This window comes from Erwinia sp. V90_4 (assembly GCF_029967685.1).
In the GTDB taxonomy this organism is placed as follows: Bacteria; Pseudomonadota; Gammaproteobacteria; order Enterobacterales; family Enterobacteriaceae; genus Erwinia; species Erwinia aphidicola.
Window position 1 is genome coordinate 56296 of the sequence record NZ_JASCAQ010000034.1, and the last position, 57091, is coordinate 113386.

At 58.0% G+C, this 57091-nt stretch carries 54 protein-coding genes and 1 pseudogene (1 of these 55 cut by a window edge); 28 read left to right on the plus strand and 27 right to left on the minus strand.

Going from position 1 to position 57091, the window contains the following annotated elements:
- Positions 1 to 282: 282 nt before the first annotated feature.
- A complete protein-coding gene (gene ghoS / locus QLG07_RS03940) occupies positions 283 to 576 on the plus strand; it encodes a type V toxin-antitoxin system endoribonuclease antitoxin GhoS (protein ID WP_048916212.1) in 294 nt (97 codons plus the stop codon).
- Positions 577 to 675: 99 nt separating this feature from the next.
- A complete protein-coding gene (locus QLG07_RS03945) occupies positions 676 to 1569 on the plus strand; it encodes a fructosamine kinase family protein (RefSeq protein ID WP_187497843.1) in 894 nt (297 codons plus the stop codon).
- Between the two features lie 39 nt (positions 1570 to 1608).
- Here the strand turns inward: QLG07_RS03945 and QLG07_RS03950 are convergent, their stop codons facing one another.
- Complete coding sequence (locus QLG07_RS03950; RefSeq protein WP_048916214.1) at positions 1609 to 2148, minus strand: YniB family protein; 540 nt, start codon at positions 2146 to 2148, stop codon at positions 1609 to 1611.
- Between the two features lie 171 nt (positions 2149 to 2319).
- Here QLG07_RS03950 and hxpB point away from each other — a divergent pair, with 171 nt between their 5' ends.
- The 6 genes and pseudogenes from hxpB to QLG07_RS03980 all read left to right on the plus strand — a co-directional run bounded on the left by hxpB (position 2320) and on the right by QLG07_RS03980 (position 8992).
- Positions 2320 to 2991: a hexitol phosphatase HxpB gene (hxpB, locus tag QLG07_RS03955; protein ID WP_048916215.1), complete on the plus strand. Its 672-nt coding sequence runs from the start codon at positions 2320 to 2322 to the stop codon at positions 2989 to 2991.
- A 122-nt stretch (positions 2992 to 3113) separates the two neighbouring features.
- Positions 3114 to 3875 carry a 2-dehydro-3-deoxy-D-gluconate 5-dehydrogenase KduD gene (kduD, locus tag QLG07_RS03960; RefSeq protein ID WP_230048336.1) on the plus strand — a complete coding sequence of 254 codons (762 nt, stop codon included), beginning with the start codon at positions 3114 to 3116 and terminating at the stop codon, positions 3873 to 3875.
- 145 nt (positions 3876 to 4020) lie between these two features.
- On the plus strand, positions 4021 to 4611 hold the full coding sequence (locus QLG07_RS03965; RefSeq protein ID WP_048916218.1) for a metal-dependent hydrolase: 591 nt from the start codon (positions 4021 to 4023) through the stop codon (positions 4609 to 4611).
- A 162-nt stretch (positions 4612 to 4773) separates the two neighbouring features.
- The gene (locus QLG07_RS03970; protein WP_099754372.1) at positions 4774 to 6171 is read left to right on the plus strand and encodes an L-cystine transporter; all 1398 of its coding nucleotides are present in this window, start codon (positions 4774 to 4776) and stop codon (positions 6169 to 6171) included.
- Positions 6172 to 6332: 161 nt separating this feature from the next.
- A pseudogene (katE, locus tag QLG07_RS03975) lies at positions 6333 to 8432 on the plus strand (catalase HPII); the annotation flags it as partial.
- Positions 8433 to 8584: 152 nt separating this feature from the next.
- The gene (locus tag QLG07_RS03980; RefSeq protein ID WP_282468531.1) at positions 8585 to 8992 is read left to right on the plus strand and encodes a DUF6515 family protein; all 408 of its coding nucleotides are present in this window, start codon (positions 8585 to 8587) and stop codon (positions 8990 to 8992) included.
- A 63-nt stretch (positions 8993 to 9055) separates the two neighbouring features.
- On the opposite strand, the gene osmE is transcribed toward QLG07_RS03980, so the two are convergent.
- Positions 9056 to 9394 carry an osmotically-inducible lipoprotein OsmE gene (osmE, locus tag QLG07_RS03985; RefSeq protein ID WP_048916222.1) on the minus strand — a complete coding sequence of 113 codons (339 nt, stop codon included), beginning with the start codon at positions 9392 to 9394 and terminating at the stop codon, positions 9056 to 9058.
- A gap of 198 nt (positions 9395 to 9592) precedes the next feature.
- Between osmE and QLG07_RS03990 the strand changes: the two genes are divergently transcribed.
- The 4 genes from QLG07_RS03990 to cho all read left to right on the plus strand — a co-directional run bounded on the left by QLG07_RS03990 (position 9593) and on the right by cho (position 13268).
- The gene (locus QLG07_RS03990) at positions 9593 to 10177 is read left to right on the plus strand and encodes a helix-turn-helix domain-containing protein (RefSeq protein WP_282468532.1); all 585 of its coding nucleotides are present in this window, start codon (positions 9593 to 9595) and stop codon (positions 10175 to 10177) included.
- Positions 10174 to 11364 (plus strand): multidrug effflux MFS transporter, encoded by a 1191-nt coding sequence (locus QLG07_RS03995; protein WP_048916224.1) that lies wholly within the window; start codon positions 10174 to 10176, stop codon positions 11362 to 11364. The genes QLG07_RS03990 and QLG07_RS03995 overlap by 4 nt, the downstream gene beginning before the upstream one ends.
- Before the next feature lie 124 nt (positions 11365 to 11488).
- On the plus strand, positions 11489 to 12316 hold the full coding sequence (gene nadE, locus QLG07_RS04000; RefSeq protein ID WP_048916225.1) for an ammonia-dependent NAD(+) synthetase: 828 nt from the start codon (positions 11489 to 11491) through the stop codon (positions 12314 to 12316).
- A gap of 82 nt (positions 12317 to 12398) precedes the next feature.
- A complete protein-coding gene (gene cho, locus QLG07_RS04005) occupies positions 12399 to 13268 on the plus strand; it encodes an excinuclease Cho (protein WP_048916226.1) in 870 nt (289 codons plus the stop codon).
- A gap of 129 nt (positions 13269 to 13397) precedes the next feature.
- Here the strand turns inward: cho and spy are convergent, their stop codons facing one another.
- From spy to QLG07_RS04105, 20 genes are all read right to left on the minus strand, one after another.
- On the minus strand, positions 13398 to 13886 hold the full coding sequence (gene spy / locus QLG07_RS04010; protein ID WP_048916227.1) for an ATP-independent periplasmic protein-refolding chaperone Spy: 489 nt from the start codon (positions 13884 to 13886) through the stop codon (positions 13398 to 13400).
- Positions 13887 to 14198: 312 nt separating this feature from the next.
- Positions 14199 to 15200, minus strand: coding sequence for a succinylglutamate desuccinylase (gene astE, locus QLG07_RS04015; RefSeq protein WP_099754368.1), 1002 nt, complete (start codon positions 15198 to 15200; stop codon positions 14199 to 14201).
- Between the two features lie 73 nt (positions 15201 to 15273).
- Positions 15274 to 16602, minus strand: a complete 1329-nt coding sequence (astB, locus tag QLG07_RS04020) for an N-succinylarginine dihydrolase (protein WP_282468533.1) — start codon at positions 16600 to 16602, stop codon at positions 15274 to 15276.
- Positions 16599 to 18068: a succinylglutamate-semialdehyde dehydrogenase gene (gene astD, locus QLG07_RS04025; protein ID WP_282468534.1), complete on the minus strand. Its 1470-nt coding sequence runs from the start codon at positions 18066 to 18068 to the stop codon at positions 16599 to 16601. Before astD ends, astB begins: the two co-directional genes overlap by 4 nt.
- Positions 18065 to 19099, minus strand: coding sequence for an arginine N-succinyltransferase (gene astA / locus QLG07_RS04030; RefSeq protein ID WP_282468535.1), 1035 nt, complete (start codon positions 19097 to 19099; stop codon positions 18065 to 18067). The genes astD and astA overlap by 4 nt, the downstream gene beginning before the upstream one ends.
- Entirely contained in the window at positions 19096 to 20316 is a 1221-nt protein-coding gene (locus QLG07_RS04035) for an aspartate aminotransferase family protein (RefSeq protein ID WP_282468596.1), read from the minus strand. Before QLG07_RS04035 ends, astA begins: the two co-directional genes overlap by 4 nt.
- Positions 20317 to 20741: 425 nt before the next feature.
- Positions 20742 to 21221, minus strand: a complete 480-nt coding sequence (gene tssD / locus QLG07_RS04040) for a type VI secretion system tube protein TssD (protein WP_282468536.1) — start codon at positions 21219 to 21221, stop codon at positions 20742 to 20744.
- A gap of 81 nt (positions 21222 to 21302) precedes the next feature.
- Positions 21303 to 21485, minus strand: coding sequence for a hypothetical protein (locus QLG07_RS04045; protein WP_282468537.1), 183 nt, complete (start codon positions 21483 to 21485; stop codon positions 21303 to 21305).
- Between the two features lie 220 nt (positions 21486 to 21705).
- Positions 21706 to 22425, minus strand: a complete 720-nt coding sequence (locus QLG07_RS04050) for a hypothetical protein (RefSeq protein WP_282468538.1) — start codon at positions 22423 to 22425, stop codon at positions 21706 to 21708.
- 167 nt (positions 22426 to 22592) lie between these two features.
- Complete coding sequence (locus QLG07_RS04055) at positions 22593 to 23501, minus strand: bestrophin family ion channel (protein WP_133623474.1); 909 nt, start codon at positions 23499 to 23501, stop codon at positions 22593 to 22595.
- A 145-nt stretch (positions 23502 to 23646) separates the two neighbouring features.
- Positions 23647 to 25086, minus strand: a complete 1440-nt coding sequence (locus QLG07_RS04060; protein WP_282468539.1) for a YchO/YchP family invasin — start codon at positions 25084 to 25086, stop codon at positions 23647 to 23649.
- 152 nt (positions 25087 to 25238) lie between these two features.
- Positions 25239 to 26036, minus strand: coding sequence for an SDR family oxidoreductase (locus QLG07_RS04065; protein WP_048916234.1), 798 nt, complete (start codon positions 26034 to 26036; stop codon positions 25239 to 25241).
- 170 nt (positions 26037 to 26206) lie between these two features.
- On the minus strand, positions 26207 to 27721 hold the full coding sequence (locus QLG07_RS04070; RefSeq protein ID WP_099754364.1) for an FGGY-family carbohydrate kinase: 1515 nt from the start codon (positions 27719 to 27721) through the stop codon (positions 26207 to 26209).
- Positions 27714 to 28781, minus strand: a complete 1068-nt coding sequence (locus QLG07_RS04075) for an ABC transporter permease (RefSeq protein ID WP_062820952.1) — start codon at positions 28779 to 28781, stop codon at positions 27714 to 27716. Before QLG07_RS04075 ends, QLG07_RS04070 begins: the two co-directional genes overlap by 8 nt.
- A 20-nt stretch (positions 28782 to 28801) precedes the next feature.
- On the minus strand, positions 28802 to 30352 hold the full coding sequence (locus tag QLG07_RS04080) for a sugar ABC transporter ATP-binding protein (RefSeq protein ID WP_099755210.1): 1551 nt from the start codon (positions 30350 to 30352) through the stop codon (positions 28802 to 28804).
- Positions 30353 to 30363: 11 nt separating this feature from the next.
- On the minus strand, positions 30364 to 30975 hold the full coding sequence (locus QLG07_RS04085; protein WP_048918588.1) for a DUF2291 domain-containing protein: 612 nt from the start codon (positions 30973 to 30975) through the stop codon (positions 30364 to 30366).
- A 56-nt stretch (positions 30976 to 31031) separates the two neighbouring features.
- A complete protein-coding gene (locus QLG07_RS04090; protein ID WP_048918589.1) occupies positions 31032 to 31967 on the minus strand; it encodes a D-ribose ABC transporter substrate-binding protein in 936 nt (311 codons plus the stop codon).
- An 82-nt stretch (positions 31968 to 32049) separates the two neighbouring features.
- Positions 32050 to 32847, minus strand: coding sequence for a GolD/DthD family dehydrogenase (locus tag QLG07_RS04095; RefSeq protein WP_133623469.1), 798 nt, complete (start codon positions 32845 to 32847; stop codon positions 32050 to 32052).
- Between the two features lie 15 nt (positions 32848 to 32862).
- Positions 32863 to 33780, minus strand: a complete 918-nt coding sequence (locus QLG07_RS04100) for a transketolase C-terminal domain-containing protein (RefSeq protein WP_133623468.1) — start codon at positions 33778 to 33780, stop codon at positions 32863 to 32865.
- A gap of 2 nt (positions 33781 to 33782) precedes the next feature.
- Complete coding sequence (locus tag QLG07_RS04105; RefSeq protein ID WP_282468597.1) at positions 33783 to 34586, minus strand: transketolase; 804 nt, start codon at positions 34584 to 34586, stop codon at positions 33783 to 33785.
- A 378-nt stretch (positions 34587 to 34964) separates the two neighbouring features.
- Here QLG07_RS04105 and QLG07_RS04110 point away from each other — a divergent pair, with 378 nt between their 5' ends.
- The 10 genes from QLG07_RS04110 (at position 34965) to QLG07_RS04155 (ending at position 45612) form a co-directional block, all read left to right on the plus strand.
- Entirely contained in the window at positions 34965 to 35759 is a 795-nt protein-coding gene (locus QLG07_RS04110) for a DeoR/GlpR family DNA-binding transcription regulator (protein WP_133623467.1), read from the plus strand.
- A 15-nt stretch (positions 35760 to 35774) separates the two neighbouring features.
- Positions 35775 to 36044 carry a hypothetical protein gene (locus QLG07_RS04115; RefSeq protein ID WP_282468540.1) on the plus strand — a complete coding sequence of 90 codons (270 nt, stop codon included), beginning with the start codon at positions 35775 to 35777 and terminating at the stop codon, positions 36042 to 36044.
- Between the two features lie 407 nt (positions 36045 to 36451).
- Positions 36452 to 37045: an SH3 domain-containing protein gene (locus QLG07_RS04120; protein WP_282468541.1), complete on the plus strand. Its 594-nt coding sequence runs from the start codon at positions 36452 to 36454 to the stop codon at positions 37043 to 37045.
- A gap of 113 nt (positions 37046 to 37158) precedes the next feature.
- Positions 37159 to 38382 carry a type IVB secretion system protein IcmH/DotU gene (icmH, locus tag QLG07_RS04125; RefSeq protein WP_048916240.1) on the plus strand — a complete coding sequence of 408 codons (1224 nt, stop codon included), beginning with the start codon at positions 37159 to 37161 and terminating at the stop codon, positions 38380 to 38382.
- Complete coding sequence (gene tssM / locus QLG07_RS04130; protein WP_282468542.1) at positions 38351 to 40492, plus strand: type VI secretion system membrane subunit TssM; 2142 nt, start codon at positions 38351 to 38353, stop codon at positions 40490 to 40492. Before icmH ends, tssM begins: the two co-directional genes overlap by 32 nt.
- A 10-nt stretch (positions 40493 to 40502) precedes the next feature.
- The gene (tagF, locus tag QLG07_RS04135) at positions 40503 to 41201 is read left to right on the plus strand and encodes a type VI secretion system-associated protein TagF (RefSeq protein ID WP_282468543.1); all 699 of its coding nucleotides are present in this window, start codon (positions 40503 to 40505) and stop codon (positions 41199 to 41201) included.
- 38 nt (positions 41202 to 41239) lie between these two features.
- Positions 41240 to 42415, plus strand: a complete 1176-nt coding sequence (gene tagH / locus QLG07_RS04140) for a type VI secretion system-associated FHA domain protein TagH (protein ID WP_048916243.1) — start codon at positions 41240 to 41242, stop codon at positions 42413 to 42415.
- On the plus strand, positions 42412 to 43188 hold the full coding sequence (locus QLG07_RS04145; protein ID WP_062818284.1) for a PP2C family serine/threonine-protein phosphatase: 777 nt from the start codon (positions 42412 to 42414) through the stop codon (positions 43186 to 43188). The genes tagH and QLG07_RS04145 overlap by 4 nt, the downstream gene beginning before the upstream one ends.
- A gap of 14 nt (positions 43189 to 43202) precedes the next feature.
- Entirely contained in the window at positions 43203 to 44153 is a 951-nt protein-coding gene (locus QLG07_RS04150; protein ID WP_282468544.1) for a hypothetical protein, read from the plus strand.
- A gap of 34 nt (positions 44154 to 44187) precedes the next feature.
- Positions 44188 to 45612 (plus strand): serine/threonine-protein kinase, encoded by a 1425-nt coding sequence (locus tag QLG07_RS04155; protein WP_282468545.1) that lies wholly within the window; start codon positions 44188 to 44190, stop codon positions 45610 to 45612.
- A 171-nt stretch (positions 45613 to 45783) separates the two neighbouring features.
- Here the strand turns inward: QLG07_RS04155 and QLG07_RS04160 are convergent, their stop codons facing one another.
- On the minus strand, positions 45784 to 46461 hold the full coding sequence (locus QLG07_RS04160; protein WP_048916248.1) for a gamma-glutamylcyclotransferase: 678 nt from the start codon (positions 46459 to 46461) through the stop codon (positions 45784 to 45786).
- Positions 46462 to 46752: 291 nt separating this feature from the next.
- Between QLG07_RS04160 and QLG07_RS04165 the strand changes: the two genes are divergently transcribed.
- The 6 genes from QLG07_RS04165 to chaA all read left to right on the plus strand — a co-directional run bounded on the left by QLG07_RS04165 (position 46753) and on the right by chaA (position 54660).
- A complete protein-coding gene (locus tag QLG07_RS04165; protein ID WP_282468546.1) occupies positions 46753 to 47688 on the plus strand; it encodes an aminoimidazole riboside kinase in 936 nt (311 codons plus the stop codon).
- A gap of 130 nt (positions 47689 to 47818) precedes the next feature.
- Positions 47819 to 49363, plus strand: a complete 1545-nt coding sequence (locus QLG07_RS04170) for a carbohydrate porin (protein ID WP_282468547.1) — start codon at positions 47819 to 47821, stop codon at positions 49361 to 49363.
- A 34-nt stretch (positions 49364 to 49397) separates the two neighbouring features.
- On the plus strand, positions 49398 to 50771 hold the full coding sequence (locus QLG07_RS04175) for a sucrose-specific PTS transporter subunit IIBC (protein ID WP_282468548.1): 1374 nt from the start codon (positions 49398 to 49400) through the stop codon (positions 50769 to 50771).
- Positions 50768 to 52177: a sucrose-6-phosphate hydrolase gene (locus QLG07_RS04180; RefSeq protein ID WP_282468549.1), complete on the plus strand. Its 1410-nt coding sequence runs from the start codon at positions 50768 to 50770 to the stop codon at positions 52175 to 52177. Before QLG07_RS04175 ends, QLG07_RS04180 begins: the two co-directional genes overlap by 4 nt.
- Before the next feature lie 28 nt (positions 52178 to 52205).
- Positions 52206 to 53222 carry a LacI family DNA-binding transcriptional regulator gene (locus tag QLG07_RS04185; protein ID WP_099754006.1) on the plus strand — a complete coding sequence of 339 codons (1017 nt, stop codon included), beginning with the start codon at positions 52206 to 52208 and terminating at the stop codon, positions 53220 to 53222.
- Positions 53223 to 53568: 346 nt separating this feature from the next.
- The gene (gene chaA, locus QLG07_RS04190; RefSeq protein ID WP_048916254.1) at positions 53569 to 54660 is read left to right on the plus strand and encodes a sodium-potassium/proton antiporter ChaA; all 1092 of its coding nucleotides are present in this window, start codon (positions 53569 to 53571) and stop codon (positions 54658 to 54660) included.
- Positions 54661 to 54845: 185 nt separating this feature from the next.
- Here chaA and QLG07_RS04195 read toward each other — a convergent pair whose 3' ends face one another.
- The 4 genes from QLG07_RS04195 to QLG07_RS04210 form a co-directional block, all read right to left on the minus strand.
- Positions 54846 to 55259, minus strand: coding sequence for an META domain-containing protein (locus QLG07_RS04195; RefSeq protein ID WP_282468550.1), 414 nt, complete (start codon positions 55257 to 55259; stop codon positions 54846 to 54848).
- A gap of 112 nt (positions 55260 to 55371) precedes the next feature.
- Positions 55372 to 56226 carry a 3-deoxy-8-phosphooctulonate synthase gene (gene kdsA, locus QLG07_RS04200; RefSeq protein WP_048916256.1) on the minus strand — a complete coding sequence of 285 codons (855 nt, stop codon included), beginning with the start codon at positions 56224 to 56226 and terminating at the stop codon, positions 55372 to 55374.
- A gap of 28 nt (positions 56227 to 56254) precedes the next feature.
- Positions 56255 to 57064: an invasion regulator SirB1 gene (gene sirB1 / locus QLG07_RS04205; protein WP_048916257.1), complete on the minus strand. Its 810-nt coding sequence runs from the start codon at positions 57062 to 57064 to the stop codon at positions 56255 to 56257.
- Positions 57061 to 57091, minus strand: the end of a protein-coding gene (locus tag QLG07_RS04210; RefSeq protein WP_282468551.1) for a SirB2 family protein. The gene runs 368 nt beyond the window's last position; only the last 31 of its 399 coding nucleotides appear in the window; its start codon lies beyond the right edge, outside the window — the gene reads right to left on this strand; the stop codon is at positions 57061 to 57063. Before QLG07_RS04210 ends, sirB1 begins: the two co-directional genes overlap by 4 nt.

Here is a 57091-nt window from a genome sequence, read left to right on the forward strand (position 1 = left end):
CGCGCATTATAATGGGTTAGTGATGAAAAAACACCTGGCTGTAAATAAGATTTCTCTTTAGCCAGGCGCGATTTTATCGCCCTGCAGCCGGTATATGTAAGTAAATATTAATTCCAGCCTACGCCCTTCCGCTGCGCCACCAGCGGCTTTACGTCTTCTTAACGCAAAACGCGCAGAAAAGAGATCCGCCCCCGGCTTTGCTACCGCCCGCGCATGAATTCAGCGCGCTGACAGCGGCAGTGAACTACGATTGAGGGGCCATTTATTACATTGAGGTAAACCATGAATAGCCAATCCGTTGAACAGTTTGTTGTCACCTTTCGCTACCAGGAAAAAGGGCTCTCTGACCTGCTGGAGTTGAACAGCGCCCTGCTCAGTGCCGGGTTCAGCACCACGCTCAACGACAGCCAGGGCCACCCACACGAGTTAGGCACCAATAGCTTCGGCATTACCAGCGCGATGGCGCCGGAGGAGATCGCGCAGCAGGCGCGCAGCGCGGGAGAACTGGTGCTCGGTGATACACCGGAGGTGGACGTTCAGCGCTGGGAGGAGTTTCAGCAGCAGCTTAAAAGCTAACTTTCTGTAAATATGATGCAATGCCGTGCGCCAATGGGTATTTTGGTTATTCTTTAAGCGTTATCATCGTCGAATCACAGCGAAAAAGAGGAGTGTCCTATGTGGTCAGCCATCGGTCGTCTGTTGAGTGAGCAACTGGGTCCGGCAGAAATTAGCGGACGCAGTGAGTTGCCGGGCGGTGAGGTTCATTCTGCCTGGCTGCTGCAATACGGTGAGCACCAGGTGTTTGTCAAATGTAACCAGCGCGAGATGCTCGATCTCTTCAGCTGGGAAGCGGATCAGCTCCAGCTGCTGGCGCGTACCCACACGGTGCGCGTGCCGGAAGTGTACGGCGTTGGCAGCGACCGCGATACCAGCTTTCTGCTGCTGGAATACATCAAGCCAACGCCGCTAAATGCCGATTCTGCTTTCCAGCTTGGCGTACAGCTGGCCCATCTTCACCAGTGGAGTGAACAGCCGCAGTTTGGGCTGGACTTCGACAATAATATTACCACCTCTCCTCAGCCCAACAGCTGGCTGAAACGCTGGTCGGTGTTCTTTGCTGAACAGCGCATCGGCTGGCAGCTGCAGCTCGCCGCTGAAAAAGGTATTCAGTATGGGGATATCGAGCTGATTGTGCACTGCGCGCAGACGGCCCTCGACGCCCATCACCCGCAGCCGTCGCTACTGCACGGCGATCTGTGGCCGGCGAACTGCGCGGGGAGTAACAGTGGTCCCTGGCTATTTGATCCAGCCTGCTACTGGGGCGATCGTGAGTGTGACCTGGCCATGCTACCGTGGTTCAGTCAGCTGCCGGGGCAGATCTTCGAGGGTTATCAGTCGGTGTGGCCGCTACCTTGCGGCTTCTCACAGCGTCAGCCGATTTATCAGCTCTACTATCTGCTGAACCGCGCCAATGTCTTCGGCGGCAGCTGGCTTGGAGAGGCACAGCGTGCGGTAGGCACCCTGTTAGATGTGGACGATTTGGCTAAACAGCACGCGCGTCCGGCCTGAGATAAGCCCGGGCGGGGCACCTTCCCCCGCCCGCGATCCTCAGTAGATAAACCCGGCCAGCTTCAGCACGAAGTAGCCCGCTACGGCGATGATAATCGGCAGGACGTACAGCGGGAATATTTGCAGGAAAATGGTGTGGCGCGGCACCACAATCCTCTCTTCCAGCTGCGCACGCGTGTGCCCTTCTGTACCGCGCGCGTTTTCCAGAATCAGCTGATCCTCAATCCCTTCACGCAGAAAGCGCGACTGGCGCCACATGCGCGCGCCGGAAGCCTGCAAAGCAAGGCCGACAAAAATCAGCACGTAGATAACCCAGAACAGCACGTTGCTGCCGTGATTAAAATCCGGTACCGGTGAGTTATTCCAGAAGCTGGAAAGAAAACCGGTGTTAAAACGGATCATCTCAATCATCACATGGGCGAAATCCTGCATCACCGCATTAATGCCCTCGCGCTTTTCCCGGCTTTTTTCCAGAAAACCCAGCAGGGAAATCAGCGTTGAGATCAGCGCGGGAATAAAGATAACCCAGCCCGCGACCCGCTTGATCACCGCCACTCTGCCAGCCTGTTGATAAGTCATGCCTTCTCCTGTCCATACGATGTCTGCGTGTCAGTCTACATTGAGTCGGCAAAAAGCGCCTGTAAAATGCGGTCAGCGCAGCAGGATCCCCGCTTACCGCCGCTGCGATGTTAATTTTTTCAGCAACGCCTTCATGCTAAGGTGACGCAAACTGTCAAATGGAGCCGCAGAATGTCTTATCAACGCCCCGTACACGCCGCCATCTTTGATATGGATGGCCTGCTGATTGATTCAGAACCGCTATGGCACCAGGCCGAGCTGGACATCTTCAATACCCTTGATGTTGACCTCAGCCGCCGTAAAGAGCTGCCCGACGCGCTCGGCCTGCGTATCGATCAGGTGGTGCGCATGTGGTACGAAACCCTGCCGTGGAGCGGCCCTTCCCAGGCGGAAGTGACGCAGCGAGTCATTGCCCGGGCGCTGAGCCTGGTCGAGGAGAGCCGCCCGCTGCTGCCGGGCGTTGAGCATGCGTTAAAGCTGTGCCAGGCCGAGGGGCTGAAGATCGGCCTGGCTTCCGCTTCTCCGCTGTTTATGCTGGAGCGCGTGCTGGAGATGTTCAACCTGCGCGACTATTTTGAAGTGCTGGCCTCGGCGGAATCTCTGCCCTACAGCAAACCGCACCCGCAGGTTTACCTTGATGCCGCCGCCCGCCTTGGCGTCGACCCACTGAACTGCGTCACGCTGGAAGACTCCTTTAACGGCATGATCGCCACTAAAGCCGCACGTATGCGCTCTATCGTGGTGCCTGACGCCAGCCACGCCGAAGATGCACGCTGGGCGCTGGCGGAGGTCAAGCTCAGCAGCCTGCAGCAGCTTACCCCCGCTCATCTGCACGGTCGTTAAACCTGACAAGGTGCTGCCTGTGCAGCACCTCTCAATAAAAATAAAACAACGTTTCATTTTTATTGAATTACCGCCCGCCTGCGCCTATGCTCCCTGCTAACCTCGTTAATCAGGAAGCCGCTATGATCCTCAATGCTTTTAACCTCGAAGGGAAAGTCGCGCTGATCACCGGATGCAACACCGGGCTGGGTCAGGGTATGGCCGTCGGTCTGGCGCAGGCCGGATGTGACATCATTGGCGTCAACCGCTCCGCTGCCTGCGAAACGGCAAAGCAGGTGAGCGCGCTCGGGCGCCGCTTTATCAGCATCACCGCCGACCTGTCGGACAGCCACTGCGTGCCAAAGGTGATGGAGCAGGCGCTGGCGGCCTGCCCGCGGCTCGATATCCTGGTCAACAATGCCGGGATTATTCGCCGCGCAGAGGCGCTGAATTTCAGTGAGCAGGACTGGGATGACGTCATGAACGTCAACAGCAAAACGCTGTTCTTTCTTGCGCAGGCGGTGGCGCGCCAGTTCGTTAAGCAGGGGCATGGCGGCAAAATCATTAATATCGCCTCAATGCTCTCTTACCAGGGCGGCATTCGCGTACCTTCGTATACCGCCTCGAAAAGCGCGGTAATGGGGCTGACTCGCCTGATGGCCAACGAATGGGCACAGTACGGGATCAACGTTAATGCCATCGCCCCGGGCTATATGGCGACCAACAACACTGAACAGCTGCGTGATGATGAAGAGCGCAGTCAGCAGATCCTCGAGCGCATTCCGAGCGGTCGCTGGGGCGAGAGCCGCGATATGATGGGGCCGGTGGTGTTTCTCGCCTCCAGCGCGGCGGACTACGTTAATGGCTATACGCTGGCCGTCGACGGGGGCTGGCTGGCGCGCTAACCCAAAGGCGGGTCAGTTTCTGTGCGACCCGCTCAACATTTCACTGATGTGAAAATATTTATCTTTCGTTACAGCGTCACATATTTATTCTACTGTATATATTCCCTATACTGGATGCATTGACAGTTATGCACCAGGTGTTCCCATGACGGCCGAAGGCCACCTCATATTTGCCATTGCCAGCGCCATTTTCGCCAAACGAGCGGAACTGACGCCGGTGCTGGCCAGCGCAGACTGGTGGCATATTATTCCGGCTACCCTGCTCACCTGCCTGCTGCCGGACATTGACCATCCAAAATCTTTTCTCGGTCAGCGCCTGAAGTGGCTGTCGCACCCTATTGCGCGCGCCTTTGGTCATCGCGGATTCACCCACAGCCTGCTGGCGGTGGCGGGCGGTGTCGCGCTGCTACAGCTGAAGCTGCCCGCTGGCTGGCTGATCCCTGCCGATGCTTTCCAGGGCATGGTGCTGGGTTATCTCAGCCACATTGTAGCCGACATGCTGACGCCCGCCGGGGTCCCTCTGCTATGGCCGTGCCGCTGGCGCTTCCGCCTGCCGCTGCTGAGAAGCCAGAAAGGCAACCAGCTGGAGCGTGCGCTGTGCCTCGCGCTGGTCGGATATGCCATCTGGTTTCCGCCGGGTATGCCACCCTTTGGTGCGACCGGCTGGACCAGCCAGGTGGTCAATTCGGTACAAAATGGCTTTAGCCGGGTGATAAACCCGCAAAACGGACATTAATCGACCGATAACGCAACAAAAGTTATAAATCATTCCTTTTGGATATAAGCCTGCACCATCACTAGCTGCTACCATTTCGCCCTTGTGCTGGTTACTGCGCGTCAGAAATTAACTGAGGTCAGTTATGGCACTTTTGCCGACTATTTTTGGGAGAAATGGGAAATGAATTTTCCGCTAATTATTAACCTGGTAGCGTTCGTGGCGCTGCTGCTGCTGGTAGCAAAAACCGGCCGCACCGGCTGGAGCCTGTCGAAGAAAGTGCTGTTCGGCCTGGTGGTCGGCGTACTGTTTGGCCTCGCGCTGCACACCATTTACGGCGAAAACAGCCCGGTAATTAAAGAGTCTGTCAGCTGGTTTAACCTGGTGGGCGGCGGTTACGTTCAGCTGCTGCAGATGATTGTGATGCCGCTGGTGTTCGCATCGATTCTCAGCGCCGTAGCCCGTCTGCATAACGCCTCATCGCTGGGCAAAATCAGCGTGCTGACCATTGGCGTGCTGCTGTTCACCACCGCCATTGCCGCCGCGGTTGGCGTATTCGTTACCTGGCTGTTCGGCCTCAACGCCAGTGGACTGGTGCAGGGCGCACAGGAAAGCGCACGCCTTGCGGCCATTCAGAGCAGCTATGTTGGCAAGGTCGCCGATCTCAGCGCGCCGCAGCTGCTGCTCTCCTTCGTACCGAAAAACCCGTTTGCCGACCTGACCGGTGCTAACCCCACTTCGATCATCAGCGTAGTGATCTTCGCCGCCTTCCTTGGCGTGGCGGCTCTGCAGCTGCTGAAGGATGATGCCGAAAAGGGCCAGCGCGTACTGAAAGCCATCGATACGCTGCAGTCCTGGGTCATGAAGCTGGTGCGCCTGATCATGAAGCTGACGCCGTACGGCGTGCTGGCTCTGATGACCAAAGTGGTGGCAACCTCTAACCTGAGCGACATCATCAAGCTTGGCAGTTTCGTGCTGGCCTCTTACCTCGGCCTGGCGATTATGTTTGCCGTGCATGCCCTGCTGCTGTCGGTCAACGGTGTGAACCCCCTGCGCTTCTTCCGTAAAGTGTGGCCGGTTATCACCTTCGCCTTCACCAGCCGCTCCAGCGCCGCGACTATCCCGCTGAGCGTGGAAGCGCAAACCCGTCGTCTGGGTATTCCAGAGTCGATTGCCAGCTTTGCGGCATCCTTTGGTGCCACCATTGGCCAGAACGGCTGTGCCGGTCTCTATCCGACCATGCTGGCGGTAATGGTGGCGCCAACCGTGGGCATCAACCCGTTTGACCCCATGTGGATAGCCACGCTGATCGGCATCGTGACCCTCAGCTCTGCGGGCGTTGCCGGCGTTGGTGGTGGTGCAACCTTCGCGGCGCTGATTGTGCTGCCTGCCATGGGCCTGCCGGTCACCCTGGTTGCCCTGCTGATCTCCATCGAGCCGCTGATTGATATGGGCCGCACCGCGCTCAACGTCAACGGTTCCATGACCGCCGGTACGCTGACCAGCCAGTGGCTGAAGCAGACCGATAAAGCGGTAATGAACACCGAGTCAGACAGCGAAGCCGAACTGGCACATCGCTAACCCTCCCGCGGGCCGGATCCTCCCGGCCCGCCTCATTTCGTCATATCCCTGCATTTATCGGGCGTATATCCCTCACTGTTCTATAGTTACTGTTGCCCTAAAATGACAGCAACTGGAGTACATGAGTCATGCCGAAAGAACACAAACCGCAGCAGCAGAAGCCCACTACCGCCCCTGACAACGCCAAAGTGGCTGCGCTGGAACCCTTTCGCAAAAATGGAATGGAACAACCACTGACCACCAATCAGGGTACTCGCATCGCCGATGACCAGAACTCACTGCGTGCCGGAACGCGCGGGCCGACGTTGCTGGAAGACTTCATCATGCGTGAGAAGATCACCCACTTTGACCACGAGCGCATCCCGGAGCGTATTGTCCATGCGCGCGGCTCTGCGGCGCACGGCTACTTTCAAACCTATCGCGACATGAGCGAGGTTACCAAAGCGGACTTTCTGCGCTCCCCGGAAAGCGTCACGCCAGTATTTGTGCGCTTCTCCACGGTGCAGGGCGGCGCGGGTTCCGCCGATACCGTGCGTGACATCCGCGGCTGGGCCACCAAGTTCTATACGGAGGAAGGCGTTTTCGACCTGGTGGGCAACAATACCCCGGTGTTCTTTATCCAGGATGCGCATAAGTTCCCTGATTTTGTCCACGCGGTAAAACCAGAGCCGAACAATGAGATGCCGCAGGGGCAAAGCGCCCACGACACCTTCTGGGATTATGTTTCCCTACAGCCAGAAACCCTGCACAACGTCATCTGGGCGATGTCCGATCGCGGCATTCCGCGCAGCTACCGCACCATGGAAGGTTTTGGCATTCACACCTTCCGCTTTATCAACGCCGAAGGGAAAGGGACGTTTGTGCGCTTCCACTGGAAGCCGGTGGCGGGTAAAGCCTCGCTGCTGTGGGACGAGTCACAAAAGCTGACCGGCCGCGACCCCGACTTCCACCGCCGCGACCTGTGGGAAGCGATTGAAGCGGGAGACTTCCCGGAATATGAGCTGGGCGTGCAGCTTATTCCCGAGGCTGACGAATTCAACTTCGATTTTGACCTGCTGGATGCCACCAAGCTGATCCCTGAAGAGCTGGTGCCGGTGCAGCTGATTGGCAAAATGGTGCTCAACCGCAACCCGGATAACTTCTTTGCCGAAACCGAGCAGGTGGCCTTCCACCCGGGTCATATCGTACCGGGAATGGATTTCAGCAACGACCCGCTGCTACAGGGGCGCCTGTTCTCCTACACCGATACCCAGATCAGCCGTCTTGGCGGCCCTAACTTCCATGAAATTCCGATTAACCGCCCGGTCTGCCCGTACCACAACTTCCAGCGCCAGGGCATGCACCGTATGGAGATCGATACTAACCCGGCCAACTACGAACCCAACTCGATCAACGACAACTGGCCGCGTGAAACGCCACCCGCGCCACAGCGCGGCGGTTTTGAGAGCTATCAGGAGCGTATTGAAGGCCATAAGGTGCGCGAGCGCAGCCCCTCTTTTGAAGAGCACTACTCGCAGCCGCGCCTGTTCTGGCAGAGTCAGACGCCGGTGGAACAGCAGCATATCGTCGATGCTTTCTCCTTCGAGCTAAGCAAAGTCGGCCGCGCCTACATTCGCGAGCGCGTGGTGGACCAGCTGGTGCATATCGATATTTCGCTGGCGAACAGCGTGGCGGAGAACCTTGGCCTGACCCTTTCCGAACAGCAGTTGCAGACGGCCCCCCCTAAGGACGTCAATGGCCTGAAAAAAGATGCCAGCCTCAGCCTGTATGCGGTGCCAAGCGGCACCATTAAAGGCCGCAAGGTGGCGCTGCTGCTCAGCAATGGTTTCAACGCGGCCGATACGCTGGCTGCGCTGCAGGAGCTGAAAAATCACGGGGTGCATGCCAAATTGCTGGCGGCGCACATGGGCGAGGTTCACGCGGATGACGGTTCGACGCTGACCGTGGATGCTACCTTCAGCGGCCTGCCTTCGCTGACGTTTGACGCGGTGCTGGTGCCCGATGGCAACATCGATGCCCTGCTGCTGCGCGGCGATGCCTGTTATTTCCTGCTGGAAGCCTACAAGCACCTGAAAGTGATCGGGCTGAGCGGCAACGCACGGCGCTTTAAGGCACAGTTCGGGCTGGCTGACGATGATGAAGAAGAGGGCATCATCTGCGACAGCAAAACTGAGGGGGTGTTGATGAGCGAATTCCTGGCCGCGCTGGGTGCTCACCGTATCTGGTCACGCAGCCAGAAAGCGCTCAGCGTCCCGGCGTAAGCGCCCTGCTCATCACAATCTTAGGGCAATCGTGGCGGTCAGGTAAAGGAAACGTTAAGCGCTGTAAGCAGCGGCAAATGGCGAGGGGTTGGCGCTTGTATTTATCCCGGGTAAGGAAGATGCTGAACCCGGTATGAACCAGGAGAATGCTTATGAAAAAGGTGATAACCACACTTTTCGCCTTATCGCTGCTTACCCCGGCGCTGGCATCGGCCCATCCCGGCGGCTGGGGTCCCGGCCCCGGTCCGGGCTGGCATCATGGCGACGGCGGCTGGCACGGCGGCCACGGCCCCGGGCGCTTATCATTTCTGCCCGGTGCTGCCGCTGCGGTGCTGATTGGCGGCCTGACTTACTATGTGCTTAACGGCAACTACTACCAGCGCCAGAACGATAACACCTATGTGGTGGTTGACCGCCCGGTGGAACATTACCGCGACAGTTACGACGACATGCGCGCGCTGGATTACAACGGTGAGCGATTTTACGTGCAGGACGGCCATTACTACCGCCGCAGAATCAACGGTGAATATCTGGAAGTTCCACGGCCGCCGGGTCTGTAACTTGCTAAAAATGACAAAAAAAAACGGTCACCGCGGTGACCGTTTTTTTTACATAACCAACAGTTACTTGGTGGTAGCCTGCGGGTCGGTATCGTAATCTTTGCAGCTCTGGAAGCCGTAGTTCATCACACGGCCGGTGTCGCTATAGCTGACAAAGTAAGTCTGCTGTTTACCGTCACGTTCGCCCAGCACATACGTCTGGCAGGTGCCGCGAGCGTGGACCATGGTAATTTCGGTAGAAGGTGGGCCGGCGATGTCACGCACCTGCTGGCGGGTCATCCCTTTTTTCACGTCCTGCACTACTGGTTTGGTGACATAACTTTCAGCCCGGTCGTAGGCAGTACAGCCAGACAACACGGCCAGGGCAACAGCAGCACCAATCAATCCCGTCAACTTACGCATTTATTCTTCCTCATTTATTATCCATGTAAGCTTAAGCCTGGAATATAAATGCAGATTTATCAACTTTATGGCGTCAAATTATTATCGATCTCTCTGCTCCATGCCTATAATGCAGCCATTGAGAATGAACATTCGCATTCCTGTTATTGCTGTAGCTTACAGATTGTTATGGGTCACTCACCCCCAAGCGGAGAGCCGATGAGCACACAAGCAGAAGCACGCGATGCGCGCCACCGTCTGCGCCAGGACGAGATTATCACTGCTGCCCGCCGCTGTTTTCGCCAGCATGGTTTTCATGGCGCCAGCATGGCGCAGCTGGCGCTGGAAGCGCAGCTCAGCGTGGGGCAAATCTATCGCTACTTCACCAATAAAGACGCGATTATCGAAGAGATCATCCGCCGCATAATCGACTACCGCCTGCAGGAGATGATCTCCACCAGCGGCAACATCCACCTGCCCGAGCTGCTGGCGTGGCGCAGGGTACGCAATGAAGAGGATGAAGCCCTGATGATCGAGGTTGCCGCCGAAGCCACGCGCAACCCGCGAGTGGCAAAGATGATGGCCGATGCCGACCAGCGTATGTTCACCCAGGCCTGTCGCAAAGTGGCGGATGAACATCCTGAGTTCAGCCCTGAGCGGGTTCGCGCCTCGGTCGAGATCCTCGCCGTCATGGTGGAAGGCACCTCTTACCGCCGCATCACGCCGCAGAAAGCGTCAGCAGAACGTCTCTATACCCTTTATCAGCAAATTAACGACCTTCTTTTCAGATCAGAGGAATCATGACACCTGCTCATCCCAAACGTCTTGGCTATGCCATCACGCTCGGCCTGCTGGCGGCTCTTGGCCCGCTTTGCATCGATCTCTACCTGCCCGCGCTGCCGGAACTGGCTAAAGACCTGCACACGCCGACCGCAACGGCACAGCTGAGCCTGACCGCCGGCCTGCTCGGCCTTGGCTTAGGCCAGCTGTTTTTCGGCCCGCTAAGCGATAAATATGGCCGTATTCGCCCGCTGCTGCTGTCGCTGGTGCTGCTGCTGGTGGCCTCCATCGGCTGTGCGCTGGCGCAGGATATCCATCAGCTGCTGCTGGCGCGGCTATTTGAGGGGCTGTCCGGGGCTGGCGGTGCGGTGCTGTCGCGCGCCATTGCCCGCGATATGTACAGCGGCCACGAGCTGACCAAATTCTTTGCGCTACTGATGCTGGTCAACGGCCTGGCGCCGATTGCTGCGCCAGTGCTGGGCGGCGCGCTGATGGCGTTCCTCGACTGGCGCGGGCTGTTTATGGTGCTGGCGGCGATTGCCGTGCTGCTGTTTGTGCTGGCACGCCTCAAGCTGCACGAGACCCTGCCCGCTGAGCGGCGCAGCCAGGGCAGTCTGTTCTCGGCCTGGGCGGCTCTCGGCCAGGTGGTCACTCATCGCCCGTTTATGGGCTTCTGCCTGACGCAGGGCTTTATGATGTCGGGCATGTTCGCCTATATCGGCGCATCGCCGTTCGTCCTGCAGCAGATCTACCAGCTTTCCCCTCAGGCATTCAGCTTCTGCTTCGCCGCCAATGGGGTCGGCCTGATTATTGCATCACAGGTTAGTGCCCGCCTCAGCCCGCTGTGGGGTGAGTATCGCGTGCTGAAAGGCGGGCTGGTGCTGGCGTTTATCTCTTCCGGCAGCCTGCTGGTGGCGGGGCTAAGCAGTGCGAGCCTGCCGCTGGTACTGGTGGCGCTGTTCTTCAGCGTGGCCAGCAACGGCGTGATCTCCGTCACCGCGGCCTCGCTGGCGATGCAGAGCCAGGGGCACCGTGCAGGCAGCGCTTCGGCCGTGATTGGCGTCACCATGTTTACCCTGGGCGGCATTAGCGTCCCGGTTACCGGTATCGGTGGCACCTCGGTACTGACCATGAGCGCCACCATCTTTGGCTGTTATATGCTGGCGATTCTGATGTTCAATCTGCTGGCACAGAAAGCGAAAACAGCCTGACCCAATCAGACCCGGTGCAGAGAGTAACGTATTGATTGTTGTGGTTTCGCGCCGGGCACGTTAGCTTAAACAGATAAATTGCACACGGTCGCCGCCAGTCGGCGCTGAAAATGAGGAGAGGTAAATGGCTCTGCAACAGGACATTATCGCGGCGCTGGGCGTCAAGCCCACTATTGATGCTCAGGCAGAAATTCGCACCAGCGTTGAATTTCTTAAATCCTATCTGAAAACGTATCCGTTCCTGAAGTCGCTGGTGCTGGGCATCAGCGGCGGTCAAGACTCTACCCTGACGGGTAAACTGTGCCAGATCGCCATTAACGAACTGCGCGCTGAAACTGGCGACAGCAGCTACCAGTTTATCGCGGTGCGCCTGCCGCACGGCGTACAGGCCGATGAGCAGGACTGCCAGGACGCCATTGCGTTTATTCAGCCGGACCGCGTGCTGACGGTGAACATCAAGGCTGCGGTGCAGGCCAGCGAGCAGGCGCTGCGCGATGCCGGAATTACGCTTTCCGATTTTATTCGCGGCAACGATAAAGCGCGCGAGCGCATGAAAACTCAGTACAACATTGCCGGTATGACTTCCGGGGTGGTGGTCGGCACCGACCACGCGGCGGAAGCCGTCACCGGGTTCTTTACCAAATACGGCGATGGCGGCACCGATATCAACCCGATCTTCCGCCTGCATAAAGGTCAGGGTAAGCAGCTGCTGAAAGCGCTGGGCTGCCCGGAGCACCTCTATCTGAAGCACCCCACCGCCGACCTTGAAGACGATCGTCCGGGCCTGCAGGATGAAGTGGCGCTGGGCGTGACCTATGAGATGATCGACCGCTATCTGGAAGGGCAAACCATCGACCCGGCGGCAGCGAAAACCATTGAGAACTGGTATCTGAAAACCGAACACAAACGCCGCCCGCCGATTACGGTGTTTGACGATTTCTGGAAACGTTAACCCCTTCGGCCTTTTCACCGGTTATTCCTTACGCGAAAACTCCTGCTATACTGTGCGCATACACAGTATGCCGGAGTTTTTAGTGGTCAGAAGAATAGCCAGTCATCGCCTTGAGTTTGAACCCGCCGCGATCTACCAATATCCGGAACAGCTGCGTCCGTGGCTCGAGTCCCTGCCCTCCCTGCCCGGCGTCTATATTTTTCATGGTGAAAGCGAAACCCTGCCGCTGTATATCGGTAAAAGCGTCAATATCCGCAGCCGGGTGCTGTCGCATCTGCGCACGCCGGATGAAGCACGCATGCTGCGCCAGGCCACGCGCATCAGTTTTATCCCTACCGCCGGTGAGCTGGGCGCGCTGCTGCTGGAAGCCCAGATGATCAAACTGCAGCAGCCGCTGTTCAATAAGCGCCTGCGCAAAAACCGCCAGCTGTGCGCGCTACAGATCCGCGCCGGGCGCCCGCAGGTGGTGTATGCCAAAGAGGTCGACTTCTCGCACACCCCGGATCTGTTCGGCCTGTATGCCAGCCGCCGCGCCGCGCTGGACACCCTGCAAAAAATTGCCGACGAGCAGCGGCTCTGCTACGGCCTGCTGGGGCTGGAAACGCTGACTAAAGGTCGCGCCTGCTTCCGCTACAGCCTGAAACGCTGCGCCGGAGCCTGCTGTGGGGAAGAGTCACTGGAGGCGCACCAGCAGCGCCTGCTGGCGGCGCTGGACGCCGTGCGCCTGCAGTGCTGGCCATGGCCGGGTGCCGTCGCCGTGGTGGAAAAAGGCGTCAGCCAGCAGCAGATACATGTGATCAATAACTGGCTCTACCTCGGTTCAGTCAGCGATCTGGCGGATGCCGCCGCCCTGTGCACCACCCCGCCCGGTTTTGACAGCGACGGTTATAAGATCCTCTGCAAGCCGCTGCTGAAAGGCAGCCTGCCGATCATCCCTCTGCCCGGCGCCTGAACAAAACAAAACCGCCGACGGTGACCACGGCTATTCAGGCGGTGTGGGCAACGTCGGCGGTCTCAGATTTGTGCAGCCTGCTCGGTTCGAAGGGGGAAGGCATCCCTCCCCACTTCAAAACTAGCGGATTTAATCTTCTGCAGGCGCCATTTTACCTTCATGCTGCGGCTTTTCAGTCAGACGTTTCTCAAAGTTCTGATTAAACTGTTTTTTCTGTTCAGGGGTCAGCACGTTATACAGCTTGTTTTGCGTCTCCAGCATCGACATTGCCCGCGCTTTGCCGTTGGCAGACATCTGTTCAGCCTGCGCTTCTGCCTTCGCCTTGTCGAAGCTGTCGGAGGCAATAATGTTATGTACCGCACGGCGCTCTTCCAGCGACGGGCGCTTCATCTCTTTATGGGACTCTTTCATGATGGTGCGCATCTGTTGTTTCTGCGCGTCCGTCAGATTCAGTCCTTTAAACATCTCGTGCATTCCACCGTGACGCGGTGGCTTATGCATCATCGGCTTGTCGGCGCCCGCCGGCGGTGGCGTCAGAGTATCAGCGGCTGCATGAACGATATTTGCAGCACCCAGAGCCAGTGAAGCGGCAACAAAAACAGAGGTTAATTTACGCATAATATAGTCCTTACTTTTCAGTTCAATGACGACGCGATTGTCGTGATGTCGGAAGCAAGTTTACGGCGCTGAACGTCAAGTAGTCAGAGCGTCAGTAAAGCCCTGAAAGCATAAAAGACAATTTGACGCCAATCATGAAGAGAATGCGAAGATTATGGTGAGGAATTGCAAAAGAATATGAATTTGCACAGGTTTATGCAGAAATTATGGAGGAGTGTAATCTGTGCGGCAGGATAGCGGAAGGAAAAAGTTAACGCATTAACGGCCTGGCGACTGCGTGGCAGAGCCGCCACGGGGCGGCTCATTTTCAGATTACGGCGTCGAGCCGAGCGCCTCATTATGCGCATTATCTTCGACCAGCATCAGCCCGGCACGCAGGCCGACCGCGACGTTGGGATTAGGGAACAGCACGTACTCCCGCGCCTGCTGGACAAAATAACGCTTCTCGCCATCTTCCGCCAGCAGCGTGCCCTGCGGGAAAACGGTGAAGTTCAGCGTGTCGTCGTTCATATGCAGCACAAAGCTATCCGACAAACGGGTGATCTGCTGAGAGACCCGATAGCGGCGCGGCGCCTCAGCGACGGCAGGCGGTTCCCCCCCGCAAATCAGCGCGATCAGCGCCTGCCGGGCCGCACTGAACTGGCTGAGATCGTTCTGCCCAAACGGCAGTGCTTTACCCAGCTCCAGCGTACAGCTGGCAGCCTGAAAATGCTGGCTGCTATAGTGGGTAAAAGTGCCACCCGGCGCGCGGTGGAACACCAGCGCCTCCAGCCCGGCAACGCCCAGCCAAGCCATAAAATCTTCCGGCCACGGCGTGTCGCGCAGCGGCAGCACGCCAAAGCGCGTATGCCATGAGCCGCGGATCGCGGTGTGCATATCAATATGCCAGCGCACCTCTTCGTACTCGCCGGCCTGCCAGAAGTTCTCCATCGCCTGCTCCAGCCGCCAGGCGCGGCGCGCTTCCGGACAGTCTTCATACTGCTGCCAGCGGCCGCCAAACATGCGGTTCATATCGCCGTGCAGATAGCGCTTATTACGCCTCAGCGCTGCCGGGTTGCCATAAATCACCAGCAGCCGCGTCTGCAGCGGCCGCTCGCCGCGCAGCAGAGAGTCCAGCAGCGGCTCAACAATTTCTACCGGGGCCGTCTCGTTGCCGTGGATCCCGGCAGAGACCACCAGCGCCATGGTCGCCGGTTGGGTCGGGGTCAGTTCAACGATCCCCTCATCGATCCAGCGCCAGCTGAGATGCTCATTACGCCCCTCAGGCGCGGAGGGGGTTTGCCCGTTTAGCGTGGTGGTGAGGAAGTCCTGCATTGATACTCCTTAGAATCAATCGCCGTTCAGCCATGACAGGCCGGAGCTGATCTCCGGCCCTGCGATCATCGCGTTACTGCTGAAAACGGTAAACATTGCCTAAGTTTAGCAGCTTCGTCAGCTCATCGAGAGCTTCACGTCCTTCACGCAGCAATTGCGGGTCGGCCAGGTCAGCCTGCGACAGCCGGTCGCGGTAGTGGCGCTCTACCCAGCCGTTGAGCGTGGCGAACAGCTGGTCGTTCATCATCACCGCCGGATTGACCGCCGCCTGCTGCTGCTCATTCAGCACTACGCGCAGGCGCAGACAGGCCGGACCGCCGCCGTTGCACATACTTTCGCGCAGGTCGAATACTTTCAGTTCATCAATCAAGCCGCCGCGGGTGATCAGCTCGCTGAGATACGCCCAGACGCCCGCATGGCGGCGCGCCTCTTCCGGCAGAACCAGCAGCATTTTGCCGTCTGGCTTGCTCAGCAGCTGGCTGTTGAACAGATAGGTTGACACCGCATCGGCCACGCTCACCCGGCTATCCGGAACTTCGATGGCGCTGAAGCCCGGCACTTTCGCCCCCAGCTCCGCCAGCAGCTGCGGCTGATTAACAAAGGCCTGCTGATGGCAAAACAGCGCCTGCTGGTTGCTGACGGCAATCACGTCATTGTGGAACACCCCCTGGTCGATCACCGCCGGATTCTGCTGAGCGAATACCGTGCGGGCCGGATCAAGCTGATGCAGCCGTGCCACGGCTTCACTGGCCTCCAGCGTCTGGCGTGCCGGGTAACGCACGGGAGCCACCTCGCCACGGCGTTCTGCGCGCCCATAGACAAACAGCTGCACGCCCGGCTCGCCGTAGCCGTTGCCAAAGCGGTTGTGGTTGGCCGCGCCCTCATCACCAAACATCGCCACCTGCGGCAGCGCGTCGTGCACGCTGAAGTGGTCACGATCGCGGAAAATAGCGCGCAGCAGCGCCGCCGTGGTGGGGGCTTCTATCGCGCGGTGAAACTTATTGTTCAGATTGGCCACGGTGAGATGCACGCGACCGTCGGCGCTGTCCGCCGAAGGGGATACGGTCGCGGCATTGGCGACCCACATTGCCGACGCCGAACTGGCGGCAGAAAGCAGCTGCGGTGCCTGTTTTGCCGCCTGCGCCAGCACCTGGTCATCGCTGCCGCTAAAGCCAATCTGGCGCAGCGCTTCAATATCCGGGCGCTGGTGCGGCGGGATCACGCCCTGGGCAAAGCCCATATCCGCCAGCGCTTTCATCTTCATCAAGCCCTGCAACGCCGCCAGCTTCGGGTTGGACTGCTGGTGCTGGTTGCGGGTTGAGGCTTCATTACCAAACGACAGCCCGGCATAGTGGTGGGTCAGCCCCGGCAGGCCGTCGAAGTTAACTTCACGTGCGCTCATCGGGCACCTCCTGCATCGCTAAAATCGAGGCCCGGTGACAGACTGGCAGGCAGCGACAGATCGCTGGACTCCAGCGAGGCCATCGGCCAGGCGCAGTAGTCTGCAGCATACCAGGCGCTGGCGCGGTGGTTACCGGAAGCGCCGATGCCGCCGAATGGCGCGGTACTGGCTGCCCCGGTCAGCGGTTTATTCCAGTTCACGATCCCGGCACGCGCTTCAATCAGCAGGCGCTCAAACTTCTCACGCTGTGGGGAGATCAGCCCGCAGGCCAGGCCGTAGCGGGTGTTATTGGCAATGCGGATCGCCCGGTCGAAATCGTCGTAGCGGATCACCGTCAGCAGCGGCCCGAACACCTCTTCATCCGGCAGGTTGGCAACATCGGTCACGTCAATAATGCCCGGCGTCAGGATCGCGCTGTCGCGCTGCGGCCACTGCATCGCCAGCAGCACTTTGCCGCCGCTATCGATGCGTGCCTGCCATTCGCTGTAGATCTTCTCAGCGGCCTGCAGCGAGATCACGCTGCCCATAAAGGGCTGCGGCTCGGCATTCCAGCTTCCGCTGCGAATTTTTGCCGCCACTTCAACCAGGCGCTGCAGGAAGGCATCCCCCGCCGCGCCGCGCTTCACCAGCAGACGGCGCGCACAGGTGCAGCGCTGCCCGGCGCTGATAAACGCCGACTGAATGGCGATATGCACCGCGCCGTCGATATTATCAGGATCTTCGACGATCAGCGGATTGTTGCCGCCCATCTCCAGCGCCAGCATTTTAGCAGGCTGCCCCGCCAGCTGACGGTGCAGCTGATAGCCGGTTGCCGCACTGCCGGTAAACAGCACGCCGTCCACCTGCGGCTCCTGCGACAGCGCCTGGCCGGTTTCGCGCCCGCCCTGTACCATGTTCAGCACGCCACCCGGCAGCCCGGCACTCAGCCACAGCCGCACGGTGATCTCCGCCGTCAGCGGCGTCAGCTCGCTCGGTTTGAACACCACGCAGTTGCCCGCCAGCAGCGCTGGCACGATATGCCCATTCGGCAGATGTCCGGGAAAGTTGTACGGGCCGAATACCGCCATCACGCCGTGCGGACGGTGGCGCAGCGAACTGTCAGCACCATTCTGCTCGCCGGTGCGCTGATGATAGGCGCGCACGGAGATCGCCACTTTATTGATCATCGCCTGCACTTCGGTCTGGGTTTCCCAGCGCGGCTTGCCGGTTTCGCGCGAGATCGCCTCACTCAGCTCCACTTTGCTTTTTTCCAGCAGAACGGCAAATTTCTCAGCAATTGCCTGACGCTCGGAGAACGGGCGTCGCGCCCAGGCTGGAAAGGCAGCCCGGGCCGCGGCACAGGCGTCAGTCACCTGCCCGGCGCTGGCGGCTTTACCCTGCCACAGCAGCTCGCCGTGTACCGGATCGGTTTTTGTGATGTTGTCGCAGCCGCCGATTAGCCACTGGCCGTTAATACAGTGCGTCATGCTTTTTTCTCCTCACGAAAAAGTGTCACCACCCGCAGCTTATCGCCCGGCTGGCACAGCAAAATGTCTGCCTGTTCTGGCGTAATACTGATGCTCTCTGCCTCTGCATTGGCAGGCAGCAGGATCGCGCGGAACTGCTGATAGTTTTCATTCGACACCAGGCACAGCGGCAGGTTTTCGTCCTGCTGCGGGTCGATGCGCGCCGTCATAGGGTGGCTTTTACGAATCGCCCGTACGCGATCAATGTCGCACTCCAGCGTCGGGCCGCCGTCGAAAATGTCAATGTAGTTCTGGAACTGGAAACCCTCGGCTTCCAGCACGGCGCGCGCCGGAGCCGTTTGCGGATGAACCTTGCCGATCACTTCGCGCGCGTCTTGCGTCAGGTAGTCGATATACAGCGGATGCTTCGGCATCAGTTCGGCGATAAACGCCTTCTGCCCGGTGCCGCACAGATAGTCGGCATCGGCGAAGGACATGGAGAAGAAGCGGCTGCCCACGCTGTCCCAGAACGGCGAACGTCCCTCGTCATCGATCCAGCCGCGCATCTCCGCGACCACCTTCTGCATAAAGTGCTGGCGAAAACCGGCCATAAACAGAAAGCGCGATTTAGATAACAGGTAACCGTTTTTGCCATTGCGGTAGTCCGGGTCAAGGAATAGCGTACAGAGCTCGCTGCTGCCGGTATGGTCGTTGCTGAGCGACAGCGTCGGCAGCATGTTGTACACGTTCAGCTCTTTCGAGGCGTGCACCTGGGTGCCGACGCGAAAGTTGTACCACGGGTCCTGCAGACCGACCGCCACTTCAATCGCGCAGATCCCGACGGCCTTCTGGCTCTCACTGTCGGCCAGCACAAACACGTATCCCTGTTCTGCACGCGGCAGTTCACCCTGCCAGGTCAAAATCGAACGTTCGATACGCGCCGACAGCGTGTCGCTGTCGGCAGGCAGTGAGGTCAGTCCCCCGCCGGTTTTGCCGGCGAGGTGCATCAGCTGTGCCAGATCGTCTCGTTCAACGGGACGAATAAACATCATAGGCCGGCTCCTTCAGTGAGCGTACGGCAGGCGCGTTCAAAGCGGGCCAGCCCTTCGGTCACTTCCTCGCGGGTGATAATCAGCGACGGCGCGAAGCGCACCACGTTGGCCCCGGCAATCAGCACCATCAGCCCTTCGCTGGCCGCTGCCTGATTGATCTGTTTGGCTTTACCCTGGAAATCCTGATTCAGCACGCAGCCGATCAGCAGGCCGAGGCCGCGAATTTCGCTAAACAGCTGCAAACGCTGGTTGATCTGGTTGAGACCGTCGACAAACCACTGATGACGCTCTATCACGCCCGCCATCACTTCCGGGCGATTGATCAGCTCCATCACTTTTCCACCCACCGCCCCTGCCAGCGGATTGCCGCCGTAGGTAGTGCCGTGGCTGCCAACGTTGAGGTGCGCCGCCAGCGTTTCGGTGGTCAGCATCGCACCAATCGGGAAGCCGCCGCCCAGCGCTTTCGCGGTGGTCAGCACGTCCGGCGTTACCCCGTAGTGCATGTAGGCATACAGCGAACCGGTGCGGCCCACCCCGCTCTGCACTTCGTCAAAAATCAGCAGCGCGCCGTGCTGGTCGCACAGCTCACGCAGGCCACGCAGGAATGCCGGCTGCGCCGGAACCACACCGCCTTCGCCCTGGATCGGTTCAACGATCACCGCACAGGTGCTGTCGTTAATCAGCGCGGCAGCGGAGGCGAGGTCGTTATACACCGCGTGCTGAATACCACCGGGCAGCGGCGCAAAATCTTTCGAGTAGGCGGGCTGCCCACCGGCAGAAACGGTGAACAGCGTGCGTCCGTGAAACGCGTTGTTAAACGCCACGATGCCATTTTTATCTTCAGCACCATTATCATGGGCCACTTTACGCGACAGCTTCAGCGCTGCTTCGTTGGCTTCCGCACCGGAGTTACAGAAAAACGCCCGGTCGGCAAAGGTGGCATCCACCAGCTGCTTCGCCAGGCGCAGGATAGGCTCATTGGTATAACCGTTGCCGGTGTGCCACAGCAGTGCGGCCTGCTGCTGCAGCGCCAGCTGCAGGTCCGGGTGGGCATGGCCCAGGGCATTAACCGCAATGCCACCGGCAAAGTCGATATACGACTTGCCCTCCTGATCCCATAAGGTCGACCCTTCAGCCCTGACCGGCACAAAGCTGGCAGGTGCGTAGGTAGGAACAATCCATTGATCAAAGTTTTGACGGGTGACTGACGGTTGCATAGCGGCCTCGTATTTCATTATCCCCTGCTTGCGTGCAGGGTGAATTAAAAGTTTAAAAAATGTTAATGAGATGATTCATTGCAGCTCTACTGTAGATTGCACGCTGCGTGCCAGCTAGCGGTAAAAATGCATAAACCATTTTGAACAACCATATATCAATCACTTACGCCAAGTCGCTATTCACACTTAATGCATAAAAAGTGAATAAGATTCCGATCCGCCCGGCTTAACCGCACAATAAAAAGCAGAATTATGCATTGCTAAAATAAAATATCGATTATGTGATCAAAGCCAGAATTAGGTTTTAAAAAGAGGCAGTTAGCGCACCAAAATGAACCAGTTGCACCAAAAGAGGGAGAGTTAAGAAAAGTTAAAACTTATCAAGGGTGGCAGGCTGCCACCCTGAGAAAGGGTCATTTGCCAGCTCAGGCCGTCATACGTTCGTTCCATGAGTCTTTGAATACAATGTTTCCGTTGCAATGCTTCCAGGTAATCATTTCGTAGCGCAGCATGACGGTTTCTAAATGCGTGCCCGTTGCGGCGCCAGGATAGAGATCCGGCGTGATTGAAACGATTTTGACGTTATCGAGGAGGATATTGAAATATTCCATTTCCCGACCGGCCTCAGATATCTCATACAGCTTAATGATCCCTCTTTTCAGCTTTGCTCCGTTCACCAATGCTCGGTAGAGCAGAGGCGTGGTTTTATCGAACTCCTTTTGTACCATAATGGGAGCATGTACTCTGGTTCCGGTAAGGCGCCCGGTATTGCCATCAACCGGAATGTTAAGGTTATGGCTTAATGATTTTAGCTCTATCGCCCCGAGGCGTCCGTTAACCAGCGAGCCCCCCACGATGGGAGAACCATTTTCATCTTCTAACCAGAGATAGGCGGGATTTGACATACTAAACTCCTTCTTAGTTAAGAATATCCATAAAACCGGGTACTGCTCTGCAACCTATATTTCGGGGTGTTGGTTACGCGTTCACTTTAACTTATCAAATGGTGCTGATATTTTGGTGAAAATAAAGATCAAAGCAACCCAACCAATGACTGTATACCCAAACCAGTATTTTGAAAAAATACTCTCACAAAACACTGCAACACCAATCAAACACGCCGGAAAAAGTAGATCTGATAAAATCAATGAAATTAAACTTTTAAACATTTACCATTCCTTTTCCATTCAACTCAGGTACATATTTAACCAGCCCTACTTATATGTGATAAACGGCTTAATAATTCGTAAGAGAACCTCCACAAGAACAACAAATGAAATCAATATCATTATGTGCGCGTGCTCAGGGAAGTATGATAAGAAAAATAGGCAGCACGCCAGCATAGCCGCAGGGAACAAAAGGTCCGTAATAGACAACTCTATCAGACTCTTAAACACTGACTTCACTCCTTATTATCTCTAGCAGATCTGACTGATTGAGACGCTGCCCCCCTGCAAGTTGTATCTTTTTGATAAGATTATTCATTACAGGCTCGATGAAATAATATAACATCTCTATCTGCAGTTCATATAGTACCCAATAAAAGCTTGGCTCAAGAGATTTAAGTTTCCTTGCAGCTAATGCAGCTTTTTGCTCAATGCCATAGAATTGTAAAAAGGCGATAACATACGGCATTCCTTTTGAAACTCTCCCGATAACTGTATTTGATAATAACTGCGATTCAGCCAAAACCTTAGAAAGTGTTAAAGACATTGCCAATCGGGTGGTTTTCCCGACTTCTTTATTTGCTAAAAAACTGGTAACTTTTTTTACAACATTTTGAACTTTACTCTTCTGATTTCCAGACTCTGTATCATCCAAAATAAGCTGTATATAAATCATAATCATCAATTGTATGACATCACGATATTTGTAAATAGATTTTACAGAAAGCGCCATCCTCCTTTCTTCAGTGAACAGTTCATTGCACACATCTGCATACCTTTCAGTCAGGCAGGAGGTATACCACGAGGCGCGCTCCATTCCAGAGTAAACATTAGAAACCACGCCCTGGGCAGAACGGATAACGTTTTTAAGCCCGGCTTCCGAATAAAGCGCTAGCTGCCTGTCGCTGTGAAACTTCAGTTTTAACAGATCTGATGCAGACATCATTACCTCCCCAATAAGTTGAGTTAATTTTTTATCGTGTCGCATTCAGATAGCGTGAATCTATAGTAAAAATGCTAAATAAGTACACCCAATGATTTAACGACCGCAATCATCAACAGACAGTCAACGTCGCAATCGTTAAGGGGCTATTTAGCATTAAATAACCATCACGTCAGGCGATAGTGTTTATCCGGCACCGGGGTATCGGGCAGTTCGGTTTCCAGACTCATCTCGCGCAGGTTGATCTCAATATTGATACACATGGCATCCAGCGGCAGATGGTTTTTGGCAAGGCCAAACGGCATCTCCAGCTCCTCTGCCAGCGTGTCCAGCGACAGGAAGGTGTAAGAGATAAACACCGACACCAGCGGCGTCATGTAATGCAGGTCCGGCACCAGCGCGAACGGCAGCAGCGTACAGAACAGGTAGACCGTGCGGTGCAGCAGCAGGCCGTAGGCAAAGGGCACCGGCATGCTCGCCAGCCGCTCGCAGCCGCCCAGCACCTGCGACAGCTGGTTAATATTGCTGTCCATATGCTGGTAGAGAATATCGGAAATATTGCCACGACGTCGCTGTTCCGCCAGCCAGTTCGACAGCTGCAGCTCAATAAAGTTAGTCGGCGCGCGGCGCGTTAAGATTTCATCGGCTTCATCACCGAGATAGCGGCGCAGGTCCGCATGGGCATCGGTGCGGCGCAGCTGGTGCTTCAGGCTGTAGCAAAATGCCAGCAGCAGCGCCATCACGCGCGGCGCTTCTGCGGGGGAAATGGCCTGCGCCAGCCGCTGCAGCGTGCGGCAGGCAATCAGTAAGTTGCCCCAGAACATGCGCGCCTCGATAAAGCGACCAAAGCAGACGCTGTTGCGAAAGCCAAGAAACACCGCAATCGACACCCCGAGCAGGCTGAACGGGGCCAGCGTCAGCTTAATCCCCAGGGTTTCATACCAGTCGAGACAGTAAATCGCGATGATCGACATCAGCAGATTCAGCGACAGGCGGAACCAGATGCCGGGTAATACCGAACCGTGCCAGGCGAACAGGCGGACAAACCAGTGACTATTTGTTGGGCGGATGATCATGATGTGAGGATGAGTGGGATTTTTCGCGATTGTGCGGAAAAATCTCGCGCCTGAGAAGTGATATTTTGTGAGTTTAATCACATATATTTGCTGGCCGCATATTGACAAAAATCACCCTCTCAGCGGCCAGAACATTCCCCTGTTTTCAGGGTGCCATCAGGTTGAAATCGCCGTTATCCGGAGCCTGTAGCGTCACGGGAGGTGCCAGCTTGAGGGTGATCCAGTTCGAGGTAACGCGCTGTTGCCTGCTATCCTCCAGCGTCACCGACAGATGATATTCATTGCTGGCCCCTTCGCTGCTATCCCACGCGGGAATAATGATGCTCCAGCCCTGGGTGCTGGCATTGCTGGCCGGTGGCGTCAGGCTCAGGGCCTGGGTATCCCCCTGCCAGCTGACCGCTTTAATCGCATTGCTGTTGCGCACCTGCAGCTTGAGCGGCAGGGTTTCGCCCGGCTGCACCTGCCACGGCGGCGTGGCAAGGAACACCGACAGGGTTTTACGCTGGCGGAAGGCCATCACCGGGGAGTTGTTGCGATCCACGCTGTCATAGCGGCTGCCGCTCAGCGACTGCGCCGCCGCGACGTTATCTGCCGACAGCTGTTTACTCAGCGCCACGCCGATGCGGTAGTTCATCTTCAGGGCGAACTGATCCTGCGACTCGCCGCCGTCGCCCTCTTTATGCAGCGCGCTGAGGGTGAACAGCGGTACCGGGGTGTAATTGACGCCGAACGAGACCGCCGCAGGGTTGGTCATCTGGGTGCCGCTGTTAAACAGGTCAACGTTCTGGCCAAGGTACTGCTCATAGCTGAGCGAGACGCCAAGCTGGCGGTAAAAAGGCAGGTAGCCGCGGGTGGTAATATCGTAGCCGCGCGCCATACGCATCTGGCTGGTACTGCTGCGATTGCGCCAGCCGGAGAGCGGCTGGTAGTAGTTGGCAGAGAAGCGTAAATACTCGCCCCAGGCCTCGGCCCCCAGCGAACCGCGCTGCTGGCTGGAGTCGATAAGATCGTCGACAAAGGCGTTATAACCAAGCCGCCAGCTGCCGGCGATCCAGCGCTGACCGAGACCGGCATTGCCCACCGTGCCATATTCCGTCTGCTCAACGCCCAGCTGGCTAAAGGTGAGATACTGGTAGTTATCCTGCCACGGCGTCAGCAGCTGCGCCGAGGTGCCGTTAAAGCTCCCTTCCGCATCAACGTTTAGCGATACCGTGGCGCGCCCGTAGGGGGACAACAGCTGTTCGCCCTCGCTGGCGACGCGCTCGCTGGCCGCATCGCGGAAGCGGTTGAACGCCCAAATCCCCGCCTGTTCGCGCAGCGACTTATCGCTGTCGCTGTTCATACTGGCTTCGCCAATCGTTTTCGCTGCCGTGGCGATTTTTTTCGCCAGCTCGCCACTGCTGTCGGTACTGCCCAACTCAGGCAATTGCTGCTGGAGCTGGCTAAAGCGAGCGGGATCGTCAAACGGGGCATCGGCAACGCGGTCAGAAGCGTCAAAGGCATATGCCGGGCACAGCGGCAAACCGCTAACGGCAATGGTGATGAACAGCGTTGAAAGGGGGAATGGGTGTTTAAATCTGGTCATAACCTCGAAGCAGTGTAGTTTTATAAAAAGTGAGATCTGATTCACAAATCAATAAAACTAACCTTAACACATATTCGCGGGAAGGTCGGATTATCGGGCACGCCCGGAGCTTAAACCGTCGCGCCCGCGGTAAAAAACGTCAAGGGTCCACCTCAGGACATAATCAGGCCACCGTCAACGTTAATGGTCTGCCCGGTAATGTAACGCGCATCGTCAGAAGCGAGGAATGCCACCAGCCCCGCGACGTCCTGTGGCTGCCCGGCGCGCTTCAGCGGAATGCCTTCCACCCATTCAGCCATCAGCTCACCCTTGCCGTATTTTTTACTGTCGCTGCTGAGGATCTCACCCCACACGCGATCGTTGTAGTCCCACATTTCACTCTCAATAATTCCCGGACAGAAGGCATTAACCGTGACGTTGTAACGTGCCAGCTCCTGCGAGAGGCTCTGGGTGATACCGATCACTCCCATTTTGCTGGCGGCGTAGTGCGGCGTATAGATAAAACCCTGGCGGCCCTGTCCTGAGGAGGTGTTGATCAGGCTGCCCGACTGCTGTTTAACCATGTATTTTGCCGCTTCACGGCAGCACAGCCAGACGCCGGTGGTGTTAACCGCCAGAATTTTATCGAAGTCACTTTTCGGCATTTTGTCGAAGGTGTCGATAGTAATCACCCCGGCATTTTGAATCGAGACGTCGATGCTGCCAAAACGTTCGTTGGCCTGGCGGTAAAGCCCCTGCACCTGCTCTTCGTCGGTCACATCGACCTGCAGTGCCAGAATCTCGCTGCCGTGAGCCGCTTTCAATTTTTCGGCGGTGGCAAATACGCGTTCGGCGTTAGATACCATCACCAGGTTCGCGCCATCACGGGCAAAACGTTCCGCAATGCCGGCACCGATACCACGACAGGCCCCGGTAATCACCACGGTTTTCCCACTAAAATCTCGCTTCATCTGCTGCTCCTGTTGCAATATTCGTCGTTGACCGGCGGGTCGGGCATGCCCGACCCCTACGGGAATTGGCAATGTGCTTGTATTTTCGTAGGGGCGAGGCATGCCTCGCCCGGTAGTATTCGTCGCGGTCAGGCGGGTCGGGCATGCCCGACCCCGACGGGTATTGGCAATTAATTCGGGTTATTGCCCGGCTGCCACAGCGTGCGTTTCACCGCATCCTGCCAGCCCAGCCAGCTCTGCTGGCAGCGCTGATGCCGTTCGGCGTCGGGTTGCCACAGGTCATGCTGCGGCATCATTTCGCGCAGCTGACTGTCGTTGAGCTGACCGAGCGTGCGCCGTGCCAGCAGCCCGGCACCCAGCGCCGACAGCTCGGGCGTGCTGCTGCGCGCCACCGGGCAGCCCAGCAGGTCGGCCTGAAACTGCATCAGCCACGGGTTTTGCGTCGGCCCGCCGTCAACCATCAGTCGCTCCAGGCGAAAACCCGGGTGCTGACGCATCGCCGCAATCACATCGGCAATCTGATAGGCGATCGCCTCCAGCGCGGCGCGGATCAGGTGTGCTGGCGTCACGCCACGGCTTAAACCGCAGATCATGCCGCGCGCCTGGTCATCCCACCACGGCGCGCCGGTACCGGTCAGCGCCGGGACGAAATAGACGCCCAGCGTGGAATCGATGCTGGCCGGCAGTTCGTGCAGCGCCCGCGCCAGCACCTGCCCCTTACCATCGGTCAAGCCGGTGGCCTGCGCCATCCACGCCACGCCGTCGCCGGTATGCGGAATATTGCCCTCAAGGCCGTAAACCAGGCGCTCGCCGTCGTGCCACGCCACCGTGGTCGCCAGGCTGGTGATGCTGGTGTCCGGGGTGTTAAGCGGCGCCATCACCGAGGATCCGGTGCCGTAGGTGGCTTTTACCCCGCCCGGGTCGCCCAGGCCGTGACCGTAAAGCGCAGCATGAGAATCGCCCACCATCGCCATAATCGGCAGGCCATCGGCAATCCCTTCCAGCCCGTGCGTGACGCCAAACAGGCTGCCGGACGGGCAGATCTCCGGCAGCGCCGCCGCCGGAATGCCAAACAGGGCCAGCATCGCCCCGTCCCACTGGCCGCTGTGCAGATTCAGCAGCTGGGTGCGCGCCGCATTGGAGGTATCACAGCGGAACTGCCGGCCGCCGCTGAGGTTCCACAGCAGCCAGGCATCAATAGTGCCGAGGCACAGCTCGCCATTTGCCGCACGGGCATGGCCATCGCTGACGTTATCCAGCAGCCAGCGCATCTTTGAGGCGGAGAACAGCGGCGCCACCGGCAGCCCGGTGACGGAGCGGATCAGCGCTTCCTGGCGATCGTGACGCAGCTGTTCGCAAAATGCCGCCGAACGCGAGCACTGCCAGGTCAGCGCCGGGCCAATCGGTTTACCGCTGTGGCGCTCCCAGCCGATGGCGGTTTCGCGCTGGTTGCTGATCGCCAGCGCCGCCACGTTCTCCTGGCCTACCGTACTCAGCACTTCGCGCAGCACCGTCAGCGAGGCATTAAGCAGCGTGAGGCCGTCCTGCTCCACCCAGCCCGGCTGCGGCGTCGCCACCGTCAGCGGGCGCGAGGCTTTCGCCACCACCTGACCGCGGGCATCAATCGCCACCGCTTTGACATTGCTGGTGCCTTCATCCAGCGCAATAATCAACGCTCTAGCCATGGCTAACCTCAGAGAGCGGCGCGGCCGCCTGCTTTTTTTCATGGCGACGCATCAGCACCACTTTGCTTTGCAGTTTCTGCTGGAACTGGTCGATGACCACGGCGGTCACGATAACCAGCCCTTTAATCACCATCTGCCAGAAGTCGCTCACGCCCATCATCACCATGCCATCGGCGAGGAAGACGATAACGAACGCGCCGATGATTGAACCGGAAACCCGCCCGCGCCCGCCCGCCAGCGCCGTTCCACCCAGCACCGTGGCACCGATAGCATCCATCTCAAACATATTGCCGGTCATCGGGTGCGCGGTTTGCAGCTGCGACGCCACCACCAGCCCGACCAGCGCGGCGCACAGCCCGGAGAAGGCATAGACAAACACTTTGACTTTCACGATCGGCACACCCGCCAGGCGCGCCGCCGATTCGTTACCACCGGCCGCATAGATGTAGCGGCCGAGCGGGGTTTTACGCGTGATATACAGACCGAGCAGCAGGAAACCGACCATCAGCCAGATCGGGAAGTAGACCCCAAGAAAGCTGCCGGACCCGAGCAGCGAGAAGCCGGTGTTGCCGAGCTGCGGCACGCCGACCAGGTTCGCGTAGGTGCTGCCGTCGTTGAACAGCAGGGCTGCACCGCGCGCCACATACATCATGCCGAGGGTACAGATAAACGGCGCCACGCCGAGACGGGTGATCACCGCGCCGTTAATAAAGCCCAGCAGGATGCCAAAAATGGCCACCGCAAGGATCACTTCCGGCACGTTGAGGAACAGCACCTGCCCGCCCCAGATCGGCACGCCGTTGGTCAGCAGCGCACCGGCCACCATGCCGCAGATCCCCGCCACCGCGCCGACCGACAGGTCAATCCCGCCAGTGAGGATCACCAGCGTCATGCCAATCGCCAGCAGCCCGGTGATCGCCACGTGCTGGGTCATGATCAGCAGGTTAGACGTAGTGAGAAAGTTCGGCACCATCACGCTGAAAAAGCCGACGACAATCAGCAACGCAATAAAGGTTCTGGCCTTCAGCAGGTACATATAGAGCAAATATTTCTGATTCATTTTGTCTTCCTCAAGCCAGCTTATTCGTGCGGTGTCGACGCAGTAATTAACCCTTCGCGCGTAGCGTCAGCACGCAGCAGGTCGGCAGCGATACGGCCATCGGCCATCACCAGAATGCGGTCGGCCAGCGCCATCACTTCATCCAGTTCGGACGAGGAGAACATCACCGCCAGGCCTTGATGCGCCATTTTGCCAATCAGTTGATAGACGTCAGTTTTGGCGCCGACATCGATACCGCGCGTTGGCTCATCCAGCAGCACCACCTGCGGGCCGGTCATCAGCGCCTTACCCAGCACCACTTTCTGCTGGTTGCCACCGCTCAGCGAGGTGATCGGCAGCTCGGTATCGCTGACTTTGATCGCCAGGCGCTGCACCATATCGTCCACTTTTTCGCTCTCCTGCTGCGGGCGCAGCAGGCCCAACGCCCGGCGAAAACCGCGCAGGCTGAGGTCGCTCAGCGTCATATTGGTTTTGATCGACATCATGCCGATCATCCCCTCGCCTTTGCGATCCTCCGGCACCAGCGCAATGCCTTTTTTCAGGCGGTACTGGAAGTCGCGCTTGTCGAGGCACTCGCCGTTGAGGTTGATGCTGCCGTGCTCGCAGCCCATCAGGCCAATCAGCCCTTTAAACAGCTCGGTGCGCCCGGCGCCCAGCAGGCCGTATATGCCCACCACTTCACCCTTGCGCAAATTGAAGGAGACTTCGTTCAGCTTGTAGCCGCCGTCCTGGCGCAGCGCGGTCAGCCCGTCCACCTCCAGTACCACCTCACCCTGCTGCGCCGCCGAGTAATCAAACTGTTTTTTCTTATCGCCGACCATCTGGGCGATAATCCACGGCACGCTGGCGTCGCGCACTTCACGCTCGCTTATAAAGCGGCCGTCGCGAAAAATAGTGATGTGATCGCCAATCTCCATCAGCTCTTCCAGGCGGTGAGAGATGTAGATAATGGTGACGCCGCGCCGCTTGAGAGCGGCAATCACGTTGAACAGCACTTTCACTTCCGACTGGCTGAGCGCCGAGGTCGGCTCGTCCATAATCAGTACCCGGGTGTCTTTCGACAGCGCACGCGCAATCTCCACCAGCTGCTGGTGGCCGATGCCCAGTTCCCCGAGCGGCGCGTAAGGATCGACATCCAGCTCCAGCCGTTCCAGCAGGGCTTTCGCCAGCTGGTACTGATATTTTTCGTTAATCCGGCCACGCTGGAAAAATTCATTACCGATAAAGATGTTGTCCATCACGTTCATATTCGGGAACAGATTCAGTTCCTGAAAAATAATGCTGATACCGTGCTTTTCGGCCTGCTGCGTCGAGTGCAGCGAGACGGCTTCACCGTCGAGGAAAATCTGGCCGGAGGAGGGTACTTCCACCCCGGCAAGCATTTTCATCATCGTTGACTTGCCCGCGCCGTTCTCGCCGATCAGCACGTTGACCTTGTTGCGATAGACGCGATAGTTGACCTGGTCCAGCGCGGTAACGCCGGGATAAATGCGCGAGACGTTGCGCGTTTCAATAATCACTTCTGACTGCTGTTCCGCGTGCGGCAGCACGTCAATCTGATGTTCAGCCATCATGACCTCCTCTACTGACGAACCACGCGGGCCGGTGTCACGTCCGGTGGGGTCTGTGGCACATCCCAGCTGCTGAAGACGCCGTCCACTTCCACCTTATCGCCCACTTTCGGCTGCAGTTTTTTCACCTCTTCAGAGGCGAGGTTATTGATGGCGCGACCGTAATCGCCAAACAGCACCTGATCGTTGAAGTCCTGATAGCTGGAGCCTTTATAGACATCGCGCAGTGCGGTGCCGCGAATAATCGGGCCAATCTGCACCACCACATCCTGACCGCTCAGGTCTTTCACCGTCATTTTTCCGCTGCGCGAGGTGGTATTCACTTTACTGACGGTGCCCTGCACTTTTACCGTAAAGATGCACGGGTTCTCATCCTGGCTGCGGTAACCCAGGGTTTTACACGCCGTGTCAAAATCTTTCGCCGCCGCCAGCGAGCTCATCAGCTCACCCAGCGGTTTCGCTTCACTCAGTACCTGCGGCACAATTTTTTGCTGATAAGTCGCGGTGACGTTGGCCATTGCCGGGTTGGGCGGATTTTTTAAATCGGCCAACTCCTGCTGCGACACAATACGACAGCCCCCGAGGGCTAAAGCGGCCATTGCCAGCCAGACTCGCCTGGACATAACTCTTCTCCTTTGCGCCCCCGCAGGGGCGCAGCAACTTCGATGAAAACGTTAACTCAGGATTTGAAATTAAAGTCCTGCACTTTGTCCGCGTTGTCCTTGTTGATCAGGATGCCGCGGAACATCACGCGCTGTTTCTCGGGTTTGGTGCCTTTCTGCAGGAAATTATCGATGTCGGTCACGCCCTGGGCCGCAATGGCCTGCGCCTGCAGCATCACGGTGGCCTGCAGCGTACCGGCTTTGACGGCTTCGCGTTCGTCGTTGCTGCCGTCGATGCCGACAACAATTACGTCGCTACGGCCAGCGGCTTTCAGCGCGGCAATCGCCCCCAGCGCCACCGGACCGTTACCGCAAATCACCCCTTTCACATCCGGGTGCGCCTGCAGAATACTGTCCATGATGCGCTTGCCGTCGATCAGGGTGCCTTTGGCATCCTGTTTCGCCACGCTCTTCAGATCAGGGTACTGATCCAGCACTTCATGGAATGATTTGGAACGGGTCACGCAGTTGTTGTCGGCGAGGTTACAGGTCAGCTCGGCATATTTGCCCTTCTCTCCCATTTTCTCCACGAACACGTTGGCAACGTCAGAACCCGCCTGGAAGTTGTTGTGGGTGATCTGCTCCAGCGCCACGTTGTCGACCGGGATTTCACGGTTAATCAGCACCACCGGAATACCGGCGTCCTTGGCTTTCTGGATAGCGGCTACGCTGGCCGTCGAGTCGGCGTTGTCGAGGATAATGCCCTGCACTTTTTTACCGATAGCGGCATCAATCAGCTCGCTTTGCTTCTTCACATCTTCACCGTGCGACAGCACCGAGGTTTTGTACCCCAGCTCCTGAGCTTTCAGGTTGGCACCCTTGGCTTCCGAGGCGTAATACGGGTTATCCAGTGAGTTAACGAGGATCATGATAGTGCCTTTCTCAGCGGCAGAAGCCGCGTGGGAGAAGGCGCAGGCAGTTGCAAGGGCAAGCAGAGTTAAACGCATTTTCATATTGATGTTCTCTTATAATGTTATGTGTAGGTACAGCATCTTTACTCACGTTCTCTGGTCTGGGCGAAGCACTGACTAAGTGTTACCAAATTGTAAAACCGCCATCGATCATCAGATCGGCGCCGGTGATCATGTCGCTACCGTTGCTGGCAAAGAACAGCACGGCAGCGGCGATTTCATCCGTGTAGGCAAAGCGTCCCATTGGAATCAGTTTCTTCATCGCTTCCCCTTTTTCGCCGCGCCAGGCTTTTTCGCCCATCGGCGTCAGCACCACGGTTGGCGACAGGGTATTCACGTTGATTTTGTGTGGCGCGAACTCTTTCGCCATCACTTTAGTCATGCCGAGCAGACCGGCTTTTGCCGAGGTGTAGGCCACATGGTTATCGATAGCGATCGACGCCGCCTGTGAAGCAATATTGATAATCTTGCCGCCGTTACCGGCCTTAACCATGCGTTTTGCCACCGCCTGCGAGCAGAGGAACGGCCCGGTCAGGTTAACCGCCACCTGCTTCTGCCACTCGTCGAAGTCCGTTTCCAGCACCGGTTGCAGCATCACGTAACCTGCGCAGTTCACCAGAATATCGATCTTGCCGTAGTGGGCTTCCACTTGTGCAATCGCCTGTTCTACCGAATGCGGGTCGGTGACGTCGCACTGCACAAACTGCACGCGGTCCGATGCGAACTGCCCGGCGATATCGGCGACTTTACTCTGCTCAAAGGCCGGATAAAGCAGCGCCAGGCTGGCGCCCTTCTCCAGTAGCATCTGATTACTGGCCATCGCGATGCCGCCCAGACCGCCGGTCACCACCGCCACTTTACCGGTCAGATCGCCTTTGGTGTCCACGCCGTAGCGCAGGTTTACGTCATATTCGTTGCTCATTTTCCTGCTTCTCCCTTATGCGGCGGCGACAAGTTGTTCTAAGGTGGCGCGCAGCCCGTCGGCATCAATGCGGAACTGGCGGCGCAGCGCAGCGCGGCTGCTGCTGTGGGTAAATTCATACGGCGGAATACCCAGCGGGATAAAGCGCTGACGCAGGCCGTGTTGGTGCAGCAGTTCGCCGATAATGCTGCTCAGGCCGCCGCTCAGCACGTGCTCTTCCATAGTGATCACCTGCGAATGCGCAGCAATCAGCTTGACCACGGCATGCGTATCCAGTGGCCACAGTGACGGCAGGGAAACGATGGTGATGCTGTCATCTTTTGCCGCCAGCGCTTCATGTGCCAGCGTGCCCATGCAGAACACCACGGTCTCTTTGCCCTGCTGGAGCACTTCCGGCTTACCGGGAACAAACTGGTAACTTTCATCGTGCAGCAGCGGCACTTTGTCGCTGTCCATGCGGATATAAACCGGGCCCTTATGGCTGATGGCATGGCGCGCAATCGCGCTGGCCTGAATCGCATCCGCCGGGGCAAAAATTTGCAGATTACCCATCGAGCGGGCGATGGCGATATCGTTAGTACAGTGGTGCGTCGCGCCCAGCGGGCCATAGGCGAAGCCGGCATTCAGGCCGAGCATTTTGACGTTGGTTTCGGAGTAGCAAACGTCATTTTTCAGCTGCTCGTTAGAGCGGGCAAACAGGAAAGGTGCCGCGTTGGCGGTAAATACCGTGCGGCCACTCAGCGCCACACCGGCGGCCATGCCGACCATGTTCTGCTCGGCAATGCCGACGTTGATCACCCGGTCCGGAAACGCTTTTTCGAACGGGGCGATTTTGGACGTTGAGGTGGAGTCAGCCACCATCACGCTGAGATCGGCGCCGCGGTTCTGCTCTTCCACCAGCGTATTAATAACTGCATCGCGTAAGTCTTGCATGATTACTCCTCCAGCTCGGCTAACCCAAGGGCCAGCTGCTCATCGTTCGGGACGGCGTGATGCCAGGCGGGGACGTTGGCCATAAAGGAGATGCCGTGCCCTTTCTCGGTGTTGGCCAAAATAACGCGCGGTTTGCCGATGCCCGGCTGATTGACCGCGGCGGCAATCGCCTGGGGATCGTGGCCATCGCACTCCAGCACTTCAAAGCCAAACGCCTGCCATTTGTCCGCCAGCGGCTCCAGCGGCATGATCTCTTCGGTCTTGCCCGCCAGCTGCAGGCGGTTGCGGTCAACGATAGCGATCAGGTTTTCCAGCTTGAACTTGCTGGCTGACATTGCCGCTTCCCAGTTTGATCCTTCCGCCAGTTCGCCATCGCCCAGCAGCACGAAAGCGCGGCGATGCGCACGGCCAGAAAGTTTGTTACCCAGCGCCAGGCCTACGCCAATAGACAGGCCGTGGCCCAGGCCGCCGGAGTTAATTTCCACCAGTTCAGGCAGCTTCTGGTGAATCGGGTGGCCGGCCAGCAGCGTGTCGTCGCCCATAAACTGGTCGAGGATCGCCGGGTCCAGCAGGCCCATCGCCGCAGCGCTGCAGTACAAGCCGCCCGCACCGTGTCCCTTGGAGAGGATGAAGCGATCCTGATCTGGACGGGCGCTGCTACGGTCCATCACCGCCATAAACAGCGTACAGATGATGTCCACCTCAGAGAGATCGGCACCGGTGTGACCTTTACCTGCCCGATGATTCATTTGCAGTACATAGCGCCGGGCCTGACGCGCAGTCTGTTTGATTGCCTGAAAGTCCATCATTACCTCTTCATCAATGGCGCCGCGCTGAATAGCATGCTGATACGACAGTCAACTGCGGCAAACTCGTTTTCGAATAAAAATATACGCTATCGTTTGTAATCATATTGTGGGGTAGATCATAATTCAAACAAAAGCCGCACAAATTATTAACCCGTTGTATTTATTATGGTTAGATTGCTGATATGGGTGTTACTGCTAAACAATATGGATAAAAAGTGAAGTAAATCAATTGCATGACCTTGATTTGGCTTTCATTCGAAAATCGATAGTGGTTTTCGCTCTGCTCGCAATTGGCGCATCCGGGGGTTACTATTTGACGCAGAGTCGGGCTGGCACGCATAAAAGGCCAGTAATCAGGCAAATGGAGTGTTTCACTTGAAAAGCAAAAATGAACAATTGGCTGATATGCAGCAACGACGAGAGAAAATCCTCGAAATGATCCGTGAGGACGGTACGGTCACGGTGAAAATGCTGACGGAGACCTTCGGCTTGACCGAAGCGACCATCCGCACAGACCTGCGCATGTTGCAGAAAGAGGGATATGTGCAGCGTTATCACGGCGGTGCCACGCTGATGACCGGTAAGCAGAATACCGGCGCGCTGCTGCTGGAGCGCCAGACGCATCTGGATGCCAAAGATGCCATTGGCCGCCTGGCGGCGCAGCATATCGAAAACGGCGATACGGTGATTTTCGATTCCGGCACCACCACCACCGCCATTGCCAATCATATGAACCATATTCGGCGGCTGTCGGTGGTGACCACGGCGGTGAATATTGCGCTGAAGCTGGGCGGCGAGCCGGGCATCAATATCCTGCTGACCGGCGGCACGTTTAAATTCCCCACGCTCTCCACCTCTGGCGATAAAGCCGCCAGCTTTTTTGAGAACGTGCTGGCCGAGAAGCTGTTTCTTGCCACTGCCTGTATTTCACCGCGCCTCGGTTTAAGCTTCCCCAGCGAGACCGATATCAAGGTGAAAACGGCGATGATCAACTGTGCCAGTACCATCTATGTGGTTGCCGACTCGAGTAAAATCGACAAGGTGTCGATGTTTGCCCTGCCGTGTGAGTGGAGCAAGATCCACTACCTGATCACCGACAGCGGCATTACTCCGGAGGCGGTGCAGGCTTTCGAAGCGCTGGGCGTCAAGGTGCTGGTGGCAACAGCATAAAAAAAGGCGTCCGCCATGCTGAGTCAGCTGCTGGCCGGACGCCTTAATCCAAAGCACTCGCTTCACGTTGCGCGAAACAAATGCGTAAGGGTTTACCACTTCCCACTTCTGACGTTGCAACTGCTGTGCCAGTTCCCCGACAAGATACTTTTCTGGCGCTTTTCAGCCACTAAACAGTTTAAAGCCGGGGCGATCCTGCCCTTTTTGCCCCTCACTGAGGCACAAGTGCACGTTTTTTGTGCAGCCTGTTATCTACGGCAGCAGATCTTTCTGGCATTTTGCTGAAAATTTTCAGCCAGCGTGCCAGTTGATTGCGCTGGCAAATAATTAGCGCTTTTAACCCTTTGAAGCTGAAGCGTTTAGCAATGCGCTTGAGATACCCGCACCTGCACTTTTAGTAGTATAAAAATCCGTTATAGCCATTAATCAAATTGCCGTTTTGTCACCTTTCAGGCAAACTCTGTCACGCCTAAAGTTCGCAGTAACATGTTCGCCGCGCCCCCGCAATGGTTTCCATTCCCAAAAGCGTCAGGTAGACTGATTGCAGATTTATCTTTATGTAAACCCGAGCAATTTTTTACCTGACGCTGACCGGACTTTTTTAGCCCGTCGCACGCGATTAGGGTGGCTCAGCGCCGCAGCTTTGCGCCTGAAAAGAACCAGATTTTTTGATGATATTCACGAGGACCAATGTGAAAATTAGCATCGCGTTTACCCTGTTAGCCGTGCTCACCTTAGCGGGATGCAAAACACCTCCGCCGCCTGTTGGCGATGATACGATTGTCACCAGTGAAGTTGACGGCGTGAAGCTCAGCCACCGTCATGCGGTGCTGCCGCCAAAATCATTTACCCCGGTGAACGCTGAGTATCGCGCGCTCTATAATGCTTCCGTAATGACCAGCCCGGACTACAGCGGGAAAGTCGTGCGTTATCTGGAAAACGGTAAGCCATTTATCGTACTCGGCGAGGTTGAAAACCGCTGGCTGGCGATTGCCGACGTGCCAGAGAAAGCCGAAGCAAAGGCGGAAGCTGAGGCCGAAGCGAAACCTGATGCAGTGCCCGATGCCAAAGCTCCTGCCGAAGCCGCTGCAGCTGAAGAAAAACTGCCGCAGCTGATTGGCTACGTGCCGCTGAAAGCCGGGGTAAAGAGTGAGCTTTATGACGCCACTCTGCGCAGCGATCGTCCGCGTCCACGCAACAAAAATAATAAAAAAGTCTGCGTCGACGTGGGCGGACAGAGTAAAGCCTGTCGCAATAATGATACGGCGACCTGGATCCTGGAATAGTTGCCTGGCGCGCTACAGCCTGCTGCCAGGGAGGGCAGCAACAGTCCCCATCCACCCTCTGGTGAAGCCCCTTTTTTTGCCAGCTGGCACACAGCCGAGACTAACAAATCCTGATGACGTTGGAACTTCCCGCTGACCCAGCCACTCCGGTCAGCACAGACAATCCCCTGATTACAGCAGCGTCACCGCTGCTGAATGCCATCGTGCAAATCCGCCTGGCGGCCACGCATGACGATCCCGCCGGGCTGCGCCATCAGCTGATCGACGAAATGCGCCAGTTCGAGAGCCGCTGCAAGCAGGCAGCCATGCCGTTCGAGATGATCATCGGCGCCCGCTACTGCCTGTGTGCGGTACTGGACGAAGCCGCGGCGCAAACGCCATGGGGCAGCCGTGGCGTCTGGTCCGGCAGCGGCCTGCTGGTCACTTTCCATAACGAGAGCTGGGGCGGCGAGAAAGTTTTTCAGCTGCTGGCGCGCATTTCGCAAAACCCGGCGCAGCATCTCTGGCTGCTGGAATTGATCCACTACTGCTTACTGCTGGGATACGAGGGGCGCTATCGCGGCATGGATAATGGTCGTCTGCAGCGTGATGCCGTACGCAACCGGCTGGCGCAGTTGATCGCCGACGTGCGCGGCACCGCCCCGCTGCCACCGCTGCAGGTGGCTGAGGGCGCGCAGCACAATGCGCTGTGGCGCCCGCCGGTGCCGCTCTGGGCCTGCACCACCATGGCGGCGTTTATCGCCTGCCTTATCTTCTCCGGTCTTAACTGGCGGCTGGGTAACGCCGCCGAGCCGCTGCTGCGCGCTATCTGGCAGGTACCGCTGCCGAAAGTGGTGGCCGGTCAGCGCGGTGCCGCTCCGCAGGCGCTGATAGACCTGCGCCAGCGCCTGAGCGATCTGATTGCCGCTCGCCAGCTCGACGTCACCGACAGCGCCAACGGCAGTAAAGTGATTATCGCCGCCGATCGCCTGTTTAGCTCGCCTGCTACCGTCCTGTCGCCCGAAGGCCGGGCGCTGGTGGCGCGCGTTGCAACGGCGATGGAGTCAGGTAAAGGCACGATTGTCGTCAGCGTGTTTACCGACGATCGGCATATTCGCTCCAGCCGCTTCCCCTCAAACTACGAATACTCTACCGCTCAGGCTCGGGCCATCAGCACCATGATGGCGCAGATGATCGCCCAGCAGGGGATCAGCATACGTGCTCAGGGGCGTGGGGACAGCGGTGCGCTGCTGCCTAACGATAGCCCGGAAAATCGGGCGCAGAACCGCCGTGTCGAAATCACCCTGTTTGCAGCTCCGGATAGCGATGACAGCAGCCCAACTACGGGGAAAAAATAAGTTGAAAACCTTTTTCTCATGGCTTTCCAGCCGCCTGCTGTGGGGCCTGCTGGGGATCACCTCGCTTTCCGCCCTGATCTGGATGGTTGGCCCGCTGCTGACCTTTACCCGCTTCCAGGCGCTGGAAAGCCCGCTGAACCGCCAGCTGCTGATTGGCCTGTGCTATTTCCTTTGGGTGCTGTTCCAGCTGATCCCTCAGCTCTACCGCGCCTGGTTCAACAGCAAGCTGCTGACCCGCCTGCAGCTCAGCAACAGCGACCATGCGGAGCTGCAGGCCACTGGCGAAATGCTTGATAACCGCTTTAGCGAAGCGGCGCTGCTGCTGAAGAAAACCCAGTTCGGCAAGCGCGATAAAGGGTTCCAGCGCTTCAGCGCCCAGTACCTTTATCAGCTGCCGTGGTATTTGATTGTTGGCGCACCCGGTGCCGGTAAGACCACCGCGCTGATCAACTCCGGGCTGGAGTTTCCCCTTAGCGACGCGCTGGGTAAAACCGCACTGCGCGGCGTGGGCGGCACGCGTCACTGCGACTGGTGGTTCACCGACCGGGCCGTGCTGCTGGACACCGCCGGGCGCTACACCCTGCAGGAGAGCCAGCGCGTGCGCGATGCCAGCGAGTGGCAGACCTTTATCACGCTGCTGAAGCGCTACCGACCGCGCCAGCCGATCAATGGCGTGATCATGACCATCAGCGTCGCTGACCTGTTAAGCGACTCCGCAGAAGTGCGTCACGCCCAGGCCAGCGCCCTGCGCAAGCGTATGGCGGAGCTGCATCAGCAAACCGGGATCCACTTCCCGGTGTATATCATGGTGACCAAAACAGACCTGCTGAAAGGCTTTATGAGCTACTTTGCGCGGCTGGATAAGAGCCAGCGCGATCGGATCTGGGGCTTTACCTTCCCGTGGGAGGCCAGCCGCCAGAGCGAGCACCGCCTTAATGCGCTGTTTGAACAGCAGTTCAGCCTGCTCAATGCGCGGCTGATGAGCGATCTGAGCGGTAAAATGGCGCAGGAAGGTGACCTGACGCTGCGCGCCGAGTGCTTCCAGTTCCCGCAGGAGTTTCGCGCTCTGCGCCCGCTGCTGGCTGAATATCTCGATATCGTCTTTACCCCGGACAATGACGACGTTCCCTGGTCGGCGCGCGGCCTGTTCTTTACCAGCGGAACGCAGGAAGGGTTGCCGTTTGACCGCGTGATGGGCGAACTGTCGCGTAAGCTGCAGCTGCCGCAGGCTCAGGGCCAGTCGATTGCCAGCTGGGACAGCGTCAACCGCAGCGCGCCGATCCCGGCCAACAAAGGCCAGAGCTTCTTTATTCGCGGGCTACTCAGCGATGTGGTATTTAAAGAGAGCCGCCTGGCCGGCAGCGACCGCCGCTGGGAGCACCGCAACCGCCTGCTGCACTGGACCGGCTACAGCACGCTGGCGGTTGCCCTGCTGGCTGCTTCGGCACTCTGGCTGACCAGCTACTATAAGAACCACCATTATTTGCAGGAAGTCGCTACCCGCCTGCCTGCCGTCAACCAAGCGGCCACGCGGCTGACGCAGGATAATCACGGGGATATTGTGGATCTGCTACCCTTCTTAAACAGCCTGGTTTCCCTGCCGCAGAGTCAGGCATTCGCGCTGGATAAGCCGCCGCTCACCCTGCGCGGTGGCCTGTATCGCGGCGACCAGATTAGCGAGGCCGCCTGGGGACTGTATCAGGGCGCGCTGAAGTCGCTGCTGTTGCCGCGTGTCGCCCAGACGATTACCCAGACGCTGCGCCGAGACAACGGCGAAGATGCCGAGTTCAGCCGTAATGCGCTGCGCGCTTATCAAATGCTCTACCAGCCGCGCAGCTATGACGGTGAGTTTTTACGCGGCTGGGTGATGCAGAACTTGCAGCGCAGCCTGCCGGCTAGCGTGACCACGCGCCAGCTGCAGCAGCTGGACTGGCACCTCAGCCAGCTGCTTGACCGCCAGATCCTCAGTTCACCTTATCTGCGTGATAATGCGCTGATGATGAAGAAGCTGTCGCTTAATCTGGAGAATGCCGGGCATCAGGCTGACCCTGACGAGCCGCTGGCGGTGTTAAAGCCCGTTAGCGGACAAACTGCCGCATTGCATAAATAAGGTCATCACTATGGCAGCCAATAATGACCTGGGATGGTATGGCAAATTGCCGACAGCGGGCGATTTTTTGCAGCACCGGATGCCGGAAGCACTGATTAACAGCTGGTCCAACTGGTTCCAGCTCGGGCTGATCCACTGGCATCACCATCACGATGGCGCCAGCGATCTGTTCAGCCAGGCGCCGGTGTGGAATTTTGCCCTGCCCGCCACCCTTGGGGTGCAGCGGGTGCAGCTGGGCTGCCTGATGCCGTCACGCGACCGCGTCGGGCGCGCCTGGCCGCTGCTGGTGCTGCAAAGCGTGCCGATGAAATACTGGCACCCGGCACAGCTGGCGATCTCCGGTGACTGGTTTCAGGAAGTGGGCTCCACCATGGTTCAGGCGGTGCAGCAGCGGCATACTGCAGAGTGGCTAGAGCAGGCGCTGTGCGGCATTGCTCCGCTGTCGCTGCCTGACACCGGGCGCTCCGATATTATGGACGTGATTGGTTACCAGGATCTGCCCTGCACGCTCGACTGGCGCGAAGTCGCAACGCGTTTTGACCCATTACAGTACACCAGCTACTGGTGGACCAATCAGAGCGACGGCTACCCGCTGGCCAGCCATAAACACAGCGGCAACCTGACCGCACAGCTCTTTTCACAACTCTTTCATCCGGCTGCTGCAGCGCAGCCGGGCCGTCATGGGCTCTATCCACCGATGTTTGATTAGAGTCATTTGGCCCTGGGGCCTCAGTGCAGGAAACGCGCATGCGATTGACCATTTTGCAGAACCAGGCCGAGGCTCCGGTAGCCACCTGTGATTTTGTGCCGCCTGGCGGCACCATTGGCCGCAGCGTCGATAATGACCTGGTGTTGCCCGATCCCGATCGGGCGATTTCCCGCCTGCAGGCGCTGGTACACGTTGCCGCTAACGGCGACTGTCGCCTGACCAATCAGGGCAGCGTCATCGCCGTGATCCACAACGGCAACGAACTGACGCGCGGCAGCCAGGTGATGCTCGATCACGGTGATACGCTGTCGATTGGCTCATACCAGATTGGCGTCAGCGACCCGCTGCGCGCCGCTCAGCCGGACGCTACGCCGGCGTTTGATGACCCGCTGTCGCTGTTTGAGGATGATGGCGCGGGCAATGACCAACTGCTGGCGATGCAGCCGCTGGCCAGCAGCCCGCTGCCGGTGCAGGACGGACTGAGTGCCGAAGAGCAGGAGCTGCGCGCGCAGCGTCAGGCCGTGGGTCGCCTCGGCATTGACCCGGTCGCACACGACGCTCCGCCGGTGGAGCCAGGCGCAGCTGCGCAGGGCAACCGTGAGCAGCGCCTGATGGCCGCGCTGCTGGAGGGGATGGGGCTGGATACCACGCTGGATAAAACCCCGCTGACGGAAGATCAGATGCGCACCACCGGACGGATGCTGAGCCTGTTTTCCCAGGGTACGGTGGCGCTGCTCTCCTCCCGCTCGATCCTCAAACGCGGGGTGAAGGCGGAGATGACCATGATCCTCAACGAGGCCAATAACCCGTTTAAGATCCTGCCGTCCGGAAAAACCGTGCTGATGCAGATTTACCAGAGCCAGATGCCCGGCTTTATGCAGCCGGAGCAGGCGGTGCGCGATGCGCTTGTCGATCTGCAGGCCCACCAGCTGGGGATGATTGCCGGGATCCGCGCCATCATCGCCGCCATGCTGCAGTCGTTTAATCCGCAGCGGCTGGAGGAGCACGCCAGGCGCGATGGCGTGATGCCGCGTTTCGCCCTCAGCAGCGCAAAGAAGGCCCAGCTGTGGGACTACTTCATGCGCCACTATCAAAACACCTCGGGCGAAATTGAGGATGATTTCCACACCCTGTTTGGAGAAGCGTTCCTGCAGGCCTACGACATGGAAGTGAATCAATACAAAGACTCACAAACCCGACCGGAAGACGTATGAATATCAATTTTTCCAGCACCTCGCAGATCGGCGCGCGCGTGAGCAATCAGGACACTACGGGAGCCCTGTTAGGCGACCACCATGCCTGTTTTATGGTCTGTGATGGCGTGGCGGGCAACGCGGGCGGCGAGCTGGCGGCCCGCATCGCGCGCGACACGCTGCTGGCTCAGCTGGACGGCGACAGGCCGTTTCAACCTCAAAATACCGCCACCCTGGTCGAAAATACCGAGCTGGCGATACGTGCGGCGCAGCGGAATAATCTGAATTACAGCCAGATGAGCACCACGCTGGCGGCGCTGTTTATCGACCGCGATGCGCTGCAGGCCTGGTGGGTACACGCCGGTGACAGCCGGGTTTATCACTTCCGCCGGGGTCTGATCCATGCGGTGACTCGTGACCATAGTCTGGCCCAGCAGCTGCAGGATGCTGGCTATGAAAATACCGGAATTAACAGTAATTTACTTTATAATGCGCTCGGCGCAGATGTCTCCCATCCCCACGGCTACAGCGAAGTGCTGCCGCTGGAAGATGGGGATGCATTTTTGGTCTGCACCGACGGTTTCTGGAGCAACCTCACGCCGGGTGAAATGGAGCAGGCGCTGCGCATGGTGAATTCACCGCAGGAGTGGCTGGCGCTGATGCAGAAAGCCATCGATCGCAGCGCAAAAACCGATAACCTGAGCGCCGTAGCCGTCTGGGTTGGCTCGCCGCAGGAAACCACATTACTCTTTTCGATGGCGGATTCGGCTCGTTTTCTCCCGCCACGCGATTAATACCAAGGAATGCTATGAAATTTTGGTTGCCAGCTGCTGTGACACTGTTGTTAGCCGCCAATGTCCAGGCGGCAGATTATCGGGTGGTCTACTCCCCCAGCCTCGCGCTGGAGGTCTTTATCGATAATGTTGCCAGCAACACGCCTGCGGCCTGGTGTCAGGAGACGCTCAACCTGCGTATCGTCTCAGGCAAGAGCACCGAATCCGGCGTGCTGACCAGCTTCCTGCCCCGCGTGGGCAACCTGCTGCAGAACCAGTGCGGCAAGCTGCTGGAGCTGCCGTGGCAGATGACCAATAACGACGGTACGGTGCTGGCCGCCGGCACCGCAGCCAAGGAACAGGGCTGGCGCCCGATTGTCACCGCCGACTCGACCGCCACCGCCACCGCCAGCAATGCCGCACCGCTCGACCTGTCACAGCCGGCAAATGGCGAGCCGTTGCAGCATTTTGATCTGCCCGGCGGCTGCCATTTTCGCACCTGGTGGGATGATAACGGCCAGTCGCTGTTTATCCCGGATGAGAAAAATATGACCTGCTCCACCGAAGGCTGGCTGGAGGGCCACAGCACCCTGACGCTGGCACGCGACGGTAAGAGTGAGGCGCTGCAGGTTAATTTCTACCAGGGATACCCGCTGCTGCATCTGCACCCAAAACCGGACGCTTTAGATGTCGTGGCGGTCAATAACCAGCGCCTGGTGGTGACCCGTGCCGATGCCGCCGATAGCTGGCTGGTGCTGCCTTTCAATAACCCCCTGCACGCCTGGTCGTTTGACGGTGCGCTGCTGGTGAAAATGGACAGAGCGCAGGCCGGTGACAGCGCCGCGCTGAAAGCACGGGTGGATGCCGTGCGTAAAACCTGGTCCGACGTGATCGACACCGGGGTAAAAGTCAATGTGCTGTTGGTGGATGACCTGCACGCCGACCTGGCCGACCCGGCGATTGGCGCCTGGCGTACCGTTAATTAACCCTCAGCCCAATATGCGCCAGGAGAGCTCGACGATGTCGGCAAACGAACAGCAAAAAAACGTGCCCAATGCCCTTCCGGCTGGCTACCGGTTTAACGAGTTTGAAATTAAGGAAGTGATTGGCGGTGGGGGTTTTGGCATTGTCTATCGCGCCTGGGATCACCTGCTGGAGCGCACCATTGCCATCAAAGAGTATATGCCGATCTCACTGGCCAGCCGCAGCGATCAGCTGGCCATTACCCTGCGCGGTGAACGCTACCAGAAGCTGTTCAGCGCCGGGCTTAACAGCTTTATTCAGGAAGCTCGACTGCTGGCCCGCTTTAACCACCCTGGGCTGCTGCACGTGCTGCGCTTCTGGGAGGAGAACGGGACGGCCTATATGGGGACGCTGTTCTACAGCGGCATGACGCTGAAGGAGTGGCAGCAGACCAGCCCGCAGACGGTTAACGAAGCGTGGATCCGCCAGCTGTTACCGCCGCTGTTTGGCGCAATCAACACCATTCATCGCGCTGGCTACCTGCACCGCGATATCTCACTGGATAATATCCAGATCCAGGAGAATCAGCTGCCGGTGCTGCTGGACTTCGGGTCGGCGCGTAAAGAGATTGGTAATCTTTCCGATGAAACCGAAATTATGCTTAAACCCGGCTATGCGCCGATTGAGCAGTACAGCGAAGAGGGCGACAGCGACCAGGGGCCGTGGACGGATATCTACGCGCTGGGCGCGGTACTGCATACGCTGGTGACCGGCAGCCCGCCGCCGGTGAGCGTGGTGCGCTGTATTGAAGATCATTACCAGCCGCTGAGCACGCTGTTACCGGAAGGTTTTTCACTGCCGCTGCTGCATGCCATTGACCGTGCGCTGGCGATGGATCCACGGCAGCGCCCGCAGTCGATTGATGAACTCGCTGCGCTGATCGACCTGCCGGTGAGTGAAGTGGCGGAGCTGGTCAACAACGTCGCCCAGCCGCTGGAAGAGCAGGAACCGCTGCCGGAGCCTGAACCGGTGGTGCTGGCGGTGAACCCCACTGCCGGAGCGGCGGTGCCGGTGATGACGCCACGCGTGGCAAAGCGGCTGTCGCGCCCGCTGATGCTGCTGAGTTTACTGGCCGTGGTGGCCGTGGCGGCGCTGGTCTGGGGCCTCAACGCTAACGATAGCACCCCGCAGAAGCAGCCGGCTGCGGCAGCCAGCAGCAGCCAGCCGCCCGTCAGCACGCCAGCCAACAACGCAGCGGCCAGCGCACCGGCGATGGCGACGGTGTATCTCAAGCTCAACGCCGGGGAGTCGCTACTGCTGAATGGTAATGTGATGGAAGTGAAGCCGAATAACAGCGGCTATGCCTCGCTCAACCTCGCCGCCGGGGATTATCATCTGGAAGTGCGCAGCGACAGCAGCGTGCACAGCCAGCGGCTGAAGATTGACCGCGCGGGAACCTGGCTGATCAATCCCGGCCAGTAATGTCGTTTGCCGGGCGGACCGAACCAGTAATGTCATTTGCCGGGCGGACCGAAAAAGAGGGTCCGCCCCTACGCGACCACTCCGGCCGTTATCTGGATCGACCCGAATTCCAGCAACACTCAAGCCTTTGTCGGGGTCGACCGCTTTTCTGGTCGACCCGTCATGCGCTATTTATCCCACCATCCCGTTATGGCACTGCTGCAGCTCGCGTACGCGCTGCACCAGGTCGGTCAGACAATCGTCATACATCCCGCGCCGTTTCAGCTCCTGCTCAAGCGAGAACAGATACTGGGCATTGGTGCCGAGCGGTCCTTTGGCCTGCGCGATCAGCGGCGCGATAGTTTTCGGGCAGGAGTCGGCTTCGTACAGGGCGTGGCGCGGATCCATAACAAACACCAGCGCCGTCACGGTGCGGCCATCGTCCAGCGCCAGGTCACACCAGGTGGGCAGATAGCAGCCGGTGACCATCTCGCGCTTCCACAGCAGCTCGAGTTCCTCGTGCAGTTTGGCTTCGGGCAGGCAGAAAGCCAGCCCGGTGGTCTCGCCGCCCTCTTTCAGCGCCAGCATGCGTCCCGGCTGGACCGCTGTCCCGCGTCCGGCGGTCAGGCGCAGGCAGAACGCCCGGTGCCAGCCCTGCAGCGTGCCCGCTGCTACTTCATCCGCTTCAAATACCGGGTTCCACATTAGCGAGCCGTAGCCAAAAATCCACACCGGGCTGTGATCGGGACGACAGGCCAGCGTTGCCGCAAGGGACGCGGCACGCTGCTCACTGGTCCACAGCAGCGACTCCTCAATATCACCAAAGGCGGTTTTACAGTCTGCTTTTAATAAGAAATCTCTTGTTAACATTGCCACCTCCCACGCCACTGCCCTGAATCCGCGCTGTTATCACTGCTATCCCTGGAAAATGCGCGTTTTCAGCAAAAAACTGAACGCTTTTAACGACCTTATGCATTTATGCGACTGCAATCAAGTTTGAACCTAATCACAAAAGAAAAAAAGTTTCACTTAAGCGATCGGCAGCAGGCCGGAAATCTTTATGGTGAGCGGAAAAAAAGCGGCACGGGAAGTAAAAAGAACTTTTGATTTTTTTGCTAAACCAGTTTAGCTTTCAGTCGAAACCATTTAAGGATAATCAACATGCAAAAAAGAGTCTGGGTTCTGGGTGATGCGGTCATTGACCTGCTGCCGGAAGAGGAAGGACGGCTGCTGCAGTGCCCCGGCGGCGCACCGGCGAATGTTGCCGTCGGTATCGCCCGTCTGGGTGGCAACAGCGCATTTATTGGCTGCGTGGGAGACGACCCATTCGGCACGTTCCTGCAGCAGACGCTGCGCGCGGAGGGGGTGGATGCGCAATATATGTACCCCGCCGCCGGGCAGCGCACATCAACGGTACTGGTTTCACTGGATGCAGAGGGTGAGCGCCACTTCACCTTTATGGTGCGCCCCGCTGCCGATCTGTTCCTGACCCCCGACCGGCTTCCCGTCTTTCAGGCGCATCAAGGTCTTCACCTGTGCTCCATTGCGCTGAGCGCCGAACCGTCGCGCAGTGCCGCTTTGCAGGCGATGCAGGCGGTGAAACAGGCCGGAGGCTGGGTCAGTTTTGACCCTAACCTGCGCAGCGATCTCTGGACAGACGCCGATGAGATGAACGCCCTTCTGGCTCAGGCATTTGCTCTCGCGGATATCATCAAGCTGTCCGAGGATGAGTTATTTACGCTGACCGGCTGCCGCGAGGTTGAGCCTGGCATTAAGCAGTTTACTGCCGATTACCAGCCCGCGCTGCTGCTGGTAACGCGCGGTAGCGAGGGAGTCACAGTCTGGCAATCGCAGCGCCAGCAGCACTATCCCGCGCCGCACGTCAGGGTGGTCGATACCACCGGCGCAGGCGATGCCTTTGTCGCCGGACTGCTGGCTGCGCTTGCGCGTGAAGCCAATCCGCTGGCCCCCCAGCAGCTGGAGAAGGCCATTCAGCAGGCCCAGCATAGCGGTGCCGCCGCCACCACGGCTAAAGGTGCCATGACCGCCCTGCCTTACGCAGACGAACTTCTCCGTTTCACCTCCTTAGCAGGTTAAATTGCCAACCCGGTCACACTTCCTAAACCGGGTTAGCAAATCTGATTGAACAGCCTGATTCATTTCGCTTACGCTTCGCATCGAACCGGTTTAGCAAAATACAAAATAATCACTCTGGGATATCTTATTCATGATTAAACCTGGCACTCTGGCGATGGCTATTGGCATCGCCCTTTCCACTCCAACACTGGGCTACGCCGCACCGACCCTCGACAGCCTTGAAGCACGTCTGGTGGCCATGGAGCAGCGCCTGCAGCAGGCTGAAAGCCGCGCCGCCGATGCTGAAACACGCGCCACCGCTGCCGAACAGCAGGTTGCACATCTGCAAGCCCGTACTCAGGCACCGCTCTCCACTGCCCGACAGACGGACAGCGCCGCAGCGCCCACCCCAGCTGAACAACCCGCAACGAACGTGGCTGCCAGCGCCGCCGCGCTCAGTGAAGGTTTTGAGTTTCATGGCTACGCCCGCTCCGGCCTGATCATGAATGACTCAGCTGCGGGTACGCAGAGCGGCCCTTACCTGACGCCCGCCGGGGAGACGGGCGGCGCGGTCGGCCGTCTCGGCAACGAAAACAACACCTACGTCGAACTGAATCTTGAGCACAAGCAACAGTTGGCCAACGGCGCTACCACGCGATTCAAAGCGATGCTGGCCGACGGGCAGCGGGATTACAACGACTGGACCGGCAGCACCAGTGAACTGAACATCCGCCAGGCATTTGTTGAGCTGGGCAACCTCCCGACCTTCAGCGGGGTGTTTGATAACAGTACCCTGTGGGCGGGAAAACGCTTTGACCGCGACAACTTTGATATCCACTGGCTCGATTCTGACGTGGTGTTCCTCGCGGGGACCGGCGGCGGGATCTATGACGTGCAGTGGAACGAGGGGCTAAAAAGTAACTTTTCACTCTACGGGCGTAACTTTGGTGATATTGAAACCATTGATAACACTATCCAAAACTACATTGTCACCAGCAACCATTTTGCCGGTCCGTTCCAGCTGATGGTCAGCGGCCTGCGCGCCAAAGATAACGACCAGCGGGTTAACCGCAGTCGTGATAACGATCGGGCAGGCGACAGCGGCATCCACGCGATGCTGGCTCTGCACAATGACAGTTTCTGGGGCCTGCGCAGCGGCAGCGCCAAAACTGCGCTGCTGTATGGGCATGGGCTGGGTGCGGAAGTGAAAGGGATTGGCTCCGATGGCAACCTTACGCAGCAGGCAGAAACCTGGCGCCTGGCCAGTTATGGCGTCACCCCGCTGAACAAAACATGGAGCTTTGCTCCGGCACTGCTGGCACAAACCAGCAGCGACCGCTATGCCGCCGGGGACCACTACCGCTGGGCGACGCTCAATGCCCGCCTGATCCAGGCGATAAACCAGAATTTCGCCCTGGCGTATGAGGGAAGTTATCAGTATATGGACCTGGATGCGCAGGGGTACAGAGATCGTCAGGCCGTTTCCGGCAGCTTCTGGAAGCTGACCGTCGCCCCGACCTTTAAAGTGGCGGATATCGGCGATTTCTTCACCCGGCCGGAGATCCGCTTCTTTGCCAGCTGGATGGACTGGAACCGCTCGCTCGATCGCTACGCCAGCGATGACGCCTTCGGCAGCAGTGGCTTCAGCGCGGGCGGAGAGTGGAACTTCGGCGTTCAGATGGAAACCTGGTTCTGATACACATAAAAAACGATAAGCAAAAGGTGAAAGAATGGATATTGATAAAACAGCCAGGGCGCTCCTGCCGCTGCTTGGCGGACGGGAAAATATTGCCAGCGCAGCCCATTGCGCGACACGCCTGCGTCTGGTAATGGTCGATGACAGTAAGGTACAGAAAGAGGACATTGAAGCCCTGGAAGGTGTCAAAGGCTGCTTCCGCAATGCCGGGCAGATGCAAATTATCTTCGGCAGCGGCCTGGTTAATAAAGTGCATGCCGCCTTCGTCCGTGAAGCCGGAATTAGCGAATCGAGCAAAAGCGAAGCGGCCGATATCGCCGCTAAAAAGCTCAATCCGCTGCAGCGCATTGCACGGGTACTGTCGAATATCTTCGTGCCGATCATTCCGGCTATCGTGGCATCCGGCCTGCTGATGGGCCTGCTCGGCATGGTCAAGACCTACGGCTGGGTGAATTCCGGCAGTGCGCTGTTTATCATGCTGGATATGTGCAGCTCTGCCGCCTTTATCATTCTGCCGATCCTGATCGGCTTTACCGCAGCGCGTGAATTTGGCGGCAATCCCTACCTTGGCGCCACGCTGGGTGGCATTCTCACCCACCCGGCGCTGACCAATGCATGGGGCGTTGCCAGCGGTTTCCACACCATGAATTTCTTCGGTCTGGAGATTGCGATGATCGGCTACCAGGGGACGGTGTTCCCGGTGCTGCTGGCGGTATGGTTTATGAGCCACTGCGAGAAACGCCTGCGGCGCGCGATCCCGGACGCGCTGGATATTATCCTCACCCCGTTCCTGACGGTGATTATTTCTGGCTTCGTCGCCCTGTTGATTATCGGCCCGGCCGGACGCGCACTGGGTGATGGTATCTCGCTGGTGCTCAGCACGCTGATTGCCCACGCCGGCTGGCTGGCCGGACTGCTGTTTGGCGGATTGTATTCCGTGATTGTCATCACCGGCATCCATCACAGTTTCCACGCGGTTGAAGCCGGTCTGTTGGGCAACCCCGCAATTGGCGTTAACTTCCTGCTGCCAATCTGGTCGATGGCCAATATTGCTCAGGGCGGTGCCTGCCTGGCTGTCTGGTTCAAAACCCGGGATGTAAAGGTGCGCAGCGTGGTGCTGCCCTCGGCGTTTTCCGCCATGCTGGGGATCACCGAAGCCGCTCTGTTTGGCGTAAATCTGCGCTACATTAAACCCTTTATCGCCGGGCTGGTGGGCGGTGCAATCGGTGGCGCCTGGGTGGTGACGATGCACGTCAATATGACCGCCGTCGGCCTGACGGCCCTGCCAGGCCTGGCGATTGTGCAGGCCAGCTCGATGCTCAATTATCTTATTGGTATGGCTATCGCATTTGGCACTGCGTTTGTGCTCTCACTGCTGTTCAAAATTAAATTCGAGGCAAAAGCATGAGTGAAGCCCAGCGGGTAAAACAGGCCCTGCTGGCTGTCCTGCGCGGACAGCCTGGCGTCGCTGAAGACCCTCACCGCCCTGCCTGGCATCTTGCGCCACCGGTGGGGCTGATGAATGACCCCAACGGGTTTATTCAGTTCAACCAGCGCTATGTGCTCTGCTACCAGTGGAACCCACTCGCCTGCGCGCACGGGGCCAAGTTCTGGGGCCAGTGGAGCTCGGCTGACCTGGTCAACTGGCGCCATGAACCCCTGGCGCTGGCGCCGTCGGAAGAGTATGAAAGTCACGGCTGCTATTCTGGCAGCGCGGTGGACAATCAGGGCGAACTGACCCTGATCTATACCGGCAACGTAAAGTTTGACGACGGTCAGCGCACGGCCTGGCAGTGCCTCGCTACCCGTAATGCAGCGGGTGACTATACCAAGCTGGGGCCGGTAGTTGCTTTGCCAGCCGGTTATACCGGCCACGTGCGCGACCCAAAAGTCTGGCAGCATGCTGAGCAGTGGTACATGGTTCTCGGCGCTCAGGACCTCAAGCTACAGGGTAAGGTACTGCTGCTGCGCTCGCCGGACCTGCATCAGTGGACGCTGCTGGGTGAAATCGCCGGTAGCCAGCTCAACGGCCTTGGTGATTTTGGCTACATGTGGGAGTGCCCGGACCTGTTCACACTCGGTGAGCACAGCGTACTGCTGGTCTGCCCGCAGGGGCTGCCGGCGGCAGACGGGCGGTATCTGAATACCTTCCAGAGCGGCTATTTCTGCGGCACGCTCGATTATGACCATCATCAGTTCAGCCACGGTGAGTTTCATGAGCTGGACCTGGGCTTTGAGTTTTATGCCCCACAAACCTGCCTGAGTGACGACGGACGCCGCCTGCTGATCGGCTGGATGGGCATACCCGACGAGGATGAGTTTTACCAGCCGACCAAAGCCTACGGCTGGATGCACACCATGACCTGCCCACGTGAACTGACGCTGCGATCTGAGCGCATTTACCAGCAGCCAGCGCGCGAGCTGCAGCAGCTTCGCCAGCAGCAGGTAACGCTAAACGCCCGCGCTGACGAACTTCCGCTGCTGGCGATCGACAGCGCAGAGCTGGAACTGACCTTTAACGGCAGCTTTAGGGCTAACTTCGCCGATACGCTGCAGCTGGTGGTTGAGCCAGGCGGCATCTGGCTGCACCGCAACAATCTGCGCAGCGGTGAAGCGGAGCAGCGGCAGTGGCTGGGCAGCGTCCACAGTCTGCGTATTCTTTGCGACCGCTCCAGCGTTGAGATCTTTATTAACCAAGGTGAAGCGGTGATGTCGGCTCGCTACTTTCCCGGCCCGCAGCCGCGGCTGCATTTTAGCGGCGGCGCGCAGATCGCCCTGCATCACTGGAGGTTACGGCAATGCGTGATAGAATAAGGCGATGAGCCATCACACCTAAGCCACTGTGAATAAAAACAAACGTATCACGATTAACGATATTGCCCGGCTGGCAGGCGTGTCCAAATCTACTGCCAGCCTGGTTCTTAATGGCCGGGGAAAGGAGCTGCGCGTCGCGGAAGGAACCCGCAGCCGGGTGATGGAGATCGCCCGCCAGCAGCATTACCAGCCAAGCATCCATGCCCGCGCATTAAACTCCAGCCGCAGCCATACCCTCGGGCTGGTGGTGCCAGAAATGACCAACCACGGCTTTGCGCGTTTCTCTCATGAACTGGAAATGCTGTGCCGCGATGCTGGCCTGCAGCTGCTTATCGCCTGCACCGCGGAAAATGCCAGCCAGGAGACGCTGGCGGTGAATAATTTAATCCAGCGCCAGGTTGACGGGCTGATTGTGGCTTCCAGCATGCTCAATGATGCTGAATATCAGAAGATTAATCAGCAGCTGCCCGTGGTGCTGTTTGACCGACATCTTGGCGACTCCACCCTTCCTCTGGTGATCACCGATGCCACCGGCCCCACCGCCACGCTGGTCGAAGCCGTGGCGCGCGAAGGCTATGACGAACTCTATTTCTTTGGCGGACAGCCGCGAATTTCACCGACGCGCGATCGTCTGGCGGGCTACCGTCTCGGGCTGGAGCGTGCCGGGTTAACGCTAAATCCGCAGTGGATCATGCACGGTCACTATCACGCCAGCTCCGGCTATGAAATGTTTGCCGAGCTCTACGCACGGCTTGGGCGGGTGCCGCAGGCGCTGTTTTGCGCCGCCTGTGGCCTGCAGGAAGGTGTCCTGCGTTACCTCAGCCAGCACGGCCTGCTGAATACGCCGATGCACCTGTGCAGCTTTGACGACCACTATCTGTATGACGCGCTCTGCGTGCGCATTGATACCGTTGAGCAGGATGAACGCCTGCTGGCATGGAACTGCTTCGAGATGGTCACCCGACTTATCGATGAGCAGATACCGGAAGAGACTCAGCGCTGGTTACCCGCACGGTTAATCTGGCGCCGTGCGACAGCCAAGTAGCCCTTGGGGATGGCTGTAAAATAGAGCCACTCCCCAGACTTTTTATCTGCAGCCTGCGTTTTTGCATCATAGCGCCATCATTTTCCGTCCGTTATGGCTTAATTAATTACTTCTGGACAATAAAGACCCCAGTTTTTCATTAAGATAGCTACATAAGTACAATAAATAGCTGTTATAGCCCATTATTCATAAAACCCCGTAAAATAGCGTAAATTTCTGCCAAAAGCGGCGAAAAAAGGTTACACTTTCGCCACTTGTCTTTCATATTGTCAGACTATGTTTAATGGGCCTGCGGTGTGGTTTGCCGATTTCAGGCCAACAGGATAAGGTTAAGGAGCGTTTGCCTATGAGTGCGCACGAGAGCAGTAAAACCCGTCACACCGAGTATTCCCTCATCTTTCCCATCGCCGCACTGACCATTTTATGGTTTTGGGGCAACACCGCATCATTTCCTCTGGTCATTGGCATCAACCTGATTGCGCTGATCGCCATCCTCAGCAGCGCCTTTAGCGTGGTACGTCATGCCGACGTATTAGCCCACCGCCTGGGCGAGCCCTATGGTTCCCTGATCCTCAGCCTCTCCGTGGTGATCCTTGAAGTCAGCCTGATCTCCGCGCTGATGGCCACCGGCGACGCCGCGCCCGCGCTGATGCGCGACACGCTCTATTCGATCATTATGATTGTTACCTGCGGCCTGGTGGGCTTTGCGCTGCTGCTCGGCGGCAACAAGTTTGCCACCCAGTATGTCAATCTGGCGGGGGTTAAACAGTATCTGATTGCGATTTTCCCGCTGGGGATGATCGTGCTGGTGCTGCCGAATGCCCTGCCCGGCGGCAACTTTACCATTGGTCAGGCGCTGCTGGTTTCGGCCATTTCTGCGGCGATGTACGGCGTGTTCCTGCTGATCCAGACCAAAACGCACCAGAGTCTGTTTGTCTATGAGCACGAAGATGACGGTGACGATCCGCATCACGGTAAGCCCTCGGCGCACTCCAGCCTCAGGCACACCCTATGGCTGATTGTGCATCTGGTGGCGGTGATTGCCGTGACCAAGATGAATGCCAATACGCTGGAGTCACTGCTGACCGAGCTCAACGCACCGGAGCAGTTTACCGGCTTCCTGGTGGCACTGTTGATCCTGTCGCCTGAAGGGTTGGGCGCGATTAAAGCGGTGCTGGCCAATCAGGTACAGCGCGCGATGAACCTGTTCTTCGGCTCCGTGCTGGCGACCATCTCACTGACGGTTCCGGCGGTGACGATTATCGCCACGCTGACCGGGCAGCAGCTGATCTTCGGGCTGGAGCCGCCGCAGATGGTGGTGATGATTTCCGCCCTGCTGCTGTGCCAGATTTCGTTCTCTACCGGGCGTACCAATGTGCTGAACGGCGCGGCGCATCTGGCACTGTTTATCGCTTATCTGATGACGGTGATGTTGTAAAATCGGCACGGGGCGACCGGAAAAAATAGCCTTCATCACGATGGGTGCTAATCATCGGCACGGGGCGACCGGAAAAAATGGCCTTCATCACGATTAGTGCTAATCATCGGCACGGGGCGACCGGAAAAAATGGTCGCCCCCTACAAGTAAGAGGGCTGACCATTTTTCGGGTCAGCCCTTTTATTTTATTGTGCCTGATACTGCAAAACGTGCCCGCTGCCGGTCAGCGTCAGCGACTGCTCATCCACCTTCACCTCAGCGCCATTCATCAACATCTGCGTTAGCGTCTGCTCCCACTTGTTCAGATCGGCATTGCTGCACAGCATGCGCGTGGAGGCCAGCTGCGGCACGCTCAGCCGTCCCTGCTCAACTTTGCCCTGGCCGAAGAAACGGTTGCACATCACCCCGCTCACCTTCAGCCCTTCACTAAAACCGATCCCCGGCCTGATGCCCTCATACGGCACGACCGTCTGACCATCTACCGCGCTGAGCACAAACTGACGATTCGCCAGCTGGCTGGCATCCGTCGGGCTGGTGTTGCTGTGGCTGCAGCCGCTCAGCGCGACAGCACCCAGTAACAGTAAAGTGACTTTTTTCATTATGACTCCTTAAATTGGCAATCCATGTTAACAACTGAGTAAGCCGGTATTAACGGCGCAGGGCGCGGAAAAAGAGCGGGCCAGAATATCTGGCCCGCAGGAGAAAGGAAGTTTAGTTGCTGGTATCGAGCTCGGGGAAGCTCTTCACCAGGTCATCAATCGCTTTCATCTGCTTCAGGAACGGCTCCAGCTTGTCCAGCGGCAGCGCGGACGGGCCATCGCACTTGGCGTTCGCCGGGTCCGGGTGCGCTTCGATAAACAGGCCGGCAATGCCAACGGCCATACCGGCACGCGCCAGTTCAGAAACCTGAGCGCGACGACCGCTGGATGCGGCGCCCATCGGGTCACGGCACTGCAGCGCGTGCGTCACGTCGAAGATCACCGGGCTGTTGTTCGATACCTGCTTCATCACGTTGAAGCCCAGCATGTCGACCACCAGGTTGTCGTAACCGAAGTTGGCACCGCGATCGCACAGGATCACTTTATCGTTGCCGCCTTCAGCGAACTTATCCACGATGTTACCCATCTGGCCAGGGCTGACAAACTGCGGCTTCTTGACGTTGATTACCGCACCGGTTTTCGCCATCGCTTCCACCAGATCGGTCTGGCGCGCAAGGAAAGCCGGCAGCTGGATCACGTCAACCACGTCAGCCACGGTCTGCGCCTGGCTGGCTTCGTGCACGTCGGTGATGATTTTCACGCCGAACGCCTGCTTAATTTCCTGGAAGATTTTCATCCCCTCTTCGAGGCCCGGGCCACGGTAAGAGTGGATAGATGAGCGGTTGGCTTTATCAAACGAGGCTTTGAACACGTAGGGAATACCCAGCTTCTGGGTTACGGTGACGTAATGCTCACAGATACGCATCGCCAGATCGCGCGATTCCAGCACGTTCATCCCGCCAAACAGCACGAACGGCAGGTCGTTTGCGACTTTAATGTCGCCAATGCTTACCACTTTCTGATTCATGTCTTCGCCTTTATAAAGTTCACTGCGTTTAGTGAAGGGTAATCTGTTTTTGCTCGATAGAGTGGATCTGAACCTTAATCATTTCGCTGACCGGATCTTCCGGGCACTGCTCAACAAAGTAGGCCAGATCGTGCAACGCCACGTGTCCACACTCCAGCTGGGCGAAAATCAGCCCGCGGTCGCGGATCTCATACGGGTCTTCCGGATCCATCTGCACCAGCACCTGGCTGACGTGCAGCGCCATTTCCATCTGCTTCTCATCCATCAGCGATGATTTCAGCGTATCGAGCATTTTGCGCAGGACCGCCAGCGGTTCGGCTTCCTGTAAATCGTCATCATACAGTTCGGCAATCGGCCCGATGTTGCCCTTCAGCCACACTTCCAGCGTGTGCTCATCCAGGGTTTCGCCATCAAACGGGTTGATCAACCACATATCCTGATCGATCCACTCGGCGCGCAGGATCAGCTGCGTCGGGAAGATCACCGGGAACAGCGGCAGATCGAGCTTGCCTGCAATATGCAGAAATATCACCCCCAGCGACACCGCGGTGCCCTGGCGGGTACGTAATACATTATCCAGCCACAGAGTATCCGACAGGCGATAAACGCCGCTCGCGCCACCAAAGCCCCAGCGGCCCCAGAACAGCGTTATCAGCTGCTCGACCTGTAAGTCAGCGGCCAGCTCGGGCGGGATCTCTGCGCGTGCTTCGGCAACCAGTGCCGACAACTGCTTTCTGACGTCTTCAGCCGGAAAGTCGCTGCGGATCGCCAGCGACGCAGCAATCACCGCCTCACTCAGCGGCGCTGCGGTAAAATCAAAATCAGCGATGGACGTCATACAAACCCCAGCAATGGCATTTTAGTG

What these genes read in the sequence shown, in the direction of transcription:
- astA (WP_282468535.1), bottom strand. Translation starts at nt 19,099, where the DNA reads ATGATGTTTATTCGTCCCGTTGAACGAGACGATCTGGCACAGCTGATG.
- QLG07_RS03970 (WP_099754372.1), top strand. Translation starts at nt 4,774, where the DNA reads ATGAATTTTCCGCTAATTATTAACCTGGTAGCGTTCGTGGCGCTGCTG.
- QLG07_RS04145 (WP_062818284.1), top strand. Translation starts at nt 42,412, where the DNA reads ATGAATATCAATTTTTCCAGCACCTCGCAGATCGGCGCGCGCGTGAGC.
- QLG07_RS04150 (WP_282468544.1), top strand. Translation starts at nt 43,203, where the DNA reads ATGAAATTTTGGTTGCCAGCTGCTGTGACACTGTTGTTAGCCGCCAAT.
- QLG07_RS04100 (WP_133623468.1), bottom strand. Translation starts at nt 33,780, where the DNA reads ATGCAAGACTTACGCGATGCAGTTATTAATACGCTGGTGGAAGAGCAG.
- QLG07_RS03995 (WP_048916224.1), top strand. Translation starts at nt 10,174, where the DNA reads ATGACACCTGCTCATCCCAAACGTCTTGGCTATGCCATCACGCTCGGC.
- QLG07_RS04115 (WP_282468540.1), top strand. Translation starts at nt 35,775, where the DNA reads ATGCTGAGTCAGCTGCTGGCCGGACGCCTTAATCCAAAGCACTCGCTT.
- QLG07_RS04155 (WP_282468545.1), top strand. Translation starts at nt 44,188, where the DNA reads ATGTCGGCAAACGAACAGCAAAAAAACGTGCCCAATGCCCTTCCGGCT.
- QLG07_RS04085 (WP_048918588.1), bottom strand. Translation starts at nt 30,975, where the DNA reads ATGTCCAGGCGAGTCTGGCTGGCAATGGCCGCTTTAGCCCTCGGGGGC.
- icmH (WP_048916240.1), top strand. Translation starts at nt 37,159, where the DNA reads ATGACGTTGGAACTTCCCGCTGACCCAGCCACTCCGGTCAGCACAGAC.
- nadE (WP_048916225.1), top strand. Translation starts at nt 11,489, where the DNA reads ATGGCTCTGCAACAGGACATTATCGCGGCGCTGGGCGTCAAGCCCACT.
- QLG07_RS03950 (WP_048916214.1), bottom strand. Translation starts at nt 2,148, where the DNA reads ATGACTTATCAACAGGCTGGCAGAGTGGCGGTGATCAAGCGGGTCGCG.
- QLG07_RS04050 (WP_282468538.1), bottom strand. Translation starts at nt 22,425, where the DNA reads ATGTCTGCATCAGATCTGTTAAAACTGAAGTTTCACAGCGACAGGCAG.
- QLG07_RS04105 (WP_282468597.1), bottom strand. Translation starts at nt 34,586, where the DNA reads ATGGACTTTCAGGCAATCAAACAGACTGCGCGTCAGGCCCGGCGCTAT.
- QLG07_RS03965 (WP_048916218.1), top strand. Translation starts at nt 4,021, where the DNA reads ATGACGGCCGAAGGCCACCTCATATTTGCCATTGCCAGCGCCATTTTC.
- QLG07_RS04090 (WP_048918589.1), bottom strand. Translation starts at nt 31,967, where the DNA reads ATGAAAATGCGTTTAACTCTGCTTGCCCTTGCAACTGCCTGCGCCTTC.
- QLG07_RS04195 (WP_282468550.1), bottom strand. Translation starts at nt 55,259, where the DNA reads ATGAAAAAAGTCACTTTACTGTTACTGGGTGCTGTCGCGCTGAGCGGC.
- QLG07_RS04175 (WP_282468548.1), top strand. Translation starts at nt 49,398, where the DNA reads ATGGATATTGATAAAACAGCCAGGGCGCTCCTGCCGCTGCTTGGCGGA.
- ghoS (WP_048916212.1), top strand. Translation starts at nt 283, where the DNA reads ATGAATAGCCAATCCGTTGAACAGTTTGTTGTCACCTTTCGCTACCAG.
- QLG07_RS03945 (WP_187497843.1), top strand. Translation starts at nt 676, where the DNA reads ATGTGGTCAGCCATCGGTCGTCTGTTGAGTGAGCAACTGGGTCCGGCA.
- tagH (WP_048916243.1), top strand. Translation starts at nt 41,240, where the DNA reads ATGCGATTGACCATTTTGCAGAACCAGGCCGAGGCTCCGGTAGCCACC.
- kdsA (WP_048916256.1), bottom strand. Translation starts at nt 56,226, where the DNA reads ATGAATCAGAAAGTGGTAAGCATTGGCGACATTAAAGTCGCAAACGAC.
- tagF (WP_282468543.1), top strand. Translation starts at nt 40,503, where the DNA reads ATGGCAGCCAATAATGACCTGGGATGGTATGGCAAATTGCCGACAGCG.
- hxpB (WP_048916215.1), top strand. Translation starts at nt 2,320, where the DNA reads ATGTCTTATCAACGCCCCGTACACGCCGCCATCTTTGATATGGATGGC.
- QLG07_RS03990 (WP_282468532.1), top strand. Translation starts at nt 9,593, where the DNA reads ATGAGCACACAAGCAGAAGCACGCGATGCGCGCCACCGTCTGCGCCAG.
- tssM (WP_282468542.1), top strand. Translation starts at nt 38,351, where the DNA reads ATGACAGCAGCCCAACTACGGGGAAAAAATAAGTTGAAAACCTTTTTC.
- QLG07_RS04180 (WP_282468549.1), top strand. Translation starts at nt 50,768, where the DNA reads ATGAGTGAAGCCCAGCGGGTAAAACAGGCCCTGCTGGCTGTCCTGCGC.
- QLG07_RS04055 (WP_133623474.1), bottom strand. Translation starts at nt 23,501, where the DNA reads ATGATCATCCGCCCAACAAATAGTCACTGGTTTGTCCGCCTGTTCGCC.
- QLG07_RS04070 (WP_099754364.1), bottom strand. Translation starts at nt 27,721, where the DNA reads ATGGCTAGAGCGTTGATTATTGCGCTGGATGAAGGCACCAGCAATGTC.
- osmE (WP_048916222.1), bottom strand. Translation starts at nt 9,394, where the DNA reads ATGCGTAAGTTGACGGGATTGATTGGTGCTGCTGTTGCCCTGGCCGTG.
- QLG07_RS04165 (WP_282468546.1), top strand. Translation starts at nt 46,753, where the DNA reads ATGCAAAAAAGAGTCTGGGTTCTGGGTGATGCGGTCATTGACCTGCTG.
- QLG07_RS04095 (WP_133623469.1), bottom strand. Translation starts at nt 32,847, where the DNA reads ATGAGCAACGAATATGACGTAAACCTGCGCTACGGCGTGGACACCAAA.
- astD (WP_282468534.1), bottom strand. Translation starts at nt 18,068, where the DNA reads ATGACGCACTGTATTAACGGCCAGTGGCTAATCGGCGGCTGCGACAAC.
- QLG07_RS04170 (WP_282468547.1), top strand. Translation starts at nt 47,819, where the DNA reads ATGATTAAACCTGGCACTCTGGCGATGGCTATTGGCATCGCCCTTTCC.
- QLG07_RS04065 (WP_048916234.1), bottom strand. Translation starts at nt 26,036, where the DNA reads ATGAAGCGAGATTTTAGTGGGAAAACCGTGGTGATTACCGGGGCCTGT.
- QLG07_RS04075 (WP_062820952.1), bottom strand. Translation starts at nt 28,781, where the DNA reads ATGAATCAGAAATATTTGCTCTATATGTACCTGCTGAAGGCCAGAACC.
- astE (WP_099754368.1), bottom strand. Translation starts at nt 15,200, where the DNA reads ATGCAGGACTTCCTCACCACCACGCTAAACGGGCAAACCCCCTCCGCG.
- QLG07_RS03980 (WP_282468531.1), top strand. Translation starts at nt 8,585, where the DNA reads ATGAAAAAGGTGATAACCACACTTTTCGCCTTATCGCTGCTTACCCCG.
- QLG07_RS04035 (WP_282468596.1), bottom strand. Translation starts at nt 20,316, where the DNA reads ATGCAACCGTCAGTCACCCGTCAAAACTTTGATCAATGGATTGTTCCT.
- QLG07_RS04160 (WP_048916248.1), bottom strand. Translation starts at nt 46,461, where the DNA reads ATGTTAACAAGAGATTTCTTATTAAAAGCAGACTGTAAAACCGCCTTT.
- kduD (WP_230048336.1), top strand. Translation starts at nt 3,114, where the DNA reads ATGATCCTCAATGCTTTTAACCTCGAAGGGAAAGTCGCGCTGATCACC.
- chaA (WP_048916254.1), top strand. Translation starts at nt 53,569, where the DNA reads ATGAGTGCGCACGAGAGCAGTAAAACCCGTCACACCGAGTATTCCCTC.
- tssD (WP_282468536.1), bottom strand. Translation starts at nt 21,221, where the DNA reads ATGTCAAATCCCGCCTATCTCTGGTTAGAAGATGAAAATGGTTCTCCC.
- sirB1 (WP_048916257.1), bottom strand. Translation starts at nt 57,064, where the DNA reads ATGACGTCCATCGCTGATTTTGATTTTACCGCAGCGCCGCTGAGTGAG.
- QLG07_RS04045 (WP_282468537.1), bottom strand. Translation starts at nt 21,485, where the DNA reads ATGTTTAAAAGTTTAATTTCATTGATTTTATCAGATCTACTTTTTCCG.
- QLG07_RS04060 (WP_282468539.1), bottom strand. Translation starts at nt 25,086, where the DNA reads ATGACCAGATTTAAACACCCATTCCCCCTTTCAACGCTGTTCATCACC.
- spy (WP_048916227.1), bottom strand. Translation starts at nt 13,886, where the DNA reads ATGCGTAAATTAACCTCTGTTTTTGTTGCCGCTTCACTGGCTCTGGGT.
- astB (WP_282468533.1), bottom strand. Translation starts at nt 16,602, where the DNA reads ATGAGCGCACGTGAAGTTAACTTCGACGGCCTGCCGGGGCTGACCCAC.
- QLG07_RS04080 (WP_099755210.1), bottom strand. Translation starts at nt 30,352, where the DNA reads ATGGCTGAACATCAGATTGACGTGCTGCCGCACGCGGAACAGCAGTCA.